Source organism: Idiomarina sp. Sol25 (genome assembly GCF_033052775.1).
Classification (GTDB): Bacteria; Pseudomonadota; Gammaproteobacteria; order Enterobacterales; family Alteromonadaceae; genus Idiomarina.
On sequence record NZ_JAUPEW010000003.1, the window covers coordinates 57,467 to 115,137 of the forward strand.

50 protein-coding genes and 1 riboswitch (2 of these 51 running past the window's edge) are annotated in these 57,671 nt (G+C 47.4%); of the genes, 13 read left to right on the forward strand and 37 right to left on the reverse strand.

The window, feature by feature from the left end:
- Positions 1-1,698 carry the 5' portion of an oligopeptidase A gene (gene prlC / locus Q5L94_RS06225; protein WP_317497588.1) on the reverse strand. It extends 342 nt beyond the left edge of the window, so the window shows 1,698 of its 2,040 coding nt (coding positions 1-1,698); it begins with the start codon at positions 1,696-1,698; its stop codon lies off the left edge, out of view.
- Positions 1,699-1,833: 135 nt separating this feature from the next.
- On the opposite strand from prlC, the gene Q5L94_RS06230 reads away from it, so the two are divergent.
- From Q5L94_RS06230 to Q5L94_RS06240, 3 genes are all read left to right on the forward strand, one after another.
- A complete protein-coding gene (locus Q5L94_RS06230) occupies positions 1,834-4,143 on the forward strand; it encodes a S9 family peptidase (RefSeq protein ID WP_317497589.1) in 2,310 nt (769 codons plus the stop codon).
- A gap of 127 nt (positions 4,144-4,270) precedes the next feature.
- Positions 4,271-5,623, forward strand: coding sequence for a glutathione-disulfide reductase (gene gorA / locus Q5L94_RS06235; RefSeq protein WP_317497590.1), 1,353 nt, complete (start codon positions 4,271-4,273; stop codon positions 5,621-5,623).
- A gap of 251 nt (positions 5,624-5,874) precedes the next feature.
- Entirely contained in the window at positions 5,875-8,751 is a 2,877-nt protein-coding gene (locus Q5L94_RS06240) for an insulinase family protein (protein ID WP_317497591.1), read from the forward strand.
- Between the two features lie 22 nt (positions 8,752-8,773).
- Here the strand turns inward: Q5L94_RS06240 and Q5L94_RS06245 are convergent, their stop codons facing one another.
- From Q5L94_RS06245 to Q5L94_RS06265, 5 genes are all read right to left on the reverse strand, one after another.
- Entirely contained in the window at positions 8,774-10,462 is a 1,689-nt protein-coding gene (locus tag Q5L94_RS06245; protein ID WP_317497592.1) for a M1 family metallopeptidase, read from the reverse strand.
- A 127-nt stretch (positions 10,463-10,589) separates the two neighbouring features.
- A complete protein-coding gene (gene gdhA, locus Q5L94_RS06250; protein WP_317497593.1) occupies positions 10,590-11,942 on the reverse strand; it encodes an NADP-specific glutamate dehydrogenase in 1,353 nt (450 codons plus the stop codon).
- A gap of 62 nt (positions 11,943-12,004) precedes the next feature.
- Positions 12,005-13,201, reverse strand: coding sequence for a GGDEF domain-containing protein (locus Q5L94_RS06255; RefSeq protein WP_317497594.1), 1,197 nt, complete (start codon positions 13,199-13,201; stop codon positions 12,005-12,007).
- A 2-nt stretch (positions 13,202-13,203) separates the two neighbouring features.
- Positions 13,204-13,647 (reverse strand): YaiI/YqxD family protein, encoded by a 444-nt coding sequence (locus Q5L94_RS06260; RefSeq protein ID WP_317497595.1) that lies wholly within the window; start codon positions 13,645-13,647, stop codon positions 13,204-13,206.
- The gene (locus Q5L94_RS06265; protein WP_317497596.1) at positions 13,644-15,317 is read right to left on the reverse strand and encodes a diguanylate cyclase; all 1,674 of its coding nucleotides are present in this window, start codon (positions 15,315-15,317) and stop codon (positions 13,644-13,646) included. The genes Q5L94_RS06260 and Q5L94_RS06265 overlap by 4 nt, the downstream gene beginning before the upstream one ends.
- A gap of 149 nt (positions 15,318-15,466) precedes the next feature.
- Between Q5L94_RS06265 and Q5L94_RS06270 the strand changes: the two genes are divergently transcribed.
- Complete coding sequence (locus Q5L94_RS06270) at positions 15,467-16,096, forward strand: peroxiredoxin (protein WP_317497597.1); 630 nt, start codon at positions 15,467-15,469, stop codon at positions 16,094-16,096.
- 5 nt (positions 16,097-16,101) lie between these two features.
- Here Q5L94_RS06270 and Q5L94_RS06275 read toward each other — a convergent pair whose 3' ends face one another.
- Genes Q5L94_RS06275 through hemH form a run of 4 tightly spaced genes read right to left on the reverse strand, consistent with a single transcriptional unit; the run spans position 16,102 to position 20,563 of the window.
- On the reverse strand, positions 16,102-18,399 hold the full coding sequence (locus Q5L94_RS06275; RefSeq protein ID WP_317497598.1) for an EAL domain-containing protein: 2,298 nt from the start codon (positions 18,397-18,399) through the stop codon (positions 16,102-16,104).
- Positions 18,400-18,426: 27 nt separating this feature from the next.
- A complete protein-coding gene (locus tag Q5L94_RS06280) occupies positions 18,427-18,930 on the reverse strand; it encodes a hypothetical protein (RefSeq protein WP_317497599.1) in 504 nt (167 codons plus the stop codon).
- A gap of 23 nt (positions 18,931-18,953) precedes the next feature.
- On the reverse strand, positions 18,954-19,457 hold the full coding sequence (locus tag Q5L94_RS06285) for a TIGR02281 family clan AA aspartic protease (protein WP_317497600.1): 504 nt from the start codon (positions 19,455-19,457) through the stop codon (positions 18,954-18,956).
- Positions 19,458-19,468: 11 nt separating this feature from the next.
- Complete coding sequence (gene hemH / locus Q5L94_RS06290) at positions 19,469-20,563, reverse strand: ferrochelatase (RefSeq protein WP_317497601.1); 1,095 nt, start codon at positions 20,561-20,563, stop codon at positions 19,469-19,471.
- Between the two features lie 133 nt (positions 20,564-20,696).
- Here hemH and Q5L94_RS06295 point away from each other — a divergent pair, with 133 nt between their 5' ends.
- Positions 20,697-21,281: a YqaA family protein gene (locus tag Q5L94_RS06295; protein ID WP_317497602.1), complete on the forward strand. Its 585-nt coding sequence runs from the start codon at positions 20,697-20,699 to the stop codon at positions 21,279-21,281.
- A 15-nt stretch (positions 21,282-21,296) separates the two neighbouring features.
- Entirely contained in the window at positions 21,297-22,331 is a 1,035-nt protein-coding gene (locus Q5L94_RS06300; protein WP_317497603.1) for a hemolysin family protein, read from the forward strand.
- Here the strand turns inward: Q5L94_RS06300 and Q5L94_RS06305 are convergent.
- Entirely contained in the window at positions 22,260-23,018 is a 759-nt protein-coding gene (locus Q5L94_RS06305; protein ID WP_317497604.1) for a sulfite exporter TauE/SafE family protein, read from the reverse strand. The two genes, Q5L94_RS06300 and Q5L94_RS06305, sit on opposite strands and share 72 nt — an antisense overlap.
- Before the next feature lie 145 nt (positions 23,019-23,163).
- Between Q5L94_RS06305 and Q5L94_RS06310 the strand changes: the two genes are divergently transcribed.
- A complete protein-coding gene (locus tag Q5L94_RS06310) occupies positions 23,164-24,087 on the forward strand; it encodes a rhodanese-related sulfurtransferase (protein ID WP_317497605.1) in 924 nt (307 codons plus the stop codon).
- Positions 24,088-24,233: 146 nt separating this feature from the next.
- A complete protein-coding gene (locus tag Q5L94_RS06315; RefSeq protein WP_011235578.1) occupies positions 24,234-24,710 on the forward strand; it encodes a Dps family protein in 477 nt (158 codons plus the stop codon).
- Between the two features lie 63 nt (positions 24,711-24,773).
- On the opposite strand, the gene Q5L94_RS06320 is transcribed toward Q5L94_RS06315, so the two are convergent.
- The gene (locus Q5L94_RS06320; RefSeq protein ID WP_317497606.1) at positions 24,774-27,230 is read right to left on the reverse strand and encodes a TonB-dependent receptor; all 2,457 of its coding nucleotides are present in this window, start codon (positions 27,228-27,230) and stop codon (positions 24,774-24,776) included.
- 180 nt (positions 27,231-27,410) lie between these two features.
- Between Q5L94_RS06320 and Q5L94_RS06325 the strand changes: the two genes are divergently transcribed.
- A complete protein-coding gene (locus tag Q5L94_RS06325; RefSeq protein WP_011235579.1) occupies positions 27,411-27,608 on the forward strand; it encodes a DUF3185 family protein in 198 nt (65 codons plus the stop codon).
- A gap of 14 nt (positions 27,609-27,622) precedes the next feature.
- On the opposite strand, the gene Q5L94_RS06330 is transcribed toward Q5L94_RS06325, so the two are convergent.
- From Q5L94_RS06330 to trxA, 9 genes are all read right to left on the reverse strand, one after another.
- Positions 27,623-28,948, reverse strand: a complete 1,326-nt coding sequence (locus Q5L94_RS06330) for an MFS transporter (protein WP_317497607.1) — start codon at positions 28,946-28,948, stop codon at positions 27,623-27,625.
- A 15-nt stretch (positions 28,949-28,963) separates the two neighbouring features.
- Positions 28,964-29,707: a phosphotransferase gene (locus Q5L94_RS06335; RefSeq protein ID WP_317497608.1), complete on the reverse strand. Its 744-nt coding sequence runs from the start codon at positions 29,705-29,707 to the stop codon at positions 28,964-28,966.
- Complete coding sequence (gene pnuC / locus Q5L94_RS06340) at positions 29,704-30,330, reverse strand: nicotinamide riboside transporter PnuC (protein ID WP_317497609.1); 627 nt, start codon at positions 30,328-30,330, stop codon at positions 29,704-29,706. Before pnuC ends, Q5L94_RS06335 begins: the two co-directional genes overlap by 4 nt.
- Entirely contained in the window at positions 30,323-30,580 is a 258-nt protein-coding gene (locus tag Q5L94_RS06345) for a YkoF family thiamine/hydroxymethylpyrimidine-binding protein (protein WP_317497610.1), read from the reverse strand. Before Q5L94_RS06345 ends, pnuC begins: the two co-directional genes overlap by 8 nt.
- 11 nt (positions 30,581-30,591) lie before the next feature.
- On the reverse strand, positions 30,592-32,724 hold the full coding sequence (locus Q5L94_RS06350) for a TonB-dependent receptor (RefSeq protein WP_317497611.1): 2,133 nt from the start codon (positions 32,722-32,724) through the stop codon (positions 30,592-30,594).
- A gap of 53 nt (positions 32,725-32,777) precedes the next feature.
- A riboswitch (TPP riboswitch) is annotated at positions 32,778-32,876 on the reverse strand.
- 50 nt (positions 32,877-32,926) lie between these two features.
- The gene (gene fre, locus Q5L94_RS06355; RefSeq protein ID WP_317497612.1) at positions 32,927-33,628 is read right to left on the reverse strand and encodes an NAD(P)H-flavin reductase; all 702 of its coding nucleotides are present in this window, start codon (positions 33,626-33,628) and stop codon (positions 32,927-32,929) included.
- The gene (gene ubiD, locus Q5L94_RS06360; RefSeq protein ID WP_317497613.1) at positions 33,629-35,101 is read right to left on the reverse strand and encodes a 4-hydroxy-3-polyprenylbenzoate decarboxylase; all 1,473 of its coding nucleotides are present in this window, start codon (positions 35,099-35,101) and stop codon (positions 33,629-33,631) included.
- 7 nt (positions 35,102-35,108) lie between these two features.
- Positions 35,109-36,377 (reverse strand): transcription termination factor Rho, encoded by a 1,269-nt coding sequence (gene rho, locus Q5L94_RS06365; RefSeq protein ID WP_011235587.1) that lies wholly within the window; start codon positions 36,375-36,377, stop codon positions 35,109-35,111.
- 249 nt (positions 36,378-36,626) lie between these two features.
- Positions 36,627-36,953, reverse strand: a complete 327-nt coding sequence (gene trxA, locus Q5L94_RS06370) for a thioredoxin TrxA (RefSeq protein ID WP_011235588.1) — start codon at positions 36,951-36,953, stop codon at positions 36,627-36,629.
- A gap of 91 nt (positions 36,954-37,044) precedes the next feature.
- Between trxA and rhlB the strand changes: the two genes are divergently transcribed.
- Complete coding sequence (rhlB, locus tag Q5L94_RS06375) at positions 37,045-38,325, forward strand: ATP-dependent RNA helicase RhlB (RefSeq protein WP_317497614.1); 1,281 nt, start codon at positions 37,045-37,047, stop codon at positions 38,323-38,325.
- A 1-nt stretch (position 38,326) separates the two neighbouring features.
- A complete protein-coding gene (locus Q5L94_RS06380) occupies positions 38,327-39,253 on the forward strand; it encodes a Ppx/GppA family phosphatase (RefSeq protein WP_317497615.1) in 927 nt (308 codons plus the stop codon).
- Here the strand turns inward: Q5L94_RS06380 and hemB are convergent.
- From hemB to trmH, 11 genes are read right to left on the reverse strand one after another with little or no spacing between them, the layout of a single operon-like run.
- Positions 39,250-40,257, reverse strand: coding sequence for a porphobilinogen synthase (hemB, locus tag Q5L94_RS06385; RefSeq protein WP_317497616.1), 1,008 nt, complete (start codon positions 40,255-40,257; stop codon positions 39,250-39,252). The genes Q5L94_RS06380 and hemB overlap by 4 nt on opposite strands.
- Positions 40,258-40,274: 17 nt before the next feature.
- Positions 40,275-42,053, reverse strand: a complete 1,779-nt coding sequence (locus Q5L94_RS06390; protein WP_317497617.1) for a diguanylate cyclase — start codon at positions 42,051-42,053, stop codon at positions 40,275-40,277.
- Positions 42,046-42,837: a TatD family hydrolase gene (locus Q5L94_RS06395; protein WP_317497618.1), complete on the reverse strand. Its 792-nt coding sequence runs from the start codon at positions 42,835-42,837 to the stop codon at positions 42,046-42,048. Before Q5L94_RS06395 ends, Q5L94_RS06390 begins: the two co-directional genes overlap by 8 nt.
- Positions 42,827-43,561 carry a twin-arginine translocase subunit TatC gene (gene tatC, locus Q5L94_RS06400; RefSeq protein WP_317497619.1) on the reverse strand — a complete coding sequence of 245 codons (735 nt, stop codon included), beginning with the start codon at positions 43,559-43,561 and terminating at the stop codon, positions 42,827-42,829. The genes Q5L94_RS06395 and tatC overlap by 11 nt, the downstream gene beginning before the upstream one ends.
- Positions 43,554-43,904 carry a Sec-independent protein translocase protein TatB gene (tatB, locus tag Q5L94_RS06405; RefSeq protein WP_317497620.1) on the reverse strand — a complete coding sequence of 117 codons (351 nt, stop codon included), beginning with the start codon at positions 43,902-43,904 and terminating at the stop codon, positions 43,554-43,556. The genes tatC and tatB overlap by 8 nt, the downstream gene beginning before the upstream one ends.
- Entirely contained in the window at positions 43,905-44,126 is a 222-nt protein-coding gene (gene tatA / locus Q5L94_RS06410) for a twin-arginine translocase TatA/TatE family subunit (protein WP_317497621.1), read from the reverse strand.
- A gap of 20 nt (positions 44,127-44,146) precedes the next feature.
- The gene (ubiB, locus tag Q5L94_RS06415; RefSeq protein ID WP_317497785.1) at positions 44,147-45,808 is read right to left on the reverse strand and encodes a ubiquinone biosynthesis regulatory protein kinase UbiB; all 1,662 of its coding nucleotides are present in this window, start codon (positions 45,806-45,808) and stop codon (positions 44,147-44,149) included.
- Between the two features lie 2 nt (positions 45,809-45,810).
- Positions 45,811-46,416 (reverse strand): SCP2 domain-containing protein, encoded by a 606-nt coding sequence (locus Q5L94_RS06420; protein ID WP_317497622.1) that lies wholly within the window; start codon positions 46,414-46,416, stop codon positions 45,811-45,813.
- Entirely contained in the window at positions 46,416-47,171 is a 756-nt protein-coding gene (gene ubiE / locus Q5L94_RS06425; protein ID WP_317497623.1) for a bifunctional demethylmenaquinone methyltransferase/2-methoxy-6-polyprenyl-1,4-benzoquinol methylase UbiE, read from the reverse strand. Before ubiE ends, Q5L94_RS06420 begins: the two co-directional genes overlap by 1 nt.
- 41 nt (positions 47,172-47,212) lie before the next feature.
- A complete protein-coding gene (gene recG, locus Q5L94_RS06430; protein ID WP_317497624.1) occupies positions 47,213-49,294 on the reverse strand; it encodes an ATP-dependent DNA helicase RecG in 2,082 nt (693 codons plus the stop codon).
- Between the two features lie 9 nt (positions 49,295-49,303).
- Positions 49,304-49,984 (reverse strand): tRNA (guanosine(18)-2'-O)-methyltransferase TrmH, encoded by a 681-nt coding sequence (gene trmH / locus Q5L94_RS06435; RefSeq protein WP_317497625.1) that lies wholly within the window; start codon positions 49,982-49,984, stop codon positions 49,304-49,306.
- Between the two features lie 96 nt (positions 49,985-50,080).
- Between trmH and Q5L94_RS06440 the strand changes: the two genes are divergently transcribed.
- Entirely contained in the window at positions 50,081-51,289 is a 1,209-nt protein-coding gene (locus tag Q5L94_RS06440) for an EAL and HDOD domain-containing protein (RefSeq protein WP_317497626.1), read from the forward strand.
- A 5-nt stretch (positions 51,290-51,294) separates the two neighbouring features.
- On the opposite strand, the gene Q5L94_RS06445 is transcribed toward Q5L94_RS06440, so the two are convergent.
- Positions 51,295-52,824 (reverse strand): bifunctional GNAT family N-acetyltransferase/carbon-nitrogen hydrolase family protein, encoded by a 1,530-nt coding sequence (locus Q5L94_RS06445; protein WP_317497627.1) that lies wholly within the window; start codon positions 52,822-52,824, stop codon positions 51,295-51,297.
- Positions 52,825-52,946: 122 nt separating this feature from the next.
- Between Q5L94_RS06445 and Q5L94_RS06450 the strand changes: the two genes are divergently transcribed.
- Entirely contained in the window at positions 52,947-54,287 is a 1,341-nt protein-coding gene (locus Q5L94_RS06450; protein ID WP_317497628.1) for a Na+/H+ antiporter NhaC family protein, read from the forward strand.
- On the opposite strand, the gene Q5L94_RS06455 is transcribed toward Q5L94_RS06450, so the two are convergent.
- From Q5L94_RS06455 to gmk, 4 genes are all read right to left on the reverse strand, one after another.
- The gene (locus Q5L94_RS06455) at positions 54,288-54,680 is read right to left on the reverse strand and encodes a RidA family protein (RefSeq protein ID WP_317497629.1); all 393 of its coding nucleotides are present in this window, start codon (positions 54,678-54,680) and stop codon (positions 54,288-54,290) included. It abuts the gene before it with no gap.
- 1 nt (position 54,681) lies between these two features.
- On the reverse strand, positions 54,682-56,787 hold the full coding sequence (spoT, locus tag Q5L94_RS06460; RefSeq protein ID WP_317497630.1) for a bifunctional GTP diphosphokinase/guanosine-3',5'-bis pyrophosphate 3'-pyrophosphohydrolase: 2,106 nt from the start codon (positions 56,785-56,787) through the stop codon (positions 54,682-54,684).
- Positions 56,788-56,889: 102 nt separating this feature from the next.
- A complete protein-coding gene (gene rpoZ / locus Q5L94_RS06465) occupies positions 56,890-57,159 on the reverse strand; it encodes a DNA-directed RNA polymerase subunit omega (protein WP_011235607.1) in 270 nt (89 codons plus the stop codon).
- A gap of 68 nt (positions 57,160-57,227) precedes the next feature.
- A protein-coding gene (gene gmk / locus Q5L94_RS06470; protein ID WP_317497631.1) for a guanylate kinase crosses the window boundary here: on the reverse strand, positions 57,228-57,671 show its 3' portion. The gene runs 189 nt beyond the window's last position; 444 of the gene's 633 nt are visible here — the last part of the coding sequence; its start codon lies beyond the right edge, outside the window — the gene reads right to left on this strand; the stop codon is at positions 57,228-57,230.

The window sequence follows — 57,671 nt, forward strand, 5'->3', positions numbered from 1 at the left end:
TGCGTCAAATTCATGATGAATACGCATATCAAACAACGAAAACTCCAACTGTCGCATCATTTGCATAGCCGACTGGTAATTGCGTGCAGCCAGCATTTTTTCCAGCAGCTCTTGTGGCAACGGCTCACCGGTTTCATAGTGTCCGGATATTAATGCCAGTGCTTCAGGTTCCCAGCACCAGTTTTCCAGAAATTGACTGGGCAGCTCAACTGCGTCCCATTCGACACCGTTAATACCAGACAAACCAGCGGTGTCGACCTGAGTTAACATATGATGCAAACCATGACCAAACTCATGGAATAATGTCAGCACTTCATCGTGAGTAAAGAGTGCAGGCTTACCACCCACCGGCTTGCTAAAGTTACAGGTTAAAAAGGCCACCGGGTTTTGCAATTCGCCGTCGGCATGCACTCTGCGGCCAACAAAGTCTGCCATCCAGGCACCACCTCGCTTGCCTGAACGCGCATAGAGATCCAGGTAGAAGCTGCCACGCAAATGTCCGTCCGCATCGTGAATGCGGAAAAAGCGCACATTCTCATGCCAGGTTTTTACGTCTTTTTGCTCGCTAACCGTCATACCAAACAAGCGCTTAACCACCTCAAACAAACCGTTTAGCACTTGTTGCTCTGGAAAGTACGGGCGTAACAGTTCATCAGAAATAGAGTAGCGCTGCTGTTTTAACTGCTCACTAAAATAAGGAACATCCCAGGCTTCCATTTTCTCCACACCTTGCTCTATCGCAAAGGTTTCAATTTCAGCATACTCGGCTTTCGCCTGTGCTTTGGACTTGTTAGCAAGATCCTGCACAAAATCTAACACCTGCTCCGGTGACTCGGCCATTTTCGTCGCCAGCGACATTTCAGCAAAGTCGTTAAAACCTAACAGCTCCGCCATTTCATGACGCAAAGCCAGAGTTTCGTTCATAACCTCAGAGTTATCGAACTCTCCGCCATTAGGCCCAGTTTCCGACGCGCGAGTCACAAAAGCCTGATACATTTCTTTGCGCAGTTCCCGGTCTTCGGCGTACAGCATGACCGGCAGATAACTTGGAATATCTAAAGTGAACAGCCAACCCTCTTTTTCCTGATCTGCTGCCGTTTCTTTTGCTGCTTCTTTAATGCTTTCCGGCAAACCCGCAAGCCGGCTTTCATCGTTAATCAGGCAAGTCCATGCGTGGGTGGCATCCAGCAAGTTGTTGCTGAAGGTTGAAGACAAGTCAGACAGCCGCGATGAAATTTCGGCATAACGTTTCTTTTTATCTTCAGGTAAGTCCACACCCGACAAACGAAAGTCACGCAAAGTGTCGTTAATGAGCTTTTGCTGAGCTTCGGTCAAGGTATCGAACTCGTCACTTTCACGCAGTGCCTGATAAGCGTCAAACAAGCCTTTGTGCTGTCCTACATAGGTCGCATAGTCCGACAACAATGGCAGGCAGCTGTCATGCGCATCACGCAGTTCCTGCGTGCTTACTACCGAGTTCAAATGCGACACCGGCGCCCAGACATGCTCAAGCTTTTCATCTGCATCGGTCAAAGGCTCAATCAAACCATTCCAGCTAAAATCACCACGTTCCAGTACTTCATCGATGGTTTTTCGAGCGTGTTTTATGCACTCTTCAACAGCGGGTTGAATATGTTCGGGTTTAATTTGCTCAAAGTCCGGAAGCTGGCTCTGTTCCAATAGCGGGTTATGGCTCATTTTTACCTCAATTTTTCAAAATGCTTACAATGGATATTGGGGCTTTGCGCTAGTCTTCAACCACGCTTATGTGGTTTCCTGCGTTTTTTGCGGTATTATCCAGTTCGTTAATAAATCAGAATAAAGGTAAATGTCATGTCTGACACTTCTTTTCGATCTTTGCGTTTATTGGTCGGATTAACGGCCATTATCACCTTAAGTGCCTGTAGTAACCTGGGTGGACAATCCACTGCGGACTCCAATGAAGCTGAAATAACAGGTGTTAGCCAGCTGACAGCGGAAAAAATATTCGCCAGCGATACCTTCAGTATTGATCGCCCGGCCCCAACTCGCTGGCTGGAAGACGGTTCAGGTTACACGACTTTAGAGCAATCCAATTCGGCAGATGGCCGCGATATTGTTCGTTATCACCCGGAAACCAACGAGCGCACGGTTTTAGTCAGTGCTGAACAGCTTACCCCGAAAGGTAAGGACAAAGCGCTGGATATTGCCAATTACGTCTGGTCCGACAATGGCGATAAAGTGCTTATTTTCACCAATACCAAGCGTTCGTGGCGTACCCATACTCTGGGCGATTACTGGGTGCTAAACCGCAACAACAACGAATTACGCCAACTGGGCGGGAATGCACCCGAATCGACTCTGCAGTTTGCTAAGTTTAATCCGCAAGGCACAAAAGTCGCGTTTGTTATGCAGAACAACATTTACGTGCAGGACCTTAGCAGCTTCACTGTCAGCGCGCTGACCAGCGACGGCAGCGACACTATCGTTAACGGTACCTTCGACTGGGTTAACGAAGAAGAGTTTTTCCTGCGCGACGGTTTTCGCTGGAGCCCGGATGGCCAGCACATTGCGTACTGGCAGCTGGACACCGAAGGCACACCAATATTCACTATGATCAACAACACCGACGAACTCTATCCAACGTTAAAAGAGTTCCCCTACCCGAAAGTGGGTGAAACTAATGCCGCTATGCGCATTGGGGTAATGCCGGCCAGTGGCGGTCAAACAAAATGGATGAATATTCCCGGTGACCCTCGCCAGCATTACCTGGTGCGCATGAACTGGGCAGGCAACAGCGAAAAACTGTTAATTCAACAACTGACCCGCAAGCAGCACATTAACCGCGCTTTTATCAGTGATATTGAAACCGGTCGTAGTCAGGAGTTGTTACGCGAAAGCACCGACTCGTGGGCTGAGTATGTCGACGACATTCACTTTTTAAATGACGGTCGCGAATTTACCTGGTTAAGCGAGCGCAGCGGTTATCGCCATATTTACCGAGTGCAACGCGACTCAGGCAGAACCACCGCCATTACCCGCGGTAACTGGGACGTAGTTGAAGTACTGCGTGTGAACGAAGAAAACGGCTGGGTCTATTTTATTGCCTCACCGGAAACACCTCTGGAGCGTTACCTGTTCCGCGCCAGCTTAGACGGTAGCGGTCGCTTAGAGCGCCTTACACCGGACATGGACGGCACCCACAGTTACAGCATTTCACAAGACGCCAAATACGCTGAACATACCTTTAGTTCGGTCAACCAGGTTCCGGTTACTAATATGATTTCACTGCCGGATCACGAAGTTATTCGTACTGTGGTTGACAATAATGAAGCACAGCAAGCGGTTGAACAGGTGCAGAAACAACCGGTTGAGTTTTTCCGGGTGGAAGCTCGCGACGGTTTAGAGCTGGACGGCTACATTATGAAGCCGACTGACTTCGACCCCAGTAAAGAGTACCCCATTTTGTTCTACGTTTACGGTGAACCCTGGGGGCAAACCGTTGCGAATAAATGGGGCGGCTCATTGTATTTATGGCATACCATGCTGACACAGCAGGGCTATATTGTTGCGTCTATTGATAACCGCGGCACCAAGTCTCCACGCGGCTTTGACTGGCGCCGCTCTATTTACAAGAACCTGGGCGTCGTTACTGTACGCGACCAATACGATGCGCTGCAACAAATGCTGGAACGCTGGGACTTCATTGATGAAAACCGTGTAGGCATTTGGGGACACAGCGGTGGTGGTTCACAAACCCTGAATGCGCTGTTCCGTTACCCGGACAGCTACCACATGGGTATGGCGCTGGCACCAGTACCCGATCTAACGCTGTACGACACCATTTATCAGGAGCGGTACTCTGGTTTACTGCCTGAGTCTGCCGAGCGTTATAAAGAAACCTCAGCCATTACTCACGCTGAAAACCTGGAAGGCGACTTACTGTTAGTGCATGGTACGGGCGACGACAACGTTCACTTTCAGGGCAGCGAGCGCCTGGTCAATGAGCTCATTAAACACGGTAAGCAGTTTGAGTTTTTTGCCTACCCGAACCGCTCTCATGGTATTTACGAAGGTGAAGGTACAACCCTTCATTTACGCACCATGATGACCGAGTTTGTGAAAGAGAACTTACCAGCCGGCGAGCGCTCGTCATCTGAGTAATGAACTGATCTATCGATTACCGCTATCGGTATAAAAAGCATGACAACCCCGTGTCTTTATTTGCAAGATACGGGGTTTTTATTCAAGATATCCGCAGTTTTTGAATTGAGTACAGGAGTTAAGCAATATGACCAGACATTATGACTATCTTGCGATAGGCGCAGGTAGCGGCGGCATAGCCTCAGCCAACCGCGCAGCGATACGTGGCGCAAAAGCCGCGGTTATTGAAGCAAAAGCCGTTGGCGGCACCTGCGTAAACGTGGGTTGTGTGCCCAAGAAAGTCATGTGGTACGGCGCTCATATTGCTGAAGCCATAAAATATTCGCCTTCATACGGCTTCGAACTTGAACAAAAAGGTTTTGACTGGGCCACTATGGTTAAAAATCGCGAAGCGTATATTGAGCGCATTCACGGTGGGTACCATCGAGGCTTTCAGGGCAATGGCGTTGAGTTTATAGAAGGCTTTGCTAAATTCGTTGACCACAAAACAGTAGAAGTTAACGGCGAGAAAATTACCGCTGACCATATTACCATTGCCACCGGTGGACGCCCCATGATCCCCGAAATTCCGGGTGCTGAACATGGTATCGACTCCGACGGCTTCTTTGCTCTGACTGAACAACCTAAGAAGGCGGCAGTTATCGGCGCCGGTTATATCGCCGTTGAAATTGCCGGTGTCTTCCATGCCCTCGGCACTGACACTCATTTAATGGTGCGTCGCGACCGTCCATTACGCACCTTTGATAAAGATATTACCGATGGTTTGCTGGAGCGAATGAAACAGGACGGTCCTGAACTTCACACCGAAACCACCGTTCGCGAAGTGGTTAAGCAAGACGACGGTACATTAACTTTGCACTTTGAAGGTGGTCAGACAATGGACGGCGTCGATTGTTTAGTCTGGGCGATAGGCCGCGTGCCATCCACCGACAAAATCAACCTGGAATGCACCGGCGTAGAACTGGACAACGACGGTTATATCAACGTCGATAAATTCCAGAATACCAACGTACAAGGTATTTACGCTGTAGGCGATAATACGGGTGCCGCAGCACTAACACCGGTTGCTATCAAGGCAGGGCGCTTACTTGCGGAGCGCTTGTTTAACAACATGCCAAACGCACACATGGACTTTGAGAACATTCCAACCGTTGTATTCAGCCATCCGACCATTGGTACCGTTGGTCTGAGCGAGGAAGACGCTAAGCTGAAATTCGGTGAAGACAATATTACCGTGTACAAATCATCGTTTGCGGCCATGTACAACGCCGTTACCCCACACCGCGCCCTTAGCTATTTCAAGCTGGTATGCCAGGGCAAAGAAGAGAAGGTTGTCGGCATTCACGGTATTGGCGAAGGTATGGATGAAATTTTACAAGGCTTTGCTGTTGCTCTCAAAATGGGGGCTACTAAAGCGGATTTAGATTCTACGGTTGCGTTGCATCCGACCAGTGCTGAGGAGTTTGTTACTCTGAAATAGGAAACTTCAAATTAATTGCAAACTAGGCTCTTAAATTAAGCCCTCTGCCGTCAGAGGGCTTTTTCACAGACTCCAGACTTTTCAACTCTCACATTACTAATAACGACCTTCCTTAACTCCGCCCTGTACCAAAAGTATGCTTTAACTCTCACAATCTGTTACAAATTAGTCAACAAATAATTAAAGATTACCCTCAACAGGAAGAGTAGTCCTAGTTATTATATAGCGGTCATTTTTTAAGGGATATTTTTATGAAAAAGTTATTACTCGCAAGTGCTATTAGTTCTGCTCTTCTAGCCGCAGGCTGCAGTCAGCCCGTTACCGAAACCAGCACCTCACAAAACGCTGTTGCCGGCGAAGTTATTAAAAGCCCCAACGATGAACGCCAGTATCGCGTCGTGACTTTGGATAACAACATTGAAATTATGTTGGTTTCTGATCCTAATACAGATAAGTCCGCTACCGCTTTAAGCGTTGGCGTTGGTTTATTGCAGGATCCCGAAGCTCAGCAAGGGATGGCACATTACCTGGAACATATGTTGTTTCTGGGAACCGAAAAGTATCCCGATACCAACGAATACAGCGAGTTTATGAGTAATAACGGTGGTAGCCAGAACGCCTCGACCTGGCTGGACGTTACCAACTACATGTTTAAAATTAATAACAGCGCCTATGATGAAGCTTTAGATCGCTTTTCTGACTTTTTCAAAGCGCCAAAGCTGTACCCCGAGTACGCTGACAAAGAGCGCAATGCAGTGAATGCCGAATGGTCAATGCGCCGTGAAATGGACTTTTTTGGGCAGTTTAAATTAGGCCGCTTATTGTTGGGTGAGCACCCTTCTAACCGTTTCCTGATTGGGAATCTCGACAGCCTGAGTGACAAAGAGAACAGCGAACTGCATAAAGAAACCGTCGATTTCTACAACCGTTTCTACTCTGCCAACATTATGAAAGTTGCCATGATAAGCAACCGCTCGTTAGAAGAGATGGAAACCTTAGCTCGCAAACACTTTGCCAGCATTGAAGACGACGGTATTGAAGAGCCTGAAGTCGCGGCTCAAATTAACTTCGACGACGTTGGCAAGAAGCGTATTCACTACGTGCCAAATGAAGACGTTAAGCAACTGAAACTGGAATTCATTATCAATGACAATCAGGATCAGTTTGCGGTTAAACCCAACCGTTATGTCAGTTACCTGCTTGGTTCAGAAATGCCAGGAACGCCAGCGCAACAACTTAAAGACGCCGGCCTTATTGCTAGCTTAAACGCATCAGCACAACCCACTTTTTATGGCAACTACGGCGTAATGGCAATTGATGTTGAGCTCACTAATGCCGGCATGCAACAGCGTGAAGAAATTGTTGCGCTTATTATGCAGTACATCGATAAAGTCCGCGCTGAGGGCGTTGATGAAAGTTACTTTAAAGAAATAAAAACTAGCCTGAACAACCGTTTTCGCTTCTTAGAAAAAAGCGATGAGTTCAGCTACGTTTCATCTCTGGCTCAGACAATGCAAAACTTCCCGGCTGAGTACGCTATCAGCGCACCTTATGAATACCAGAAGTTTGATCCTGAAGCAATCCGCTCGGTATTGTCGCAACTAACACCGGAAAGACTGCGCGTTTGGTACATTAGTCAGGACGAGCCACACGACAGCGAACTCGATTTCTACGAAGGCAAATACAAAGTTGTTGATATTCCGCAAGAAGAAATAGCAAGCTGGGATAACGAACCTAAGATGGCAATTAATTTGCCTAAAGTGAATACCCTGTTGCCAGAAAGTTTTGCTATTAAGCAGAACGACGCTTTCGATAAACCCAAAGTAGTTATCGAAGAAGAAGGCATTCAGGTCTGGCAGTATCCGAGCCAGTTATACAGCGACCAGCCGCGCGGCGTTTTTTATATTCAAATAAACAACGAGGCACCTATTAAAAGTATAAAAGCGGACGTTTTAACCGCTTTATGGCGCGATTTATACAATATGAATGTTAGCGCTCTGGATACCGAGGCGAATATTGCGGGTATGAACCTGAACCTTAATGACGGCACAGGCCTGTCACTAACGGTGTCTGGCTTTACCGATAAGCAGCCTCAGTTGCTTGAACGAGCTATCGAGAATTTGAGCTTCGACGTAGAAAAGCAAGCCTTTAAGCAGGCGGTGGATCGTTATATCAGAGATCTGCAAAATAAAGGGCAGCAATTTCCAATTTACCAGAGCTTTGACGCATACGGGCAGTTGATTCGTGAAGGTGGGTTTAACCAAACGGACTTAATTGAAACAGCGCAAAGCCTAACTCCAGCCGATTTGGCTAACTTTATCGACACCTTAATGGGTAATAACGCTATTCGCGTGTTTGCTTTTGGTAATTACGATAAGGCAAATCTGGAGGAGTCTGTAGAGCGTATTCAAGCCAGCTTACCCGAAGACCGTAAGGTTACTGACTTTAAAATGGCTCAATTCTGGAAACCTGAAACTGGCAAGTCCATTGTATTGCGTCGTGACCTGGACGTGGCTGACGTAGCGGTGGTTGATGCGCACATCCACCCTCAACCGAGTTTTGCCACGCTAGCGGCAGGAACGGTTCTGCAAAGTCACTTCCGTACCGTGGCCTTTGATACCCTGCGTACAGAAGAGCAACTGGCCTATGCTGTGGGCTCTTTCGCACCGAGCCTGGATAATTACGCAGGTTTTGGTCTGTATATTCAGACGCCGGTTAAAAGCGTTGCCGATATGCAGGAGCGCTTTGATAGCTTCAAGGAAGAATATTGGGAAGACTTACAGAAAATGACGCCAGAAGAGTTCAATCAAATCAAACAGAGTACCTTGATTACATTGAACGAAAAGCCTAAGAACTTGATGGAAGAAGTTTCTCCATTCCTGGCTGATTTGAGTTTGCAGCGCTTCGAATTCGACAGCAAAGAGCAGTTAATTGATGCTGTTGAAAACGTAAGCCTTGCGGACGCCAAAGCGTTTTACCAGCAAACCATGTTAAATCCCGATGCGGCGCGTATTTCGGTGCAACTGCGTGGTACCAAGTTTGCTGAACAACCCTACGCGGAATTGCCAAACCAGAAAGTTATTTCCGATTTGGCAGAATTTCATCAGGAGATGGAAAAGCAGCAGTAACGCCCAGTATTGAGCAACCTCATTATTGAGGTTGCTCTTTCGCGTAAGCATCTAAATAATCTTCCTGCTTCAAAATCTTATGCAACGGGTCTAATACATAATGTGCATCGGTTGTAGGTAACGCAACCTGAACAGGAGTCTTTCCCACAACAACTGTCGATATGGTGTCACCAACTTGCACTTCTACAGGTAATTTAAAGGCTGCTTCGTTAAAAGTCTGCCAATGCAGGCTTAACTTATTCCCTTCTTGCTCGGCAACCAGCTCTGGTAACTTCGCTGTATAAAGGTAGTGTTCAAAAAACCATGTAAAGTCCTCGCCTGTTTGCTCATTAACAGCATCAATGAAGTCTTGTGAGTCCGCAAAATGCGGTTCAAAGTTTCCAGGTTTCGGGTCAGTAGTTTGGTAAACCAGTTTTCTCGTTGCTGCAAAAAAATCATCGTCGCCAATCAAGTTTCTTAAAGTATGCAATATCCATGCGCCTTTTTGATAGATATCGCTACCCGGCCCTCTGTCAGCTTTATAAACATCATCTTCTGACATCGGTTTATTCGATACAACCGGATGCTCGTTTCGTATACCTATGCGTGAGTCATACATCATACTGTGATAGGCAAAGTCTCCATGCAAATATTGCCCATATAATGGTTGCATATAAGCGCCGAAACCTTCATGCAGCCACATGTGGTCCCAGTCGGTGTTAGTAACTTGATTTCCAAACCACTCATGAGCCAACTCATGATGAAGTAACCAGTCGAAATTGTATTTTCCAGCTTTGTATTCTTGCCCATACGCATTAATGGTTTGATGTTCCATCCCCAAATGCGGAGTTTCCACGACACCCATTTTTTCAGCGTAGAATGGATAGGGGCCAATGACGTCTTCGTAGAAGTCTAACTGCTCAGAGAACTCATTGAACAATTTTTCCGCTTCAGCTTTTTTACCTTCCAAATAGTAAAAAACCAACGGATACTCATGTCCATAACGACTTTGGTATGTGTCCTTAAGAACCTCATAAGGGCCAACATTTAACGCAATACCATAGTTATTCTGTGGCTGCTCACTACGCCAGTGGTACTGCGACCAGCCCTCACCCTCACTGCTTTCAATTAACTTTCCGTTACTGGCGGCAACCAGGCCTTTCGGCACCCGAATAACAATATCGGTTTGCTTAGCCTCGAACGTTGGGTGGTCAATACAGGGCCAAATCAAATCACAGCCTTCTCCCTGCACAGCAGTGGCTATCCAGGGTTTACCATTTTCAGTTTCGTCCCAAACGTAGCCGCCATCCCAGGGAGGGTTTATTGCGACATGAGGTTGTCCTTTATATTCAATAGTGACTCTTAACTTATCACCAGCAGCTATTGGTTGCTCAAGGCTAAAGCGAATTTCACCGAGTTCGTGAGTGTAGTCATTTGTTTTAAGACTATTAATAGAGAGTGCTGAGATTTGGTAGTTATTGTCAAAATCGATAAGGAAGTCTGACTGTCTCTCAGTAACAGAGAGCACCAGTTCAGTTTTGCCTTTAACTTCACGTTTTTCCGGATTTATATCGAAAAATAAATGCGCTTTTTCAAGGTTAATATGTTGATGTTCTGGTTTTAGTGCCCCACCCGTTTCCAACGTTTCAGTCAGAGTATCCTTAGGTTCAACGCCGGCGCACCCGCCGACAATTAATGGGACAAAGGCCGTCGCCAAAAGTGCTTTTTTCATATTTTTCTCCCCAGTTGTTTATTAACTGAGCATGCCTTTATTATTAAAAACACTAAAGCACTTTTGCGACCAATGGTTTGTTTCAAACGATTGTCTGAATTTAAAGGAAAAAACGAGCTTAATTAAATCAAACCACACCTTGTTCCAACATGGCATCGGCTACCTTGCGGAACCCGGCAATGTTTGCTCCAAGAACTAAGTTATTAGGGTGCCCGAACTCTTCAGCGGTACGTTTTGCATCTTGGTAAATGCTCAGCATAATATCCTTAAGCTTTTCATCCACTTCCTCAAAGTCCCAGCACAACATGCTGGCATTCTGAGCCATCTCTAACTGGCTCGTGGCAACACCGCCCGCGTTTGATGCTTTGCCCGGACCATAACCCACGCCACTTTCAATGAAAAGATCGACTGCAGCCTGGGTGGTAGGCATATTTGCACCTTCCACTATGTACTTACAACCGTTTTCCAGAAGCGTCTGCGCGTCTTTTTCCGTCAATTCATTTTGAGTCGCACAAGGAAAAGCAATATCGGCTTTGTATCGCCAAACGCTGTGACCTTCGTCGGGGTAATCGTCTTTGGCCGTATATTCCGCATTATCGTGAGTTTCAAGATACTCTTTGAGTCGCCCGCCCTGTTCTTCTTTTATCCGTTTAACCAAATCTAAATCAATGCCCTGCTCGTGATAGATAGCTCCACTGGAGTCACTGCAACTAACAGGCGTGGCCCCTAGCTCATAAAGCTTTTCCATAGCATAAATAGCAACGTTACCTGAACCAGAAACCAAACAACGCTTTCCGTCCAGCGAGTCATCCTGGTCATCCATCATGCATTGCGCAAAATAGACAGCCCCATATCCTGTCGCCTCTTTTCTAACTTGCGAGCCACCCCATAATTTACTTTTGCCGGTTAAAACACCGTCAAAACGGTTGGCCAGGCGTTTATATTGACCAAACAGATAGCCAATTTCCCTTGAGCCCACACCGATATCTCCCGCAGGAACATCGGTATGAGGACCAATGTGGCGATACAGTTCACTCATAAACGACTGGCAGAAACGCATAATCTCCGCGTCCGACTTGCCTTTAGGATCGAAGTTGGCGCCACCTTTGCCACCGCCAATGGGTAAACCGGTCAGAGCATTCTTAAATATTTGCTCGAAACCAAGAAACTTAACGATACCGGCATTTACACTTGGGTGAAAACGCAGCCCGCCTTTATAAGGCCCCAAAGCCGAGTTAAACTCTATTCTGTAGCCTTTATTGACCTGAATTTTACCGTCATCGTCCATCCAGGGGACACGAAACATGATTTGTCGCTCAGGCTCAAGCAGCCGCTCAATAATAGAGTGCTCCCGATATTTAGGACGTTCTTCCAGTAAAGGTTCTATCGATTCAAGTACATCCTCTACCGCTTGATAGAACTCGACTTGCGCCGGACTGGTCTGCTTTAGCTTTTCGATGGTTTCTTTTATATAGCTCATTAACGTGCCCACGATTTAAAACAATATAACTATTAACGTATGTCGTTGGTTTTAGATCGCTTCTATTTCAGTACCGCTCTATTACGCCCAGCCTTTTTCGCAGAATAAAGGTTCTCATCTGCACGTTTCAAAATGCTATCCGCAGTATCATCAGGTTCCTTTAAAGTCGCACCTAAACTGATAGTGACTTTGACGGTTTTACTTTGCTCTTTTTTCCCTCGCGCTTCTTTGCCTTTTGTCTTACTCTCCGGCCGCGAAGGCTCTCTCAATTTAAGCGGGTAATTAGCAACCTGGCTACGAACGCTTTCCAGCGTACTTTTCAACTTTTCTTCATCGTTGTGGAAAAACACTAAGGTAAATTCCTCTCCGCCATAGCGGTAAGCCTTAAACCCCCCGTGTTCTTTTAAAATACGGCCTAACAGCCGAAGCACCTGATCACCAACCTCGTGCCCGTAGCGGTCATTAAACTTTTTGAAATAGTCAACGTCGAGCATACAAACGGCACTGCGTTTGCGTAAGTGTTGCAACTGACTCATCAACGCACGCCGTTGCGGCAACCCGGTTAGTTCATCAATGTAGGCCAGCTTCAACATTTGGTCGGCCAACGCCAGCAATAAGCCTGCGCTGGCTGCCAAAGCGGCCCAGGTGGAGGCTTGCTGGTACTGCACGGCCAACAAAAAGACCATAAGAGAAAGCCAGGCCGCCCAATGACTCCAGGCAAAAGCGGAGGCACTTTTATAAAGCAAGTAAGTTGCCCAGACTCCCCCCATGGCGACTGTCCAAATAAGTAGCCCAATAGCAAACGAACTTTGTTGCCAGTCAGGTAACGTCAAAATCTCCACGGGGCTCAATAACGCGAAAGCCTGAGCAACAGGCGCCAGCAATAGCGATAAAGGCAGTATTGCCAACGCAACAAATATCAGTATGCCTTTTCCAGTGAGTAGTACTGGTTTTTTCAGGAAGGTCAGGAGCAAGGCACTAATCGATAGCCACACAGGCAGGGCATCGTACAGTTGGGAAACGTCTTTTTGCGCCAGTGGTTGCTGTAAACCGAGCTGAACCGTTGCGTAAATACCACCAACCCAGGCGCACCAATAAAACCATTGCCATTGCCGAAAAAAAGCGGCAACCAAAAACACTGCCCCTAATGCGGCTGAGACCGTTCCGGGGACTGAAAACGAGACAGACGTCAATAACTCAGGAACAAACCAAACGACCACAGCCCAGATAATTGCCGGTAACGCCGCAAAAAAAGTCAAGTTCAACTCCCGGCTAATAAACGGTCTAAATGATCCGCAAAATTTTTGCGATCCACATTCGACAACGGCGGTGGACCACCAGATTGGATACCACTACTGCGCATGGTGTCCATAAAATCTCTTATGTTCAGACGCTGGCGAATATTATCGGGGGTGAAGAGCTCCCCCCGGGGGCTTAATGCCTTAGCGCCTTTATCTATCACTTCAGACGCCAGCGGAATGTCACTGGTGATGATTAAGTCGCCTGCTTCACAGCGCCGGACTATTTCATGGTCCGCTACGTCAAAACCGCTGCCTACCTGCACCATATGAATAAATTTAGATTTAGGTGTTTGAATGCGTTGATTAGCCACTAAGTAGAGGTGCAGCTGTTTACGCTGTGCCGCACGAAAAAGAATTTCCCGTATTGCCACAGGGCAGGCATCGGCATCAATAAATAAAATCATGCTTGGGCTTCCGGTTTAAAAACACAAACTCGATTTCTTCCGGTTTGCTTCCCTTTATATAAAGCTTTATCTGCTCGGCGGAGCAAAGTTTCTGCAGATTCATTTTCGAAGTAGGTACTGGTTACTCCCACCGTCACTGTTACCATAATCGATTCGCTTTCTGTTTTAGTTACCAATGCTTGTATTGCCGCTCGTAACGTCTCGGCTAACATCTGAGCATCGTCTTCCGGAGTATCGGGTAAAATTATGGCAAACTCTTCGCCACCTATTCGGGCAAAAACATCGCTGTCGCGTAGCCTACTTTTAACCGTATTTACAATGGACTTTAAAACATCATCGCCAGCTGAGTGGCCGTAATTGTCATTTACGTGCTTAAAGTGGTCGAGATCGAAGCTCAACAAACTTAAAGGCGATTGGTTCCTTTGACTTCTCTTTACTTCTTCTTTCAAGCGAAAATCAAAGTGTCGTCGATTAAATGCGCCAGTTAGAGAGTCGGTTATTGACTGCTGTAGCAGGCTATTTTCCAACTCTTTTTCTTTTGTAATATCTCTCAATGTACCCAGTAATATCACACCGTCTTTTTTAAATTCGGCTAATTCATGTACCCAAATATAATGTCCGTCCGCGTGCTTCATTCTATGCTGGACGTCATGGACACCTGTTTTTCCAGCAATTTTTTCGCTTTCATCAATTAATGCTATGTCATCAGGGTGAACCAGTTCGCGGAATTTTTCTATACTTGGCTTTACATTCTTGTGAGCAAACCCCAATATTTCATATACCATATCCGACCAATATAACTCGCCAGTTTCCTGGTTCATTTCCCAATGTCCAATTCGAGCTATTTTTTGGGCTTGCTTTAAATTAAAACGGCTCTCCTCCAACTCTATTTCAAGCTTTTTTCGTTCCGTGATATCGATGATCATTCCGGTCCAGAGTGTTCCACCGGCAGGTAGCTTAGAGGGCTTTGCATGCCCAAAGACCCAACGTACGTCATTGCCAAATGTAACTCTGTACTCACAAACCCAGGCAGACATATAGCGCTTTGACTCGGAGATAGTTCTAACGACATGGTCTAAATCATCTTTGTGAATGACTTCAAAAACAGGGCTGGCATCTTGCTTCACTTCTTCTGGACGCACTCCATAAACTGAAATCAAGCCCTCGGTGGCAAAAGGAAAACGGCTAGTTCCATCTGCATCCACTTGATATTGATACACAACTCCCGGCAATAGGGTTGAAATGGTTTCAAACTTCTGCTGCAAATGGAGAAGGGGTGTAATATCAATATGAGTTCCAAGCACCCATTCAGGCTTTCCATCATTAGTGCGGGTAATAAGTTTTCCGTAATCCCGCAGCCAAACCCAATGACCTAGCTTATGCTTAGCCCTAATTCGACACTCATAATAGGAGCTAGCTCCGTTAAAGTGTTCTTCCAATAACCGCGTGGACGCCTTTAAATCTTCAGGCTCTGCCAAAGACCGCCACGTTTCAACAGTTAGAGGCTTAAGTTCATCCAGCGTGTACCCTAGCATTTCAGCCCATCGCTCGTTAAAAACTACGGCTCCTGTCTGGACATTCCATTCCCAGGAACCAGCCTGGGTTGCTTCTATCATTATCCGTAACTTTTGAGCTTCGCTCATAGCTTCGAATTGTGTGTGTTCGCTCATAATGTGTTCACTGTCACCACTGTTTCCCCTGACCCTTAGGCCACGTGCCAATACCATATATCTAAACATTCTAAATTAGAAGAAGCTTGTTCTTCGTAAAACTCGAATAAGCACTATAATACTCAGTAACTAAACAGAGGAGGCTTTATATGACATTACGTATTGGCGATACCGCACCAAATTTTACCATCGATACCACACAGGGTTCGATAGATTTTCATGACTGGGCAAAAGGCTCGTGGGTATTTTTCTTTAGTCACCCGGCAGATTATACACCGGTATGCACCACAGAAATGGGCCGCACAGCACAGCTTGCCCCAGAGTTTGAAAAACGCAACGTGAAACCTTTAGGGTTATCGACCGATACCGTAGAGGCTCACAAAGGCTGGATTAATGATGTTAACGACACTCAGAGTACTGTACTTGAGTTCCCTATCGTTGCCGACAAAGATTTAGAAGTAGCGCAGCTTTACGACATGATCCATCCAAACGAAAGTGCCACGGCTACAGTACGCTCTGTTTTTATTATCGATCCGAATCAAAAAGTTCGTTTAATCATGACTTATCCCATGACTGTAGGCCGTAATTTCAATGAGATTTTACGCGTTATTGATGCTCTGCAAACGACTGACCGTGACGAAGTGGCCTGCCCGGCTGACTGGCTGCCAGGAGACTCTGTCATTATTCGCCCGACGGTCAGCGATGAAGACGCAAAAGAGAAGTTTCCACAGGGCTGGAAAACCTTACGCCCGTATTTGCGGCTGACCGATATTAAATAAATCTACTATTCATTTTCAAAAGATTGCTGGCGTTCTGCCCATTGCAGCAGTTCGCCCAGCGGCTTCGGCTTACTGAATAAGAACCCCTGCATAAAGTGGCAGCCATGTTCTACTAAATAAGCACACTCTTCCTCCTTCTCTACACCTTCAGCCACAGTTTCAATGCCTATATCCGCGACCATATTCAAAATTCCGCAGGTAATAGCGGCGTTATGCGAGTTCTCATGAATATTTTCAATAAAGCTGCGATCAATTTTGAGCTTATTCACCGGCAGCATATTCAGATAACGCAAGCTTGCGAAGCCGCTGCCAAAATCATCAATAGCCACGTCTAGTCCCATATCTCGTAACTGTTGAAGTAAGTCAGCAATACGCTGTGTGTCGTTAACTAATACGTTTTCTGTTATTTCGACGGTGATCTCGCCGGGTTTTATATCAAACTTCTCAAGTATCGCTTTCGTTTTACTGACAAAGTCTTCACGATAAAACTGGATAGGCGAAAAATTAACCGAAACAGATTTTATGCCGCACCGCTTCAGCTGTTGCAGGTCGTGACAAGCTTGTTTTAGAACCCATTCGCTTATTGGAATGATTTGCCCTGTGCGCTCAGAAACCGGAATAAAATCGGCAGGGGAAACATAGCCTTTAGTTGGATGTTGCCAGCGAATCAGTGCTTCAGCTCCGGCAACTTTACCTTTGTCGGTCATAATGGGTTGATAAAACAGTTCAAACTGCTCTTGCGCAAGCGCCTCCTGAATTTTGGTGCGCAACGCCACTTTGTAGCCCAAGTCTTCATCAAGGTTGGCTGAATACCAGTAAATCGAGTTCCCTCCGCGCTTTTTCGCTTCGTACATCGCTATGTCGGCCCGTTGGGTAAGCTCCATAGGATGTTTAAACTCAATATCATTTGCTGCTACACCAATTGCTGCGGACAATGAAACTTCAACTTCACCAATGCGAAAGGGCTGTTCAAGTACCGCTAAAACTTCAGCGCATAACGCATTCACTTGCTCAAACGCATTCATATTCTGAATAATGGCAACAAACTCATCACCACCAAAACGGCAAAGTAAGTTGGGTTCCAAAATTACCTGCTGCAGGCGTTGTGCCGTCTCAATTAAAACCTCGTCGCCAAGCTGGTGTCCCAGGCTATCATTTATAGGCTTGAAACCATCTAAATCAATAAAGATGACGAATATTGCCGTTTCGCTCTTAGTTTCCTGTAACTGCTGTAGTCGCTGCTCCATTGCGCTTCGGTTTACTAGGCGCGTTAAGCTGTCGTGAGAGCTAAGAAATTCTAAAGCCTCTTCACGCTGAATTCGTTCAGTAATGTCCTTAGCAATACCATGCACGCCGTTTATCTGGCCATTGGTAATAATAGGAATATTGGTTATTGCTAAGTTATGAAGCTGCCCTGCCTGGTCTTTTGCTTTTATTTCGTAGGACTGTGGAATACCAGCTTTAGCTGCTTCAAAATGCTCTGATGTTCGTTTTCGATCACACTCAGATACTGCCAGTTCGTAATGTTTACCCAGCAGTTCCTCTTCTTTAAGCGATAAAAGCTCACAAACTGCGCGGTTGACACTCGTGAAATTACCATCTGAATCGAGCATAAATACAGCATCAGGGTTGTGAGTAAATAGTGAGCGTTGACTCTGCTCAAAACGAGCTTGCTTCCTTCTTTGCTCTTCCTGCTCAATAATAAGAGCCACCAGATCACGGTTGCGGACAATAACTTCCAGCTCAGGCCCCAGCGGGATCCTGGGTTCTGAAAAATAAACAGCGAAGGTTCCGATGACGTCACTATTAATAATAGAGAAAATAGGATGAGACCAGCACGCGACTAGACCTTGCTGGTCAATTAACGATCTAAATTTACTGAAACGTTCATCCTTTCTCATATCAGCAATGAGTACGGGTTCACCGAGCGATGCCGCTGTACCACAGGCACCAACACCGTCGGCTATAGCTAAGCCATCTAAGGCGCGATTATAGGATTTGGGTAGGGAAATCGAAGCAGCGGTTGATAAGGTTTGTCTTTTTTTATCGGCTACCATAATGGAACACATGGCACCATCAATTTGAGACTCAATAAGCTGGCAGATACCCTGCAAACGCTTTTCAATATCCCGATGCCGGGCTAAAGAATTAAACGCCTCATAATGCGACTGAATTAAATAATTTGTGCCTTGATATCTTTTTTCCGCTCTTTTACCGATCACTACGACAAAAACTGTCGCGGTAATCAGTATAAGGACTATACCTGTTGCCAGAAGGCTAAATTCTAATACGCTACCCTGCATTGATTCGCTGCATATTTATCGCTTGTTTTATTTAACCCGCTGCACTCGCATACGGCGATTTGAACCTTCACGACCAAAGAAAAATGAATTTAATGCGCCGCGTTCAATATAATATGTATCATCGTCATTCCAGGGAAAATAACCACCGCTATCGGTCTGTTTCCACATCTGGCCATTGCTAAGTTCAATACGCCACTTGTCATAAGGCCCCTGTTCTGTCGATGCAACTTCAACCTCAATTCGGTCAAGCTGGCCTTCCTCTTTTTCTTTATGCTCCATACCAAAAGTTCGCTCTAAAGAAGACTTACCACGGTGCCCCGCCTTGGACTTTTGTTTTTCAGCCTGCGTTTTTCCTCTGGCTTTTCCTTCTGCTTGCTTCGACTCACCCTGAGGCTGCTCAGCGATATTGTCATAACATACCAGTCGTTCCAGCGAGTCTTCAATCCCTGCACAGTGCTCTAACGCTTTTTGTTGTGCATTAACACTGCCGGCTACCAACAATAAGGTTGCCCCTAGTAATGTTTTGTACATACATCGTTCCTGTTTTGTTTTATTTAATAACGTAATGTAAGAGTATCGCCTTTTTGCGTTAACTCAAATTCCTTCAACGCACTCATGCCCAAAAGTATGACATCGCCGTCCATTCCGGGAGTGATAGACGCCGCAACATTTGTTAGCTGAATTTCACCTAGTTCTAATCTGTCAATTTCTGTTCTATAAGTTATAACACGTCCGTTCGCTGTTTGAGACATACCTTGGCGGCCTTTACGCAAGCCCAGTTTTTTAGCCAAGTTTTCAGGAACAGCAACCAGTGTCGCTCCGGTATCTAGCAAAAAGGTCACAGGCTGACCATTCACTTTGCCCTGAGCCACATAGTGACCCATACGGTTTTGCTCCAGCACAACGGTGACCTGCCCGTTATCGACGTGGCTTTGCACCTGAGAGTTCGGATTAAACTGTTGCTGCAACTGATCTTCAAAAAACCAGACCAACATAACGAGGGCCAGCCCCCAGGCAATAAACATAAAAGGCTTGCCGAATGAAGTCGTACGCGCCAAGTTAATCTCCTTTAATCATCATAGGGCAAACTTTGCTTTTTTACCTGATCGGCTCGTTGCTGCCGCTGTTCAGTTACTTCTTCAACTGACCAGCCTTGCAAATTATTTTCAATCAGTTGGCTTAACGCATCAATATGCCCGCTCTCAGCATTCAGAGCTGAAATGTATTCGTACCGCTCGCCGCCACTTTCCATAAAGTATTCACGGTTTTCTTCACCAATTTCCTCTACGGTTTCTAAGCAGTCAGAAGAAAACCCCGGGCAAAAGACCTGAACCGACTTTACTCCTTTGCCAGGAAGCGCTTTCATTGTCATATCGGTGTAGGGCTGCAACCATTCTTCGCGGCCAAAACGTGACTGAAACGTCGTCAGGTACTCGTCCTTTCCAAGCCCCAATCGTTCTGCCAGTAAGCGCGATGTTTTGTAGCATTCGCAGTGGTAAGGGTCACCGTTTTTCAGGTAGCGCAATGGAATGCCGTGGTAAGAGAACAGCAACTTATCAGCGCGCCCATGAGCATCCCAGTGTCGTTCGATACGCTGCGCGGCTGCCTCAATAAAAGGTGAAAAATCGTGATAGTGGGTAATAAAACGAAGTTCAGGTAACCAGCGGCGTTTGGTAAAGTCTTTGGCCAGCGCATCAAAGGTTGAAGCCGTAGTCGATGCCGAATATTGCGGATACAAAGGCAATACCAACAGTTTTCGAACGCCTTTTTGCATCATTTTCTCAACGACATCGCCAAGAGCCGGGTTCCCGTAGCGCATGGCAAAATCTACCACAATTTTGTCACCCCAAGTTTGCTTCAGTTTTGCTTCAATAGCCGATGCCTGGTCTTGCGTATGAAATAACAAAGGTGAGCCGCGGTCAGTCCAGACGGTCTTATAAGCCTCGGCTGAGCGCTTAGGTCGAAAGCGCAAAATAACCCCGTTCAAAATTAAGAACCAAAGTAAGCGCGGCACTTCAACCACTCGAGGGTCGGATAAAAACTCTTTTAGATAAGGCTTGAGTGCTTTTTTTGTTGGAGCCTGGGGAGTTCCCAGATTAGTGACCAAGACACCAATTTTGTCCGCTTGACCATGGGAAAAGCCAGGGCTTCCTTGATATTTCATTTTAAGTTACCTTTTAACAACGCGATTAAGTGCAAAATTTACGTAAGTTTTAACGGCTTTGATCCCTATTTGCAAAAAAATCACGCTTCACTCAACCGATGGATGCTATCGAAAACACTATGTTGACGCGCCAATGACAAAAAATTCGAAGACGCAGCAATGGTACCAGAAACTGGCGAGCTCCCCCCATGCATTGATACTCCTATTTTTTCTCTCTGCTCTGGAAGCAACTGTGCTTCCCATAGCCTTAGAGTTAATTTTAATACCGTACATGGTACTCGAGCGCAAACGCATATGGCTGGTTTCGACCGTTGCTTTAGCGGGATTTTTAGCCGGGGCTATTGGTGGTTATTACATTGGCTTTGCCTTATTTGATACCGCTGGAGAATGGTTCATCAACTACCTTTCCCTTCAGGATTATTATAAAGAATTCCAGGAAAATCTGAGCGAAGACGGTTTTCTCGCTATTTTCCTGGTAGGTGTTACTCCTGTTCCTTTCCAGGTGGCCATGCTGGCCGCAGGCGCTGGCGACTACCCGCTCTGGTTATTTCTTTTAGCCGCAGGTGCAGCGCGGGCTTTACGTTATTATGCATTAGCACTTATCGTTTTATGGTTAGGGCCTTATACTGAACGTCTATGGGGTAAATACGCAGGTCCTGTCGGTTGGTCTATCCTCATCGTCGCGGGAACTGTGTTATTACTAATGCAGCTTTTTTAAGTATTTAAGGTACCAATGTTTCTACTCATTCTTTTTGCCATTATCGCTATTGGCGTTTCATTTATTTGCTCAGTTTTAGAAGCCGCTATTCTATCTGTTACGCCCAGTTACGTTGCGCAGCTGAAAGAGACCAAGCCTAAAACCCATAGGCAGTTACGCAAGCTAAAAGACTCTATCGATAAGCCCCTTGCAGCAATATTAACACTCAACACAATAGCCCATACAGCAGGCGCAGCGGGTGTTGGCGCTCAGGTTGGAGTTGTTTTCGGCGACGGCTACCTGGGTGTCGCTTCAGCCCTTATGACTCTGCTTATTCTGGTACTTTCGGAAATCATACCTAAAACGATTGGTGCCAAGTTCTGGCGACCCATTGCACCTTCGCTTCCCCCAATACTTAACTTTATGATTTTATCCCTGAAGCCGTTTATCTGGCTTTCCGATCAAATCACCAAACGTATTGGCAGCGGAGAAGCAGACATTGACGTTCGCTCTGAAATTAAAGCCATGGCTACTATAGGCCACGAGGAAAACGCACTGGATGATGACGAGCGCCGAGTCATTCTAAACATTCTCGACTTACATGAAATTCGGGTACGTGAAGTTATGACCCCCCGTACTGTGTGTGAATCTATTCGACCGGATTTAAGTATGGCGGAAGTCGGTGAAAGAATAAGAGAATTACCTTTTTCCCGATACCCGGTTATTGATAATGACGAGGAGCCACAAGGTATCGTTTTTCGCAGTGACGTCCTTGACGCTGACGAATCAGATACGCTGAAAGACATTGTACGATCAGTTGAGGTAGTTACAGAAACTGTCAGTGTCGAGGCTTTAATGAGTCATCTGCTCAAAGAGCGTCAGCATATGGCATTAGTGTACGACGAACACGGCAGCTGGCTGGGACTCATTACCCTGGAAGATATTATCGAAACCATACTGGGTACCCCCATTATGGATGAAACCGATAACATAGCGAGTTTACGACGTTATGCTCGTCAACGCTGGGACAAACGGCTCAAGCGCGACCCAAATCAAACGCAAAGCCAGTAAGGTAATGATTAAGCGAAACAGTTGGTTAAAGCGCTGGTCAGTAATTTTTTTTAGCCAGTGCAGGCCAACCCAGGTGCCGGCAAAGCCTGCCGCTATCATTGCTAATACCAGCGGTAACCAGTCCCGAAAGACAAATCCAGCCATGCCGAACACCAGCGCTTTGGGCGCGTGTTGCATGGCCATTACAGCGGAAAAAGTCGCGACCGTTTGCATTCGCTGGCTAAATCGAGCTTTTACAAAAGCGGCAACCAGAGGCCCTGAAGCACCAACAAAAAGAGAAATAAAGCCGGTAACCAGGCCACCACCGACCAAGCCAGCCCGACCGCGAAAGCTCTGTGGCAACTTAGGCCCCCAGGTTAGCCACATTAAAAACAATGCGATGGTAACTTGCAGAAAATGTGTCGGAAGCTGAACCAATAATAAGCTGCCAATAAAAGTGCCTAATAAACCAAAAGGCACAAACCAGCCAACGGTTGGCCAATGAATGTGTTTCCAGGCCAACCCGGTTCGGCCCACATTAGACCCCATTTGCACCAGTCCATGTACCGGAATAACCGCACTACCAGGTAACACCAAAGCCATCACACCAATCAGTACCGCGCCTCCGCCTGCGCCGGCCACGGCTGTTAATAACGAGGTTGCGGCTGATAAAAGTACCAGGCCATAAAACAAGGCTTCGTTAATCATGCTTTCTTACTGCTCCCTGAGTCCCTGATTTGCGCTGATCGGGATCAAAACGGTATACTCCGCGCGATTTTTACGCGAATTGCTACGGCGATTTAAATAAAGGCTCCGGATTTACGTTTCGGACCGCTGAAAAAGGTAACATGATATGTATATTTGTGCGGCATTGTATAAATTTGTTGAGTTAAATGACTATAAAGAGCTCCGCGAACCTCTGTATCAAACGCTTATTGCAAACGATGTAAAAGGCACCCTGCTGTTAGCCCGTGAAGGTATTAACGGCACTATTTGCGGTACCCGAGCAGCTATTGACAACGTGTTGAGTTACTTACGTTCCGACGAACGTTTTGCTGACATTGAACACAAAGAATCCCCCAGTGACGAGCAAGCGTTTTACCGGACGAAGGTTAAGCTCAAAAAAGAAATTGTCACTCTGGGTGTCGACTGGGTTGACCCTAAGAGTTCTGTCGGTACTTATGTTGACCCCGAAAAATGGAACGATCTTATTGCCGATCCGGAAGTTTTGGTTATTGATACCCGCAACGAGTACGAATACGCCGTAGGAACCTTTGAAGGTGCCATTAACCCTAAAACCGACACATTTCGCGAGTTCCCCGAATACGTTAAGCAACACCTGGACCCGGAAAAACATAAGAAAGTGGCGATGTTCTGCACCGGCGGTATTCGCTGCGAAAAATCGACTGCTTATTTAAAAGAGCAAGGCTTTGATGAGGTTTACCACTTAAAAGGCGGAATTCTTAAATATCTGGAGATGATGCCGGAAGACAACAGCCGCTGGAATGGTGAATGCTTTGTGTTTGACCAGCGAGTTACGGTTAAGCATGGCCTCGAACAGGGTGACTACGACCAGTGTTATGCTTGCCGCATGCCCATTACCACGGAAGAAATGCAGTCAGAACATTACCAAAAAGGTGTCAGCTGTCCGCATTGCTACGACAAAACCTCGTCCGAACAAAAAGAACGATTTGCTGAGCGTGAGCGTCAAATTCAATTGGCTAAAGCCCGCGGTGAAAAGCACATCCGCGACGGTAAACTTGAAAGCCTGAGTTGATTTAACTCACAGCGACCCCACATTGTTTATGTAAGCATAAGCTGACAGTTATTCAATTTAACTGTCAGCGTTATCGATTTTCATCGCTTTCTTTAACCCTATGATTCAACTATGGTTAGGATATAACGATGATAAAGGAGGGTTTTATGAAACAATTAAGCGTTATTGGTTTAGACCAGAAGAAAGCCGAACAACTCGGCGACAAGCTCAATGAGCTACTTTCAAATTACCAAGTTTTTTACATGAATGTTCGTGGTTTTCACTGGAACATCAAAGGCGAGCGTTTTTTTGAGCTGCACGCTAAGTTCGAAGAAACCTACGACGATTTGCTGCTGAAAATTGATGAGATTGCGGAACGTATTTTAACCTTGGGTCAGCGCCCTCAGCATGCTTACTCGACCTACATCAAGAACAGCGAAATTGAGGAAGTTAAAGACGTACATGACGGTAGAGCCTGTGTAGCTAATATTTTGGATAGCTATCAGACGACCATCCGTCTACAGCGTGAAATTCTCGAAATTTCTGACGAAGCTGGAGATGAAGGTACCAATGCACTGATGAGCGACTACATCAAAGAGCAGGAAAAAACAGCCTGGATGCTGACGTCTTACATGGGCAATTAATTGTCCCGAAAAGTAACGTTGAAAAACGCCCCAGTATTTGGGGCGTTTTTGTGTCAGTAACGATTAGAAAGTGTAATTCAGCCGAGCGTAGTAGTAACCACCATTAATACCGAACGGGAAGGTTTCCCAACCATATTTAAAGCCCGCATCGGAAAAGGGTGATCCAGCACTGCCCCATTCATCCGGGTAAGTATCAAACAGGTTGTTCGCACCTATACGAATATTTAAGTCACTGGTAAAGTCGTAACCAACAGAAAGATCGGTTAACCACTTACCGCCCCACTCATGACGGACCCCAGTAAAAGCCTGACCTTCAACAGCACCAAAGTAATTTAGGGCTAAGTTGACGTTCCACGCGTCACGAGTCCAGTCACCGCTTAATGTGGCTTTCTCACTGGGCTGACCCTCTTCAAGGCGCAGAACTTGAGTGTCGTTAAATATTTGCTCTCCCGGAATTAATGAAGAGACCGAATTCACCTGCTCTACGTCGGTATTCATAAAGCTCATTGCGGCAGTTAAGTTTAAATTGCCATCCATGAACTCAGTCGGGTAAGACACAATCACATCCAGACCCATGGTTTTCGTATCAACAGAGTTAGTGAAGAATTGAGCAGCTCCCAGGTTATTATCTTCCAGAATTTGACCAAACTCTGCACCTACATCAGCCGTCAGTGATTCCGACAACACAATGCGATCATCAATATTGATTTGATAAAAGTCCATGGTCAAATCGAAACCGTTATCGAAGCGCTTAATAAGGCCCAAGCTTACGCTTTCAGACGTTTCTTCTTCTAACTCGTTGATACCAAACTGCCGTGCGACTTCATCATCGTTGGCGATGGTACCGGTTTCAACCAACGTACCATTAACAATATTAGTTGATACCTGGCTGTAATAAATTTGCTGTACGCCCGGAGCTCGAAATCCGGTCGATACCGTACCACGCAAAGAAAAATCACTGTCGATATCATAGCGGGCAGACAGTTTACCGGAAATATTATCACCGGCTATGTCATAATCTTCGTAACGTAAAGCGCCTGCTAACAAGAAGTCCGGTGTTACATAGTATTCCGCATCGACATAAGCGCCATAACTGTCACGATCGGCATCTACCGCCTGACTAGGGCTAAAACCCGGGAAGCCTTGTATTCCAGCTTCTGCAGGATCGCCAGATGGCGTTAAAATTTCAACGCTTGGGTCGTTAGCTCTCCCATAAGCCCAGGATACCGGGTCACCCGGGTTGATTTGATAACCATCGCGGCGCATTTCTAACCCCACCGCGAGATAAAGCAGCTCGTTTGCGATATCGACCGTACCATTAAAATCTAAATTGAATGTCGTCTGCTCAAAGACCAGTTCGCCATCAAAAGCTTCCGTCGGTGTTTCACCATAAATACCGCCGTCCGGGCTAGGCTCGTAGTACCAACTTACGTTCGCTGAGTTTGACGAATTAAAACCAAATTCATTTTTACCGTAAACCACACTGGCATCCCACAGCCAGGCATTAGGCAGGTCACCGCGAATACCAACAGCCAAGGACTGGTCATCCGCCTCGGTCTCTAATTTTGGCAAGAACCCATCGGGGTAAATTGCCTCGATGGTTCTAGGGTGTTCACGCCCCCGAAAAAAGCCAGAAGATCCACCATCGCGAGTTGAAACACCACCGAATGCATATAATTCCTTATTGTTGCCCAAGTTATAGCCAGAGTTAAACCATGCATACAAATTTTCAGAATTTGCGTCACCAATATGAAGGCGAACCACTGGTTCCCCGCCGGGCGAAAGCCAGTCACCTATCAGCGATGCTTCGGCTGGAGATGCCCGGTTCGTCATTCCCCGGTCACGGTACTCCAGAGTGCCGTTAAAATAGCCATTTTTTGACGTAGTACCAAAGTTAACGCCAACCGTATTAACTTCGCCATCGCCCTCGTAAGTTTGACCTATTTCAGCGGAGACACTGCCGCCGTCAGAACTTTTCAGAGTAATATTAATAACCCCGGCAATAGCATCCGAGCCGTATTGAGCTGCGGCTCCGTCGCGCAGGATTTCGACACGTGCGACAGCGGTAATGGGAATGGCGTTGATGTCATAGCCTGCTGAGCCTTTACCAATGGTTTCTTGAACGTTTACAAGAGCTTGTTGATGCCGGCGTTTACCATTGACCAGAACCAAAACCTGATCCGGATTGAGCCCGCGCAGTGTTGCAGGGCGAATTATGTCAGAACCGTCAGAAATGGTGGTGCTGGAAAAGTTAAAAGAAGGCGCACTCATTTGCAGAGCTTTACCGAGTTCGGTCGCTCCTGTATTTACCAGTTGCTCTGCAGAAATAATATCAATTGGCGATGCCGACTCTGTTGCCGTTCTGCCATTGACTCGGGAACCCAGAGTGACAATGCGCTCCATCGATTCATCAGACTCTGCATTAGCATCTGCTTGTTGCGCAAGACCGGTACCCGGAATTGCTAACGCTGCTGACATAGAAATGGCCAAATACCCAAGTTTAAAAGATGCTCTTCTCATAGTTCCGCCTTACTTTTGTTATTTTACTGTTTTAAACACAACCAGCTTATTAACAATTACAGACATTTCATCAGTCTGGAAATATACCAGATGTCATAAATCCTTATTTATAAGGAAACTTGCGGATCTGACAGAGTGCTTTATATTGGTAAGTTGTAAACACAACAAAAGGAAGACTTTATGACTCGTATCGTAGGTATTGTTCTATTAGTTGTTGGCGCTATTTTATTGTATTTCTCGTATGAGGCCTCACAATCAATTGCCTCTAGCGTGTCAGAAATGGCGACAAATGAGCCAACTGACAACACCATTTGGTATTTAATTGGTGGTGTTGCCGCAGTCATTGTTGGTCTTTACGCGGTTATTCGTGGAAAATAACCTGGTAAACGTGGTTAGCCAGACGTATTACCTGATACGTCTGGCAATCTTAAAGCTGTGAAAGTCGCTAGTACGCCAATAGCTCCTAGTACCCATAAAACAGCAGCAACGCCATAAGCAGCATCGACCCACCCCAGTAACAAACCAGCTAAAAGTACAACTCCCATCACTGTATTAGACACCGCGGTAAGTTGCGCCCGATTATCTTGCGTTGCCATATCAACCAGATAGGTTTTCCTGCCAACTCGTGCTCCATGATGCGCAACCGCCGAACTGAATAAAAGTAATGCCGCGATCCACTGCGCGCCCAAGGCTCCCGGTATCCAGTAGTAAAGCGCCAGCGCAACGGATATGACCAGAGTCGACATAACGGAAGCTGCCGCCATCACATGGTGACTGGCAGAATCGGACCAACGACCCCAAAAGCGCCCAGCCAATAAGCCGGCAAGTCCACTCGCAAGCATTAAACTGCCCAGGCTGGTCAGTTCAGACTCACCTTCACGCTGAATTAAAACCACAATATATGGAATAGCAAAAGCGGCGGCGACCAGTAATGCCCGTGAAATGACAAAGTGTCCAAACTGACTATCCTGCCACAGCAAAGACATCGATTTGAGCGCTTCGGTCAGCGCGTTACCGCCACCCTCGGTTGCACCGGCAACCTCAGGAATGCCCGCATAAAGTAAAGCCGCAGCAAACCAAAGCACAACACCGGCCCCCAGTAGCCCAACAAATAGCGAGCGCTGACCTTCCATATCAGGTGCAAATATAATAATCATTGCGCTTAGCAGCGTGAGTAATCCGGCAGCAGAAGCCGCGACACCGGACATTCGCCCACGGCGCGTTTTAGACACCGTTTTGCCGGTCACATCTTTATTCGCGACAGAACAGATGCCCCGCGACAAACTGAATATTGCCAGTAAAACAACCACGGACCAGCCCAGTGCAGATCCATCTAAAGTTGCTACCGCAAACAGCATAGCCAACAACGAGACGGCCTGACCAATACTGCCAGCAACCCAGAACCATTTACGTACCGGTTGCTCTCGTAGCTTTTGAGCAACGAAAAGTTGCGGCAATAAAGCCAGAGACTCCCGTAAAGGCACTAAAGCACTAATAAACATTGCCGGGGCACCTAACGAGCTCAACATCCACGGCAACACAAGGCGCGCACTGACTAAGCTATCACCCAGTTTAGTCAAAGTTAACGATAACAACATCAAAACGAATGAACGCGGTTGCTCTTTACAGGCGGACTCAGGAATATCTTTACAGACGCGAGCGTCTTCGTCTTCAGCTAAGTAGCCGTAAACGCGTTCAGTCAATTTTTTATCAGTCATGGCAATGTGTTCGCTTTAAGAAAAGTGTCGAAATAGATGCTGCCATACTTTATTCAGCCATTCCACAAACTCACACCATTGTGCCAAACGTTGCCGGTCAATTTGATAATGGGCTACTCTTTCGTACTCGGCTATTAACTGAACGGCCACATCGTCACTGAGTTCGTTCACAACAATTGCACTGGCAATATCAAACAAGGGGTGACCAATACCCGCGTATTCCCAGTCAATAACCCGGACAGGCTCAGTCATTAAAATATGATTCATCGATAAATCGTTATGGCATAACACCGGATAACTGAGCCAGTCTTCTAACAAGGGTTGCATCGGTGCCAATTTTTGGCTCATTTGCCCGGCAACTGCCGAATTGACCGAACGCAGCTGTTGCAAATAATGCTCTACCCGCTCAGTCATAGACCAGGCCGGGATATCGACTCGTGTATTGTGGATTTTTGACAGTGTTTCAGCCAGTACGGTGGCTTTACTCAAAGGCGACAGCGTCATTTGCTGTAAAGACGGAGCCTGATAGTAAGGTTGTAAAAGCCAGCCTTGCTCAACATCGTAATCAAAAACGTCGGGGGCAAGAGTCTGCTGCGCCAGCTCTTTTTGTATGGATACTTCAAGTTCACGATCAACCGCGAACACCTGTTCATAGCGCCAACGTTTTAATACATAATCTTCAGTCTTTGTGCGCAACCATAACGTTTGGTTGGACTGCCCTGAAGCCAGCTCCTGTATTTCGCGGGGCCGACGAATCACCCCGCTTCACTCGCAGATTTCAGCGAAATGTCATGACGCCAACGCCACATGGCATAAATTACCAGTATCAGATAAACCACAAACAGCAAGGCAGTGGCAACAAAGCCTTTGCTGGCGTATAAATAAACGTAAACACTGTCTATAACCAGCCAGTACCACCAGGTTTCATACGCTTTTTTGGTAACCAGCCAGGTGGCCAGCAAACTGAATACAGTGGTGTAAGTATCGAGCCATACCGCGTCTGCGTCGGTATAAGTCGAAAGTAAATAAGCAATAGCTGCAGCCAGAGGAACCAGCCACGCCCATTGCAGCAGGTGCCAGCGAAGCGGGTATTTGGCGCCATCAGGACTCTCTTTTGCAGCGCTTTGCTGACGCTGCCATTGCCACCAGCCATAGCCGGCTAACGCAATGTAGATTGTTTGCAGCAAAGACTCCATATACAACTTACCTTGCCAGAACAAGACAGCGTAAATAGTACAGCTAACCGCCGCCGCAGCCCAGCACCACTGGCGCTGATGCGCCGCCAGCACTAAATATCCCAAAGCCATGACTAAAGCCGTCAGCTCCCAAGGGGAGCTGACCATCAACTGCTCAAGCCAGGACTCGAGCAAAGATTCAGACATTATCCGGCCTCAGGTCTTTATTAATAAACTTACAAACCAGAACATTTGAAGGGACATTCTGAAAAAGCAGCTCCATTTCGTCACTCAGAATCCGCATAACATCCTGCATTTCACCAAAAATTTGCGTACTCATGGTATTGGTCAGCACCGTTAGTTCTGAATGCTGATTCAAACGCGAAATGAAGTCTGTAATCGTATCCAGATAATTTTCAGCCAGTGGATACAGTGACATTTCTACTGAGATTTGCATACTTATCCCCTTTAAAACGATTTACTCACAGTGATACCAAAACGACGTGGCTCACCGTATTGAACGTAAGTTTCTTCATTTTCATAACCAGTTCGGGGGTCGTTGGCAAAGTAAAAACCTCGAACCTCGTAGTCTTCATCCGTTAAATTACGCCCCCACACGCTAAAGTGCCAATCCTGGTAATGATAGTTCAGCGCAAGGTGCAGCACTGCCATGCTGTCCGCTTTCTGGTTATGCGAGTCGGAGAAGTAGAACTCGTCTTTCGCATCGGCCTGAATCACCCACTGGAAGTTTTCGCCCAACCAGCCCTCGAAGCCAATATTCAACTGGTAATTAGGCGCTTGCGCTTGCTCCCGCCCGGTCATATCGGTGCCATCTTCAGTGACAAAGCCTTCAATTTCGGTTTGTAACCAACTGGCCGAAGCAAAAATCGCCAACCAGTCCGTAAACTGATTACGAATTTCCGCTTCCAGACCATAGCCTGTGCCTTCAGCGGCGTTCTCAATATAACCAACGAAAGACTTATTGCGATTAACCCAACTCTTTAACTGAACGTCGTCTCGCCAGTGATAGAATGCACTTACTCTCGATGTTAGCAGTCCATCTGCACTCCGCCCTTTTACACCAAACTCGGTACTCCAGAGGACTTCAGGAGAATAGGTTGAGCGGTCTAATAAATAATTTTCTACTTCTTCCAGCTCCTGATCTTTGGCCTTACCTAAAGCTTCGCCGTTAACGCCGCCAGCTTTGTAACCGCGTGCGAGTGTCGCGTACAGATAACTGTCGTTAGACGCCTGGTAACGAACACTGAAATTACCTCCCACCATGGTATCTTCAGGCTCCGCAGTAATACCACGACTGTCGAGGTAGTCGTTGTCATAACGCTCTACCCGCAAGCCAGTGATGGTACTAACGCGGTCACTCCAATGCTGAGTCAACTCACCGTAGATAGCCGCATTTTTACTGTCATAGTCGCTGTTGAAAATACTTGGCTGGCCTAAATCCCAGTTAAAATAGTCGCGCGTCAGTTGTACCGACTTATCGTAATAGTACAAACCTAAAACCCATTCGCTATCAACACCAAACAGATTTTCGGGTTCGTCGGATACCCAGCGAACTTCCGCGGTTTTGTCGTCACGGTCGCGGAGGTACGCGTCAAAAGCCGAGTATTCCCAGCCCGGTGCGATACCTTTATAAGTCCAGTCTTCGTCGTAAGCGTAGCCGGTGTCTGCATCCAGGTAGTTAACAGACATTTCCAGACGGCTATTGTCAAAACCCAGGTAACTGAGCTGCAGGCGCAACGCCTGACTTTCTAAACGATCATAACCCGGCTCGTCGGACAAAGTTTCGCGAGTATTGTCGAGACTAAACGCATCGTAGCCATTGTCGACATCGTTATAATGCAGAACCGTTTGCAGCAGCCAGTCTTTACTGAGCTCGGTATCCAATTTGAAGCGCGCAGTCAGTTCATCTCGCTGTTCCGTGTCGTCGCGTTCAAGGTAGGTGTTTTCAATGTAGCCGTCTTGCTGAAACTGACTGACCGAGAAACGCGCATTACCTAATGCCCCTAGGCTACCGCCCATAGCCAGGCCGCCCATCGCTTCGGAATAGTTGCCTGCTGATAACTGAAACTGGCCATTAAAATCGCTGCTCGGTGCGGTGCTGTCCAGAAGCAATAAACCCGCCATAGCGTTTACACCAAAGCGTCCACTTTGCGGACCGCGAAAAACTTCCACCTGATTAATATCAAACAAAGACGCAGCACTGCCTAAACCACTGTAGTCAATACCATCTATTAGCAAGCCCACAGAAGGAGTGACCGGATCAACAAACTGAGAGCGTTCGCCAATACCACGAATTTGAATAAAGCGAGCGGTAGAAGTACCACCAGAAAAATTCACGTTCGCAAAGCTGTTCAGCGTGTCTTGTAAATGCTGCGAGTGACGCTGTTGCATCGCATCTTCATCAATAATTGAAACACTACTGGTGGTTTCGTTTAAGGTGCGGCGATGAAAGTCACCACTCACTTCAATAATCTCGATGTCTTTTGTATCTTGTGTGTCTTCTGCTGCAAAGGCAAAAGCGGGAACGCTGGATAACGCAGCGGCGATGCTGGCTGCTAAATATGAATTGATTATTTTCATGGATCATTTCCTCAAAACAACAGAGTCAGAAACGATCCGGTAAGGCTGTAATTAGACGGGTTTTCTACCATCCCTACGCCAGTATTAACCGGATCAGGTTTTAAGGGTTCGCTAATGCATCTCAGCCGTTGCCGGCACCCCTTGGTAAAGCGGCGTCAGTATAACGCAGCTTGTTAGTTAAACAAATTTACTTTCAGTGCAATTAAATAAAGGACAGAGCGTCGCCGTAAAGGTTTTCTAACGGTACGTCTTTAGCGACAAAATCGTCGCGAATAACGCGTATCATTTCAAAGCGGCCAGCCATATAAATTTCACATTCAGGCAGACTTTGCTCACGAGCCATAACCGCGTGATGCACCAAACCTATAGAATAAGCCCAGTTATTATCCGCGTCTTCGACGACCGGGTGGTAATCAAAGTGCTCGTACTGGCCTGCTAAGCGTTCCAGTTCGTCATGCAAATACAGATCGCTTAAGCTTTTTGCACCCCAGTAAAGTGTCAGAGGCCGCTCTGGCGACAAACGTAAATGTTGCTGCAAGATAGAATAGGTGTAAGAGAAACCGGTGCCACCAGCAATTAACACTGCCGGCTTAGTGTTTTCCTGACGGTAAAAAGCCACACCATCTGGCGCGTCAATTTCTAATTCCCCATCGGCACGCACTTTATCCAAGACTTCCATTGCATAGCTGTTGTCCGGCGTGGCGCCTATATGAAGTAACCACTCACTTTTTATGGACGGGCACGACGCAATACTAAAAGGCCGCTTATCGCGTTCGCCCATCATCACCATAAGGTACTGGCCTGCTTTAAACTCAACCGGTTGCGGCAGTTGCAAACGCACTTCCCACACAGCATCGGCCAACTGGCGCGAAATTTCAGCTTTACAGGTCATTTGTTGACTCATTCACGACTCCATAATGTTCAGTTCGTCCCACAGCTCGTCAACACGCTGTTTTACCTCGTCGCTCATGACTATTGGCTCGCCCCACTCACGGTCGGTTTCACCCGGCCATTTATTGGTGGCGTCCATTCCCATCTTCGAGCCCAGTCCCGAAACCGGTGAAGCGAAATCGAGATAATCTATAGGCGTATTTTCGACCAGGGTCGTATCGCGTGCCGGATCCATCCGGGTTGTCATAGCCCAGATAACATCTTTCCAGTCACGCGCATTCACGTCGTCGTCGCACACAATTACGAATTTGGTGTACATAAACTGACGTAAGAAAGACCAGACACCCATCATCACGCGCTTCGCATGACCCGGGTACTGCTTCTTCATAGTGACTACGGCCAAACGGTACGAACAGCCTTCCGGTGGCAAATAAAAATCGACAATTTCAGGGAATTGTTTTTGCAGTAACGGAATAAACACTTCATTTAAAGCAACGCCCAGCACGGCAGGTTCGTCCGGTGGACGTCCGGTATAGGTGCTGTGGTAAATCGGATCTTTACGATGGGTAACATGAGTCACGGTAAACACCGGAAACTCATCCACTTCGTTGTAGTAGCCGGTATGATCGCCATAAGGGCCTTCCGGCGCCATTTCGCCCGGCTCTATGTAACCTTCCAGAATAATTTCAGCGTGCGCCGGTACTTGTAAATCATTACTGAGGCACTGTGTTACTTCGGTTTTGCTGTCGCGCAACAATCCGGCAAAGGCGTATTCCGACAAGCTATCGGGCACCGGTGTTACCGCGCCCAAAATAGTTGCAGGATCAGCACCCAAAGCAACTGACACCGGGAACTTTTCGCCCGGATGCTGCTGGCACCAATCCTGGAAATCCAGTGCGCCACCGCGATGCGACAACCAGCGCATAATGAGCTTATTCGGACCCAAGAGTTGCTGGCGATAAATACCTAAGTTCTGGCGTTCTTTATGCGGACCACGAGTGACCGTAAGCCCCCAGGTAACCAACGGTGCAACGTCGCCCGGCCAGCAATGCTGAATCGGCAACTTTGTTAAGTCAACATCATCGCCGCTCATAACCACTTGCTGACATGGCGCCTTTTTAATGCTTTTTGGCGACATGCTCAGCACTTTTTTGTACTTAGGCAGTAAATTCAACGCGTCGCGAAAGCCTTTAGGAGGCTCCGGCTCTTTTAAAAAGGCCAGCAATTTCCCCACATCCCGTAAGGCGGTCACCGACTCCTGACCCATACCTAAAGCCACCCGGTCTGGGGTGCCGAATAAATTAGCTAAAACCGGCATATCATGGCCTTTCACGTTTTCAAACAATAAGGCCGGACCTTGTGCTTTTAACGTACGGTCTGATATTTCAGTAATTTCGAGGTAGGGGTCTATTTCTTGTTGGATGCGTTTCAGTTCACCGCGCTCCTCGAGGAGCGCGATGAAATCACGCAGATCTTGATATTTCATACGCCACTTAACTGTTGCGTTGACGTTTCATCGATTCGAAGAATTCGTCATTGGTTTTGGTCATCTGCAAACGGTCAATCAAAAATTCCATGGCCTCAACTTCGCCCATGGGATGCATGATTTTACGCAGGATCCACATTTTTTGCAGCTCGTCCGGCGTGGTCAGCAACTCTTCACGACGCGTACCTGAACGGTTGAAATCAATTGCAGGGAACACACGGCGTTCGGCCAACTTACGGTTCAGGTGCAGCTCCATGTTGCCGGTACCTTTAAACTCTTCGTAGATGACTTCATCCATTTTCGAGCCGGTATCAATAAGCGCGGTTGCAATAATGGTTAAACTACCACCTTCTTCTACATTACGCGCAGCACCAAAGAAACGCTTAGGTTTGTGCAATGCGTTGGCATCCACACCACCGGTTAAGACTTTTCCGGAGCTTGGAATAACGGTGTTATAAGCACGGGCTAAACGAGTAATGGAGTCGAGCAAAATCACCACGTCTTTCTTATGCTCAACCAGACGTTTGGCTTTTTCGATAACCATTTCCGCTACCTGAACGTGGCGGCTGGCTGGTTCATCAAAGGTGGAAGCAACGACTTCACCATGCACCAGACGGTGCATTTCGGTGACTTCTTCCGGACGCTCATCAATCAATAGTACAATCAGTTCTGCATCGGGATGATTCGCTGCAATAGAAGTCGCTATATTCTGCAGCAATAAGGTTTTACCCGCTTTAGGTGGCGCGACAATAAGACCACGTTGACCTTTACCAATTGGCGCTGATAAATCCAGTACTCGTGCAGTGATATCTTCTTTGCTGCCATTACCGCGCTCTAAATGAAAACGCTCTTCCGCGTGTAGCGGCGTTAAGTTTTCAAATAAGATTTTATTGCGGGAGTTTTCAGGCTTGTCGAAGTTCACTTCACGAATTTTCAGCAGGGCAAAATAACGTTCGCTGTCTTTCGGTGGGCGAATTTTCCCGCCAATTGTGTCACCCGTACGCAGGTTAAAGCGACGAATCTGACTTGGCGAGACGTAGATATCGTCTGGTCCAGCCAGGTAGGACGAGTCGGCTGAACGCAAGAAGCCAAAGCCATCCTGCAAAATTTCCAGCACACCGCCGCCGTGAATGTCTTCACCACTTTTAGCATGCGCTTTTAAAATAGCGAAAATGATGTCTTGCTTGCGCAAGCGGGCCATATTTTCAAGACCCATTGAGTCCGCGAGCTGAACTAGCTCGTTTACGGGTTTATCTTTAAGTTCTGTTAGATTCATAGGAGGGTTTTCGAGTTATCGATTGAACACAAAGCCTTTTTTAATTTGACTCTAGAAAGTAAAACAATTGGAACTTTCGGAATTCGCGAAGTGCGAAACCAGAAACAGACGTTTCATTTAAAAACAGGCTAACCGGTGGAGTTGGTGAACCCGAATGAACAGTTAATGAGCAGAAGTTATCACCAAAAAAGCGATTCGTCCAGTTTTCTCAACAAAAACGGCGCTTAACACGCCGTTTTTTGACAATCATTAAATGTGCTGGTCTAAAAACTCAGTCAGTTGAGCACGTGATAATGCGCCCACTTTCGTTCCGACAACTTCGCCGCCTTTAAACAACAGTAACGTTGGAATGCCACGAATATTGTATTTAGGTGGGGTTTGTTCATTGTGGTCGACGTTCAGCTTACCAATAACTAATTTATCAGCGTACTCGCTGGCAATGTCATCAAGAATAGGTGCTACCATTTTACATGGCCCACACCACTCAGCCCAAAAGTCGACTAATACGGGTTTATCGGAATTTATGACATCAGCATCAAAACTGTCATCACTTAGCTGAACTATTACGTCACTCATGGTACTCTCCGCTACTTTCTTCGCGTGGAAATATTAGAATAGTATTATTTCTGTTTTTGAATACAAGCGCAAACTGATATGCTTATAACTTATGACTAAAAAACATCTTACAGAAACTCGCTTTGCTGATTTGGCGCTTCACCCCAAAATCCAGCAAGCAATATCCAGTGCCGGATTTGAGTATTGTACTCCAATTCAGGCGTTAAGTCTGCCCGTTGCTCTGTCTAACCGCGATGTTGCTGGTCAGGCTCAGACAGGTACAGGCAAAACCTTGGCATTTCTGCTGGCTACTTTCAACCGCTTAATGCAGAACGAATCGTCCGAAAAAACCGAATCGGGCCCACGCGCACTGATTATGGCACCGACTCGGGAACTCGCTATTCAAATAGCGCACGATGCTAATGCCCTTATTGAGCATTGCGGCTTGAAAATGGGCGTGATTTACGGCGGCGAAGGCTACGAAGGTCAAAAAGAACAACTAGCGGCACAACCAGACATACTGGTCGGTACCACTGGTCGCCTTATCGACTTTTATAAGCAGGGTCTATTCAGTCTTAAAGACATTGAAGTTGTGGTGCTGGACGAAGCCGACCGCATGTTCGATCTTGGCTTTATTGATGACATTCGCTATTTATTGCAAAAAATGCCGGATCCATCCAAGCGGCTGAATCTGCTGTTCTCTGCAACATTGTCTTATCGTGTGCAGGAACTGGCTTACGAGCATATGAATGCACCGACTAAACTCGAAGTGGAGCCGTTACAAAAAACGGCGACAAGGGTAACTGAAGAACTGTTTTATCCTTCTAAGCCAGAAAAGTTTCCGCTATTACTTACGCTGATTGAGGAAGACTGGCCGGATAAAGCCATTGTTTTCGCCAACACCAAGCACGGTTGCGAAAAGGTACATGGCTGGTTAGTCGCAAACGAACACCGCGCAGGTCTGTTAACTGGCGATGTTCCGCAGAAAAAGCGCTTACGCATTCTGGAAGACTTCGCCGAAGGAAAGCTCGACTTTCTAGTCGCTACCGATGTCGCCGCACGTGGCCTGCATATTCCTGAAGTGACTCATGTGTATAACTTCGACTTACCGGATGACTGCGAAGATTATGTTCACCGTATAGGCCGCACAGGTCGTGCAGGAGAGAGTGGCGCCGCAATAAGCCTGGCGTGTGAAGAGTACGTATACAATTTACCGGCTATTGAAGACTACATTGGTCACACCATTCCGGTCACCAAATACGATGGCGATGCTCTGCTGTCTGATTTGCGACGTCCACGTCCAATTCAGCGCCGTCGTCGCCATAACTCAGGCGGAGGAGGCAAGGGCAAACCTCGCGGCCGTCGCTCAGGGCCTCCGCGCAACGCGTCGTAATATGCCAGCCAAAAAGCGCAAACTTGCTGCCATCGACATGGGATCCAACAGTTTCCACCTGTTGATGGCAGAAGTTTCAATGACGGGCTTCTTTCCTAAGCCCCGGATTCTTTCCCAGCGTAAACAGAAAGTTCGTCTAGCCGACGGCTTGGGCGACAATGACAGCATAGACGACGCTGCCATTTCCCGTGGCATAGATTGTCTTACTCTGTTTGCCAAAGAGCTGAAACGCTTCCAGCCCTTTGCAGTAAAAGCGGTAGCAACTGCAGCGCTGCGCAAAGCCAGTAATCAGAAAGAACTTCTTGCGCGCTTTGAGTCGACATTAGGCTTCCCTATTGAAGTTATTACCGGCGAGCGTGAAGCTGAATTCATTTATGCGGGAGTTTGTAGTGCGTCGCAATGCCGGGATAACGTTCTGGTTATTGATATTGGCGGTGCAAGTACAGAGGTTGTCGCCGGTAATGGAACCCAGGCTAATGTGCTTAACAGTCTGGATATGGGCTGTGTGGTGTTTCAAAACCGTTTCTTTAAAGATGGACAAATTACCCCGGATAACGTAGAGCTAGCTATTCAGGCCGCTACGAAGCTTATTACGCTCTACGCCGCTGATTATAAGCAACATGGTTGGCTGCGGGTTCTTGGCGCATCAGGTACTTTTCGTGCACTTACCGAAATAGCGGCGGCGGAAAAACAGCCAGGGCTTAGTCAAAGCTGGTTAAGTGAACTGATTCAGCGTTGTATCCGGCAGGGGCAAATTGAGCGTCTGAATTTTGCCGGATTACGTGATGACCGCCGCGCTGTTCTAATGGGCGGAATCACCATACTTTTGGCTGTGCTGAAGGTACTTAGTGTGAGCGATTTTGAAGTGACTTCCGGCGCGTTACGCGAGGGTTTACTCGCGCAACTTGCCAATGAAATTACGGCTTAGCGTTTATTCGTTGTAAGACGTTCAGCTACCGATTTTGCAAAATACGTTAAAATACCGTCAGCACCGGCTCGTTTGAAACCCAGCAAACTTTCTTCAATAACGTCCTGACCCAGCCAGCCATTTTTAATGGCAGCCTGGAGCATGGCGTATTCACCACTGACCTGGTACGCAAAAGTCGGCACGCCAAAAGTGTCTTTTGCACGGCGTACAATGTCCAAATAAGGCATGCCCGGCTTCACCATCACCATGTCAGCGCCTTCCTGTATATCCAGTCCAATTTCCTGCAGGGCTTCGTCTGAATTAGCCGGGTCCATCTGATAGGTCTTTTTGTCAGCCCCTTTCAGGTTTCCGGCAGAGCCGACCGCGTCGCGGAATGGGCCGTAAAACGCGCTGGCATATTTAGCCGAATACGCCATAATTTGAGTGTTGATAAAGCCTTCAGCTTCCAGTGCTGAACGAATAGCGCCAATGCGCCCGTCCATCATGTCCGACGGAGCTACAACATCTACTCCGGCTCGCGCGTGAGACACTGCCTGCTTTACCAAAACCTCAGTGGTAACGTCATTGATCACGTAACCGCTGCCATCAAGAATGCCGTCTTGCCCGTGAGTTGTAAAAGGATCCAAAGCCACATCGGTCATTACGCCTAGCTCCGGAAACTTGGCTTTTATGGCTTTGACCGCACGCTGAGCCAGACCGTTCTCATCATAAGCCGCTTCAGCCATCTCCGACTTAGCTGAAGCAGGCGTTACCGGGAATAAAGCAACCATAGGAATACCGAATTCAACCAACTGAGCGCATTCTTGCAACAACAGATCGATACTCACACGGTCAACGCCAGGCATTGAACTGACCTGCTCACGCTGGTTCTCACCTTCGAGAACAAACATAGGGTAAATTAAATCGTCCACGCTCAACTGGTTTTCTGCCACCAGCCGCCGGCTAAAATCGTGGCGGCGTAAACGTCTTAGGCGTCTGCCCGGAAAAGCACCTTGATTTGTCATTCTTCACTCCTGATGGGTTACTGCACCGCTAATCTGTCGCGGCCTTTATGTTTGGCGGCATATAGCGCATCGTCTGCGGCTTTAAAAATTTCATCCACATTATCAAAAATACGCACGCTGGTGGAGATCACACCAATACTCAGCGTGATCTTAAGCAAGCCGGCATCGGTTTTAAACTCGGTATTACGAACCTTTTCCAGCAACTGACTGGCAAAAGTTTCCGCCTCCTGAAGGTCGGTTTCCGGCAAGATAATGGCAAACTCTTCACCACCATAACGACAGACAATATCCCCGGCTCGCTTAGCGTGTTGCTGCATTAATTTTGCCAGCTGTTGCAAAATCTGGTCTCCAGCAAGGTGACCATAGGTATCGTTCACGGGTTTAAAGTGGTCGACGTCAATCATTAATAACGCAAGCGGTAACTCGCGCCGCAGTGTGCGCCGCAGCTCACGTTCCAGGTGCTGCTGAAAATAACGGCGGTTATGCAAGCCAGTCAAAGGATCTTCGATGCTCTTCTGCTCCAGTTCAGTATTAACGTCCTGAAGTTCGCGTAACGCAATTTGTAGCTCAAAAGTGCGTTCATCGACACTCTCTTCCAGCTCGCGGTTATGACGTTGCTCAGCCTGTAGGCGCTCTTTACGTTGTTCGCTGTAGCGTACGGCCAGAACCCAGGAGAGCAGCAAAATTTCAATGCCTGACCCTATCATGATGGCATGACGCTGAATAAACATGCTGTCGATAATTCCAAGATAACCCAACGAGTTAGCGACCACAGAAATTAGCAAACTGCACCAGGCAAGAGTGAAGATACGCGCATATAAAAAGCCCTTACGCCAAAGATACACGCCAACCAGCAGCAAAAATAGACAACCAGGAATAGCCAGGCTCAGCAGGATGTGAATACTGACCCGATAACTGGCAAAAATAGCAATTAATAGGCTGACGGCTGAGAGGAAGGCCATCACCATTAGCCCGCGACCCCAGGTGTATCGGTAACGTTTTAGTTCGAGGAGCTGATAAGCAAAAAAGGCAGCGGTTAGAAAGGTGAGACTGCCAAATATTGGAATTCCTTTATCCTGTAAATACAGGGAGTTAGGCCATAAGTAATGAAAGCCAAGCCCCTCTAATGACAACATCAAGCCGGCAAAAAATAGCGTGTAAAGCGAATACACACCAAATTCAGGCTCGCGCGACGCAATAAAACCGAAAAGGTTATAAACCGCCATACAAAGCAGTACACCAAAGTAAATTCCTTCGGCAATACGACGGTTCATTTGCGTCTCAAAAAAATCAGCTTCGGTACGTACAGCGATAGGCAGGCGCATTGAGCTTTGCGTATTAGTTTTAATATAAATTTCACCGCCGATGTCGGTGGGTAAAGGAACCGCAAATTCTGACGTTGGTATTGGACGCTCATTGAACGGCAAAGTGTCACCCATCCGATAAGTTCTTACCCCCTCCGGGCTCATGATATAAACGGTCAGTTCATCGAGCAAAGGGTAGGCAATATGCAAAATACGGTCATAAGGTTTAGCATCGAGTTTAAAACGAAACCAATATTCATCACTGGTGTAACCAAAGGATGCCCGGTCTGTATCGAGTTTGCGCCAATCAGTTGAAGGTAAGTTTTTTGCGGTTTCTAAGTCCAGATTTTGCTGGCTGTTAGTGTATTCAATTGCCAGCTCTGACTGGCTTTCGGGAAGTATTTGCGCCACAGCAGCGGATGCAGAAAAAAGCAGAGCCACGAGAACCAAAAATAGCCACTGCAATGCACTTACTCCGGAAGCTTTAGTCACTGTTCTCTCCCAGCCCGAAAAACCGTTCCGTATTCGCATAGGTCAGCTCGGCTAAATGCTGTACCGACACCTCAAGATAGTTGGCCAGAGCCTCCCCAACTACCGGCAAAAGCGCAGGCTCATTCATTTTAGGTCGCGGCTTCAGCCCCCGCGGTAATAAAAACGGCGCATCCGTTTCAAGTACCAGCCTGTTCAGAGGCAGGTAAGGCAAAGCTGACACCAGTTCTTGGTTACGTCGCTCATCACACACCCAGCCGGTAATGCCAAACCAATGGCCTCGCTCAGCATAACGGTTCAGCGCTTCGGCGCCACCGGTAAAGCAGTGAGTTAAGCAGGGCGTTGAGTCATCACAATACTGGTTTAACAGCTCTATTTGGCGGTCAATTGCATCGCGTTCGTGCAAATACAGTGGAAGATTTAACTCATTAGCCAGCTCAATTTGAGCAACGAATACCTTTTCCTGTGCATCGCGGGGAGAAAAATTCCGGTTAAAATCCAGACCGCATTCACCAATAGCGACAACACAGGGCTGTCCGGCCAATTCCCGTAACTGTTTTTTGTAATTCGCTGACACCTCGCCGGCGTCGTGAGGGTGAATACCCACGGTCATCAGCAACTTGTCAGGAAACTGCTGGCACAATTTAACGGCTTGCTCCGCCTCTTCAATAGAGGTTGATATAATCAACTGCTTTTGCACATTAGCCTGCTCGGCACGAGCCATCACTCCGTCCAGATCGCTCAACAACCGTTTGTTGGTTAAATTGACACCGGCATCAAACCACATCGTCGTCTTCCTGTTGGGTGGGTGTATACCAACGGCTAACTTGTAAACCTAACTCAAACAACAACCACATAGGTATTGCCAGTAACGTTTGGGAAATAACATCGGGAGGGGTTAGCAACATACCAATAGCGAACGCACCAACAATAATATAAGGCCGTTTTTTTGCCAATGATTCGCGGGTGCAGGTGCCGGTCCAGATCAGCAGCATAATGGCAACCGGCGTTTCAAAGGCAATACCAAAGGCAACGAAAATCGCCAGAATAAAGTCCAGATAGCGGGAAATGTCGGTAGCAACAGTGACCCCCTCCGGCGCAGCACTACTGAAAAATGCCATGGCAAGAGGCAGAACCACAAAATAGGCAAAGGCAATACCGGCATAAAACAACAACGTGCTGGTAGCCAGCAGCGGAATGACCAGGCGCTTCTCGCGACCATACAAGCCCGGTGCGATAAAACCCCATATTTGCCACAGTAAATAGGGAACGCTAAGCGCCAGCGCCACAACCAGCGTTAACTTAAAAGGGGTGAAAAAAGGTGCGGCAACGTCTGTGGCGATCATTTGCGAGCCCACCGGCATGTTCATCAGTAGCGGCTGGGCGACAAAATGGTAAATGTCATTGGCAAAGTAAGCGAGCGCTGCGAACACAACCAGAATAACCAACACCGAGCGTAATAGCCGGTTTCTGAGCTCCAGCAAGTGATTTAATAAAGGGGAGTCACTCATTACCTTTACCCACATCGGTTCCGGTTTTTTCTTTGGGTTTCGAATCTGGCTTAGAATAGGGTCGCTGAACCTCTTCTGCCGCACTTCTTAATTCGACTAGCGAGCGTTGCAGTTCCGGACTTAAATTTTCAAGGTCCTGACTCTCGGCTTGTTTCAAATGTTCGTGCAGCTCTTTAATCCGCAATTCGTGGTCAAGCTCGTTTTGTACTTTTTGAGAATACTGTTTAATACTCGACAGGGTTCTCTGAAAGCCGCGAATAGCCGAAGGCAGGCGCTCGGGACCAAGCACCAGCAGACCGACTATCGCAATAAGTAATAACTCCCAGAAACCAATATCGAACATTTAAGATTTCCCGGATTTGTCCGAATTCGATTTATTGTCATGTTCTTCTTTGTGCTGCAAAGAGTCGTCTTTCTCTTTGCTGTCATCTTCGTCGCCCATAGACTTTTTAAAGCCTTTTACCGCATTACCTAAGTCTGAACCCAGGCCACGCAGACGCTTGGTGCCAAACAGCAATACAACAATGACCAACAAGATGAGTAACTGCCAAGGTGATACACCCATGTTATTTCCTACCGTTTAAGTTAAACAAATTCACTATTCTTTGTTTTCGGACGAGTCCGCCAGGCCATAAGGCCCAAAAGAACCGTGACAATACCCGCTCCAATAGTCACGTCTGAAAGCTCAGTCTGATTCCAGAGCAATGTCGTACAAATTAAGCCGCTGCCCGTTAACACTGTCCAGAAAAGCGACGTCGATGCTTGTCTTTGAGTTAGCAATTGCTGCTTACGTAACTCTCGCTCGCGCTCATCAATATTATGTTGTTGGCGAAGGTTTTCATACAGCATCATTGGCATTTCCGGCAATTTTTCCGCCCAGTACGGCGCGTTTTCTTTTACCGACCGCACAATTGCACGCCAACCTAACTGCTCCTTCATCCAGCGCTCAAGGAAAGGTTTGGCCGTTTTCCATAAGTCCAGTTCCGGGTACAACTGACGCCCCAAACCTTCAATGTACAAAAGGGTTTTCTGTAGCAAAACCAACTGCGGCTGTACTTCCATCTCGAAGCGTCGAGCTGTATTGAATAAGTTAACCAACACATGTCCGAACGAGATATCCGCTAACGGTTTCTCAAAAATAGGTTCACAAACCGTTCTTATGGCCGACTCAAACTCTTCAATATTGGTGTGTTTGGGTACCCAGCCTGAATCAACGTGTAGTTCTGCCACTTTTCGGTAATCGCGGTTAAAAAATGCCAAAAAGTTTTCAGCTAAATAACGTTTGTCGTCGCGGTTTAAAGTTCCGACAATACCAAAATCAATACCGATGTAGCGCGGGTTCAATGGATCATCTTTCGCCACAAAAATGTTGCCAGGGTGCATGTCGGCATGAAAAAAGCTGTCGCGGAACACTTGAGTGAAAAAGACTTCAACACCCCGCTCTGCCAGTTTTTTCATATCTACGCCGCGGGCTTTCAGTGTAGCAATATCGCTCACCGGAATGCCGTCAATACGCTCCATGACCATCACGTTGTGGCGACTGTAGTCACTGTAAACCACCGGAATATAAAGCAAGTCTGAGTTTTCAAAGTTGCGTTTGAGCTGTATCGCGTTCCCGGCTTCGCGCATTAAGTCCAGCTCATCCAGCAAGGTTTTGCGGTACTCTTTCACTACTTCTTTAGGCTTTAAGCGCCGCCCGTCCGGCAAATGGTGCGCAGCTACCGACGCCAGGGTTTCCATCAACTGCAGGTCGGCGTTAATCGTTTCACGAATATCCGGACGAATAACTTTTATGACAATATCCGTTAGCTCACCGTCTCTGGTTTTCAGTTTCCCAGTGTGCACCTGAGCAATTGACGCCGAGGCTAAAGGCGTTGTGTCAAAATCTGTGAAACAGTCGTTAATGCTCTGCAAACCTAAGGACTTTTCGATAATACGCTGTGCGGCATGACCGTCGAAAGGAGGCACTTTGTCCTGCAGGCGTGCCAGCTCAATTGCAATATCAGGCGGTAATAAGTCGCGGCGGGTTGAGAGCATTTGGCCGAACTTGACCCAGACCGGGCCAAGCTCTTCCAGTGCCAGTCTTAAACGCACACCGGCAGGTTTGTCTTTATGCTTATTGGGTAACCAGAAAAAAGCATGGCGGCCTAAACGAATCGTCCAGGGCAACCAACGCGCAGGGATGAGATCATCTAGCCCGTAACTCAGTAGTGTTTTGGTAATTTTGTAAAAGCGACGCGTCCGCATCATTAACCCTTCTTATCACGACACTGGCGTTCAAGGCGCTCGATTTGAGCCCGCAGCTGTTGTAAATCGGTTTTAAACTGGTCAAATTCAGCTCTTACCGGTAATAATTTCTTCTCTTCGGTCAACACACCATGCACCCAGCGCTGCTGCTGTTGCCAGTGTGTTTTCACCTGCTCGCGGCTGCGTCGCCACAGCTTACCCAGCCAGTAGGCAGGCGCATCACCAACGGATTTCGCGAGCTCGGCTTCCCAGTCAACATTTAACGACTTAAACAAACTGACCACTTGTTGCGCCAGCATGGGGTCACCATCAATATCCAGTAAGTCTGCTTTTATCAGGCGCGTGAGGTTAGCGGTATCCTGCAGCTCCGGTATGACACCCATTTCTGTTGCGATACGGCAGTCTACGTCGCTGTCATCGGAGGTACTGAGCTGAACACCGTGGGCATCGACACTCACAGTGACTTCAAAGGGCAGCTCCTTCAGATGAAAGCGCAGGCGCTTGCCGTCTAACCGCTGCAAACGTTCCGCCGATTCCGGGTCCCGGTGCAGCACATTGTTTGCTAACTTCTCGACCAACAAAATTGGAATAAGCGGTAATAACGTCATCAGAACTTATACCCTCGGTGTAGTGCGACCACGCCACCAGTCATGTTCTGGTAGTCGACTTTTTCGTAGCCAGCAGCTTCCATCATTGACTTCAGTGTTTCCTGGTCCGGGTGCATACGAATAGACTCCGCCAAATACTGGTAGCTGTCAGAGTCGTTAGCAACAACCTGGCCCATTTTTGGCAAAATATTGAACGAATAAAAGTCATACACCTGATTCAAGGTAGCCGATACCGGCTTAGAAAACTCAAGTATCAGTAGCCGACCGCCAGGTTTCAGTACCCGCAGCATAGAGCGTAAAGCTTTGTCTTTGTCGGTCACATTGCGCAAACCAAAAGCAATGGTAATAACGTCGAACGTATTGTCATCAAAAGGCAACTCTTCGGCATCAGCCTGCACATAACGAACATTACCGATAACACCAATGTCACGCAGCTTGTCACGACCCACTTTCAGCATGGCGTCGTTAATATCGGCCAGCACAACCTCGCCCTCAGCACCGACACGGCGTGAGAACTGTGCCGTTAAATCGCCGGTTCCGCCGGCAATATCCAATACTTTCATACCACGGCGAGCACCACTGCAATCAATGGTATAACGCTTCCATAAACGATGAATACCCAACGACATTAAGTCGTTCATAACATCGTATTTTGCCGCTACCGATTGAAAGACATCAGCAACCAAGTTTTTTTTCTGATTACGGGCGACTTTTTGGTACCCAAAATCAATGGATTCTTCGTTTTTATCGTTCATTTAACTATCCCGAACTGATTTTGTACTAGTGTACTTGATGATCACACCTGAGCATAGTGATCACGACGCGGTAACCAACGTTCAATTAGCGCTTCTGCGCTTTGCGGATAATACTCTAATACGTGCTGAGCAATATTTTGGGCTTCTGGTATTAACGCTTCATCGCGCTCTAAGTCGGCCACTTTTAATTCCGCTAACCCGGTCTGCCGATGACCCAGCAATTCACCCGGCCCACGAATTTCCAGATCGCGCTGCGCAATCACGAAACCGTCGTTACTTTCGCGTAAAACACCCAGACGCTGTTGCGCTGTTTGCGATAACGGACTGTGATACAACAGCACGCAATGGCTGGCTACCGAGCCCCGGCCAACCCGGCCTCGCAACTGGTGTAACTGAGCTAAGCCCAGCCGCTCCGGATTTTCAATGATCATAAGTGACGCGTTGGGAACATCCACTCCAACCTCTATGACCGTCGTTGCGACTAATAGGTCAATATCACCCGCTTTAAACGCCTGCATGACCTGTTCTTTCTGTTCGTGCTTGAGCCGGCCATGCACCAATCCAATACTTAAGCCCGGTAGCTGCTCCTGCAAGTCATTGGCGGTGTCTTCTGCCGCCTGACATTCAAGTACATCGGACTCTTCAATAAGTGTACAGACCCAATACGCCTGACGGCCTTCAGTTGCACAGATCTCTCGCACACGCTCGACAATTTGCTCCCTTCGGGTATCCGGAATGGCGACCGTGGTAACGGGTGTGCGACCGGGTGGTAGTTCATCAATTACCGAGGTGGCAAGATCGGCATAGGCCGTCATAGCCAAAGTTCTCGGGATGGGTGTTGCGGTCATAATCAACTGATGAGGGTGCACACCCGCCTGAACGCCTTTTTCGCGTAATTGTAGCCGTTGGTGCACACCAAAACGGTGCTGTTCGTCAATAATAACCAATGCCAGACGCTGATATTCAACATCCGCCTGAAACAACGCATGGGTGCCAACCAGTAAGTGGATATCCCCTTGTTTTAACTGAGTCAGTAGCTCCCGACGGGCCTTACCTTTCGACTTGCCGCTCAACCAACCGATATTAATGCCCAGCGGCATCAGCCACTGGCTAAAAGTAATGGCGTGCTGCTCAGACAGAAGCTCGGTCGGCGCCATTAAAGCCACCTGATATCCAGCTTCAATGGCTGCCAGAGCACTCAGTGCTGCGACCAGAGTTTTTCCTGAACCGACATCGCCCTGCACTAACCGCATCATTGGCTGGCCTAGTGACATATCGCTGGTAATTTCTTTCACCACTCTTGCCTGCGCGCCAGTGGGTGAAAACGGCAACTGTTTTAAAAATGCCTCTTGTAAAGCACCATTGCCTTTTATAGTAAAGCCCGCCTGAGCCTGCCGGGACTGTCTCAATTGCAATAAACTTAACTGATGCGCAATCAGTTCTTCCGATGCCAGCCGCTGCTGCGCCGGATGCTCCCCTTGCTCCAGTAGGGCCAGAGGAACATCTATCGGTGGCCGGTGCAGAGTCAGAATGGCCTGCTCCAGAGAAAGTTGATGAGGCCTTAAGTTTTCCGGCAAAAGCTCGGGTACAGAGCCGGGCTGAAGGTAAGTTAGTGCCTGCTCGATGATTTTACGCAATAACCCTTGAGTCACACCTTCTGTCATTGGGTAGACCGGCGTCAGGGTCTCCTGCATAGTCAATGGCTCCCCCGCTTTGACCACTCGGTATTCCGGGTGGATCATCTCCCAGCCCGTCATGCCACGGCGCACTTCACCAAAAGCTAATAAATGGGTGCCCTGAGAAAATTGTTTTAACTGAGCGGCGCTGAATTGAAAAAAGCGCAGACTGATACTGCCCGTTTCGTCACTGGCCTGACAAATCAGCATGCGCTTACGACCGTACTTGATGTCAGCGTGCCGTACAGTCACCAGAACATTGGTCGCCACACCCGCACGCAAATTTGCAACGTCACTGACCTGGGTACGGTCCTCGTACCGAAGCGGCAGATGCAAAAGTGCATCACTGATAGAGGCTAAGCCCAGCTTGCGCAGCTTAATCGCAACCTTTTCGCCCACGCCTTTCAGTACCGTCAGTGGAATGTGCTGCAGCCCTTTTACCGCCACCTTTGCTCCTTATCTTGCGCGCATCGCCAGCCACCAGGCTTCATCAGCGACAATTTGTCCGTTTTCATCCAGCTCCGGGTAAGGCATATTCTTACGTTTACACGCCTTAGCATAAATCGGATGACCACCTTCAAACAGTATCCGGTGTCGTTCTTCGGCACTCACATGCGCTTTATCGTACAACCCGGCCAGTTCACGCTGACGCTGCGCTTCATACAACATCACCGCGCCAGCCACAGAGACATTCAGTGACTGTACCATGCCTACCATAGGAATCATTACGTGATGATCAGCAATATCCAAAGCTTCGTCGGTGACCCCGTATTTTTCCTGCCCCAGCAGAATAGCGGTTGGTTTGGTGTAGTCCACTTCACGAAAATCCACCGAATGTTCCGAAAGGTGAGTCACTACAACTTGCATGCCTTGTCCATGAGTTGCCTCAAGCGCTTCACCAACGGATTTATGATTGTGGATTTTCACCCAGTTTTGGCTGCCCAGTGCGGTACCACCCGACAAACGCGCCTTTTTGGTCAGCCATATCGCGTGCATTTCATGTACGCCTATCGCGTCTGCTGAGCGAACAACCGCAGATAAATTATGGTTTTTATGCACGTTTTCCATGACAACTGTCAGATCTGGCTGACGTTTGTCTAACATTTGGTTAATTCGTTGATATCGTTCAGGACTCATTGCTTTTTTATGAAAATAGGACTAGATATAAGCAGTATACCCGAGAGAATCGGCCAGAACTAACCCTATGCGCCATCAAGGAAGACAAGAGTAACAATGTCGTACTCCTACATTGCACGACAACCTATTTTAACCAGAGACCAAAAGGTTTTTGGTTACGAACTGCTATTCCGCAACAGCACTGAAAACAGCTTCCCGAATATTGATCCTAACGAAGCCACTTCTAAACTGCTTTTGCAGCAGCATTTACTGGGCAATATTCAAACGCTTTGTATGGGAAAGCAGGCGTTTATCAATTTTCATGCTCGTACCTTGCTAAATGACTTCCCTTCCTTTCTCAACGCCCGCACCGTTTGGGTAGAGCTGCTGGAAACCGTAGGCGTTGATGCGCCTTTACTGGAAGCATGCAATGCCACTCGCGCAAAAGGTTACCGAATTGCATTGGATGATCATGATTTTGCCGGGCAATGGGAGCCTCTCATTCCCATGATCAACATGGTGAAAGTTGATATCCAGGAGCAAGGTTTAGAGCTTGACGAAAAAATTCGCTTCTTTAAGCAAAAGGGCGTTCCACTGCTCGCGGAGCGGGTTGAAACCCGTGACGAGTTCGAACGTTGCCTGGAGTTAGGCTTTGATTATTTTCAGGGTTTTTTCTTCGAGAAACCCCAAATAGTCCGGCAAAAATCTCTTTCGCCTAACCACATTAGTATGCTGTCATTGTTATCTGAAGCGCATAAGAAAGAGCTCGACTTAGATGCCATACGACAAGCGATTGAGCATGACCTATCACTCACTTATAGCTTACTTAAACTGGTGAACAGCGCTCTCCACGGCGGGCGCAAAAAGATTGAGAATATTCAGCATGCCCTGGTCTATTTGGGTACTACCGAAATTCGTCGTTTTGTTACGCTTGTGGTGTTAGCCAACGTAGCTGCAGGGCAACCCGAAGAACTCACTATAAAATCGGTTACCCGCGCCCGATTCATGGAGTTAGTCACCGTTGAAGTTCTGAGTGAGAAACATCATTCCAGTGCCTTTTTAACGGGTATGCTGTCTTTATTGGATATTATACTGGGACTGTCGATGAACGATGTGCTTAAACAGCTTCCGCTTTCTAAAGACATTACCAAAGCGTTGAAAGCCCGCGAGGGTGTGTGGGGGTATCTGCTGCAAATGACAGAGCTTTATGAGCGCGGCGAGTGGGACGCTCTGGATAAACACCCGCTAAAACAAAAACTGAACGGCACGGACATTGGCCAGCTTTATATCGATGCCAGCCAATGGTGCCGTTTAGCCTTGTTCTAAATGCCCTAGCTCATCCGTTTACGTGACACTTCGTAGATATCCGTACGACGATCTTTTTTATTCGTCACCGAGCCTTCATGGTGCAAATAACGCAGCTCATCCAGATTTAAGTCTGAGAACATTAGCATTTCCGTGTTTGGCGTGGTTTCCGACATGATTGCGTCGTGCGGGAAAGCAAAGTCCGACGGAGAAAATACTGCCGATTGCGCATATTGCACATCCAGACTTTCCACTTCAGGCAAGTTACCGACACTGCCGCAAATCACGACATAACACTCGTTTTCTACCGCACGAGCCTGGGCGCAATGTCGTACACGCAGATAGGCATTACGCGTATCTGTCCAGAACGGTACAAACAGAATTTCTAATCCTTCGTCTGCCATTATGCGACCCAATTCAGGGAACTCCACGTCATAGCAAATTAAAATACCAATGCGTCCGGCATCAGTATCGAACACTTTGACTTCGTTGCCGCCTTCAATAACCCAATCACGCTTTTCGTGCGGGGTAATATGGAGTTTGTACTGCTCTTCTACAGAACCATCGCGACGACACAAATACGAGACGTTATAAATACTATCTCCGTCCTGCACCGGCATCGATCCAGTAATAATATTGACGTTATAGCTAACTGCCATTTGCGACATTTCACGCTTAAACAAATCGGTGTACCCAGCCAGAAAGCGAATCGCATCCATTTGCTGGCTCTGGTCAGTGAGTCCCATTAACGGCGCATTGAAAAACTCAGGAAACACGGCAAAATCACTTTGGTAACCCGACAGAGCATCAACAAAGTATTCCACTTGCTTCAGCAGTTCTTCTACCGACGTCACCGAGCGCATTTGCCACTGCACAGCGCCCACACGAACATTTTGAATACGGGTTGTCAGAATGTTGTCTGAAGGCTCGTACAAAAAGTTATTCCACTCCAGTAAAGTCGCAAAGCCGCGAGATTTCTTATCTTCCGGGAGATACTTGCCCAACAGGCGTTTTACACTAAAGTCATTCGCCAGTTGAAAGGTCAGAATGGGGTCATAAATCTCACGCCGCTGCACTTTATCCAGATACTGACTTGGCGTCAGTTCATTTGCATATTTGTGGTAATTGACAATACGACCACCAGCCAGAATAGCGCGCAGGTTCGCCTGCCGACACAATTCTTTACGTGCATCGTACAAGCGGCGTCCCAGACGGTAACCGCGATACTCCGGGTGAATTAATACATCCAGCCCATAGAGCGCGTCACCTTTTTTATTATTAAGAATCGCCTCTCTGTGACCAATTAAGTCGTCATAGGCGTGAGGATTAGAAAACTTGGTGTAGGCCACCTTAACCGTTAAGGCCACACCGACAATGCGACCATTATCCTCCAGACAAAACTGACCTTCGGAAAAATCTTTTATCAACTTTTCTATGGTGAATTGGCTCCAGGAACCGCCTATGTCTGTGTAGACAGCATCCATTAATTCTTTTAACTGTTCGTAATCTTCCAGCCGCAAATTTCGTATTTGCAAATGCAGTTCATCGGGGCTCATTATCTCTATCCTGATCTAAAGCAACTTTGCCGACAGTTTACACGTAATTGGAATAAGGTTGCATCAGGATAATTAGCTGTATAAACTTCTGGACGTCCAAATAAAAATAAGAAGGCTGACACATGACTAATGCTTCGCCACAACCGGCTAGCGCTAAAGCGCTGTTACCTCTGGCTTTATTCTTGATCCTGTTCTTAGGAACCGGATTGTATTTTCAAAGCGAAGGGGTTGAGTACGCGTTTTACCAATTACCCAGCCCGGTTGCAATTCTGCCGGCAATAGTACTTGGCATTTTGCTGAGTAAGCAGGCATTTGAAGAGCGCATTGACACCTTCGTTGGTGGTGTTGGCGACAATAACATCATAACCATGTGCCTTATTTACTTGCTGGCGGGTGCGTTTTCGACGGTGGCAGAAGCAACCGGCGGCGTCGATGCTATGGTGGCACTGGGACTAAATGTTATTCCGGCTTCTTTCCTGCTGCCCGGCTTGTTTATTATTGCCGGGGTTATCTCTACCGCCATGGGCACCTCTATGGGAACACTGGCAGCGCTTGCTCCAGTGGTTCTGGGCATTGGTGAAGCAACCGATATTAGCTTACCGCTGCTGGCCGGGGTACTTGTTAGTGGTGCCATGTTTGGTGATAACTTGTCCATCATTTCAGACACCACCATTGCCGCAACTCGTACACAAGGCTGTACCATGCGGGACAAATTTCGTGCGAACTTAAAAATTGCGATACCCGCCGCTATCTTTACCGTCATTTGGTTAGTGACATACGATACCAGCCAGGTGCCTTTAGAAATTCCGGAGGCCAATCTATGGCTGTCACTGCCTTATTTCATCATTATTGTTTTAGCCGTTATGGGGCTTAATGTTTTCGCCGTACTCGGACTTGGAATAGTCTTAGCCGCCGCTTTTGGTATGTTCACTGTCGACTACGAATGGGTAGCTTTTAGTCAGGATATCTACGAAGGTTTTGGCAGTATGCAGGAAATCTTCCTGCTGTCGCTGCTCATTGGTGGCTTGTCGGCGTTAATTCGCCAGCAAGGGGGGCTGGCCTTCTTAGCAGGCTTTGTCGAAAGCGCAGCGAATAAAGTCAGCAAACACAAGCAGCGGGCATCAGCTATTGGCGTTGCTGCACTGACCGCTCTAACCAATTTCTGCGTTGCCAACAACACCGTCAGCATTTTATTGGCTGGCGAAGTCAGTAAGCGCCTGGCCAAAGTGGGCAATTTAGCACCACGCCAGAGCGCCAGCTTATTGGATATTTTTGCCTGCGTCGTTCAGGGAGCCTTGCCTTACGGGGCGCAGGCATTGTTGATGGGAGCCAGTTTTAAAATCTCGCCGCTATCGGTCAGTTTGCATACGGGGTATTGCTTTATTCTGGCAGCCGTGGCTATTGCCATTATCATCTGGCGCCGCCCTCTGGAAGACAGAGAGCCGACACCGGAAACCGCCTAATTAGTTGGTACTCGGCAGCTCCATAATACCGTCAATTTCAATTTGCGCGCCTTTCGGTAATTGTTTTACGCCGATAGCCGCGCGAGCCGGATACGGCTGTCTGAAGTGCTTAGCCATCACTTCATTCACAATAGCGAACTGCCCCAGATCGGTCAGGTAAATCTGTACCTTTATCATGTCTTGCAGTTCGCCGCCGGATGCCTCACAAACAGCCGTCAGGTTTTTAAACACCTGCTCGGCCTGAGCAGTAAAGTCTTCACTAACAAGCTCCATACTTTCAGGAACCAGAGGAATCTGTCCGGAAAGATAAACGGTAGTACCAATTTTTACCGCTTGTGAATAAGTGCCAATAGCAGCGGGCGCTTTATCCGTTGAAATAATCACTTTAGACATATTACTTCCTTAAGCGCGTCACGCGCTGAACATCCGGCATTTTACGAATATGACGGATCACATCCGCTAAATGCTTACGGTTTTTTATGGTTAAAGCCACATCAATGAAATAGATGTTGGCGTCAATTTCTTCGGTCTGCAGACCATCAATATTACAGCCAGTAGTGGCTATAGCCGATGTTAATTTAGCCAGAACACCCTGGTTATTGACAATTTCGATACGAATTTCAGAAATAAACTCAGCTTCAGGTTTGTTATCCCACTCGACCGGGAAGTAGCGCCCCGGGTCATCTTCGTGGCCGCGAACGTTTTTACACTCACGACGATGAATGACCAAACCTTTACCCGGACTCACGTGGGCAATGATGTCGTCACCCGGGATAGGCCGGCAGCATTTGGCAAAACTGACGAGTAGACCTTCGGCGCCTTTAATTGAAAGGCTTTTCTGTGAGGCGTTGTCATCTTTTATCGGCTGTAAGTCGCCTAATAGACGCTTCGCAATGGCCACCGACATCATATTGCCCAGGCCAATTTGTTTCAGCAAACTTCCGCGACTATCAATTTTCGTTTCGCGCAGCACCCGGTTAAATTCCGACTCTGGAATTTCGTCATAACTGACTTGCCCGAGCGCTGACCGAAGTAAGCGCTCACCTAATTGTTGCGCTTCGTCAGCTTCCTGACTTTTCAGGTACTGGCGAATTTTCGCCCGGGCTTTACCCGTTACCACAAAGTTTAGCCAGGCAATGTTCGGCCGCGAGTTAGGTGCTGTTTTTATCTCAACCGTTTGCCCGGTTTCCAGCGGTTTACTCAATGAATAGGTACGATGGTTAACTCTTGCACCAATACAGGTGTTACCAACGTCGGTATGAACCGCGTAAGCAAAATCTACTGCCGTAGCGCCTTGAGGCAATTCGGTAATTCGGCCATCCGGACTGAAAACGTATATTTCATCGGGGAATAAATCGGACTTTACGCTTTCAATAAATTCAAAGGAGTTACCGGCACTTTGTTGCAACTCTAACAAGCTTTGCATCCACTTACGTGCACGCACCTGAGCCGTGGTACTGGAGTCGTCCGATTGTTTGTACATCCAATGCGCGGCGACACCGCGGTCGGCCATCAAATCCATCTCTTCGGTACGAATCTGAATTTCTACCGGCACCCCATGCGGACCTTTTAAAGAGGTATGCAAAGACTGGTAACCGTTCGACTTCGGAATAGCAATGTAGTCTTTAAACCGCGTTTCAATGGGTTTATACAAATTGTGCAACGCACCAAGAACCCGATAACAGGTATCGACACTGTCCACAATGACGCGGAAAGCGTAGATGTCCATGACCTGTTCAAACTTCACTTCTTTAGCCTGCATTTTGCGGTAAATACTGTGCAAATGCTTTTCACGGCCGGATACCCGCGCCTGAATATTGTTACCGTCCAGGCGCGAACTGATTTCGCTTTGCACACGCTCTGTAAACTCGCGACGGTTACCGCGGGCACGTCTTACTTCTGACTCAAGCAACTTTCCACGCCAGGGGTACAGCGCCCAGAAGCCCAGTTGCTCCAGTTCATTTTTAATATCGTGCATACCCAGCCGGTGTGCCAACGGAGCATAAATTTCTAAAGTTTCACGGGCAATACGGCGGCGTTTATCGGGGCGCAGATGCTGAATGGTGCGCATATTATGAGTACGATCAGCCAGTTTAATCAGAATAACCCGAATATCCTGCACCATCGCCATAATCATCTTGCGATAGTTTTCGGCCTGGGCTTCTTCTTTAGAGTTAAACTGCAATTTATCCAGTTTAGACACGCCCTCCACTAAACTGGCAACGGTTGCCCCAAAACGCTCGGCCAGATCTTCCCGGCTGGTTTCAGTATCTTCAATAACGTCATGGAGTAAAGCCGCCATTAAGGTTTCGCAATCCAGTCTCATGTCGGCAAGCAGGCTTGCAACCGCAACCGGGTGCGTAATGTAAGGCTCACCGCTGCTGCGTTTTTGCGAACTGTGGGCTTCGTTTGCTACAACAAAGGCATCACGAATACGTTCCACCTGCTCGGACGGAAGATACTCACTAACCTGAGCCTTTAAGCCTTCAAATAAGTACACCAGTTAACTCCCCGGGTAATACCGGACTATGAATATACTTTCAGAATAAGGGGATTTGACGGAATTGCCAACGGCATTGATGCCGTTGGCGAACAGAAACTTTTATTCAATACCGCGCAGCGCATCTACCGCACGCAGTTCTTCAGCATCTTGCTGCTTTTGAGCCGCCTGATCTTCAATATCAAGGCGTTCGTTGTCGATAAGGCCTTGCTCTATTTCACGCAAAGCAATAACAGTTGGTTTTTCGTTTTTTGTTTCTACTAATGGCTCTTTACCATTGGCCAACTGACGCGCGCGGCGTGAGGCTAACAAAATCAAATCAAAACGGTTACCAACACGGTCTACAGCATCTTCTACAGTTACGCGAGCCATTGTTTACTCCCAATAAAGCGTGAGTCGTATTTTTCGAAAGGCTAAGAATTATACGGAATTAAGGCCTATTATCCAAGCAATTCCTTCAATACGCTTGAATATCTTATTTGCTGATGCGGCATTTTTTGTCGCTGAGCTAAAACGATATGCTCCAGCGATGCCAGGCTGTTGTCAAAATCATCATTTACCAATAGGTAGTCAAACTCATGATAATGCGACATTTCTGCCTGAGCTTTTGCCATGCGCTCGGCAATAACTTCGTCGGAATCCTGTCCGCGAAAACGCAAACGTTCCTCCAGAATTTCCAGGCTGGGCGGAACAATAAAAACCGAACGCACTTCCGGGTGATGCTCACGAACTTGCTGAGCGCCCTGCCAGTCAATATCCAGGAAGACGTCTTTGCCTTTTGCTAACAAAGACTCTACGACTTTGCGGGAGGTACCATAGTAATTACCAAACACACACGCCCACTCGTAAAACTCACCGGCATCAATACGTTGTTCAAATTCTTC

What these genes read in the sequence shown, in the direction of transcription:
- Q5L94_RS06330 (WP_317497607.1), bottom strand. Translation starts at nt 28,948, where the DNA reads ATGACTGATAAAAAATTGACTGAACGCGTTTACGGCTACTTAGCTGAA.
- tatB (WP_317497620.1), bottom strand. Translation starts at nt 43,904, where the DNA reads ATGTTCGATATTGGTTTCTGGGAGTTATTACTTATTGCGATAGTCGGT.
- ubiD (WP_317497613.1), bottom strand. Translation starts at nt 35,101, where the DNA reads ATGAAATATCAAGATCTGCGTGATTTCATCGCGCTCCTCGAGGAGCGC.
- Q5L94_RS06280 (WP_317497599.1), bottom strand. Translation starts at nt 18,930, where the DNA reads ATGTACAAAACATTACTAGGGGCAACCTTATTGTTGGTAGCCGGCAGT.
- Q5L94_RS06230 (WP_317497589.1), top strand. Translation starts at nt 1,834, where the DNA reads ATGTCTGACACTTCTTTTCGATCTTTGCGTTTATTGGTCGGATTAACG.
- Q5L94_RS06295 (WP_317497602.1), top strand. Translation starts at nt 20,697, where the DNA reads ATGACAAAAAATTCGAAGACGCAGCAATGGTACCAGAAACTGGCGAGC.
- Q5L94_RS06345 (WP_317497610.1), bottom strand. Translation starts at nt 30,580, where the DNA reads ATGCAAATCTCAGTAGAAATGTCACTGTATCCACTGGCTGAAAATTAT.
- Q5L94_RS06445 (WP_317497627.1), bottom strand. Translation starts at nt 52,824, where the DNA reads ATGAGCCCCGATGAACTGCATTTGCAAATACGAAATTTGCGGCTGGAA.
- Q5L94_RS06455 (WP_317497629.1), bottom strand. Translation starts at nt 54,680, where the DNA reads ATGTCTAAAGTGATTATTTCAACGGATAAAGCGCCCGCTGCTATTGGC.
- Q5L94_RS06420 (WP_317497622.1), bottom strand. Translation starts at nt 46,416, where the DNA reads ATGACGTTATTACCGCTTATTCCAATTTTGTTGGTCGAGAAGTTAGCA.
- hemB (WP_317497616.1), bottom strand. Translation starts at nt 40,257, where the DNA reads ATGACAAATCAAGGTGCTTTTCCGGGCAGACGCCTAAGACGTTTACGC.
- pnuC (WP_317497609.1), bottom strand. Translation starts at nt 30,330, where the DNA reads ATGTCTGAATCTTTGCTCGAGTCCTGGCTTGAGCAGTTGATGGTCAGC.
- Q5L94_RS06325 (WP_011235579.1), top strand. Translation starts at nt 27,411, where the DNA reads ATGACTCGTATCGTAGGTATTGTTCTATTAGTTGTTGGCGCTATTTTA.
- ubiE (WP_317497623.1), bottom strand. Translation starts at nt 47,171, where the DNA reads ATGAACGATAAAAACGAAGAATCCATTGATTTTGGGTACCAAAAAGTC.
- Q5L94_RS06240 (WP_317497591.1), top strand. Translation starts at nt 5,875, where the DNA reads ATGAAAAAGTTATTACTCGCAAGTGCTATTAGTTCTGCTCTTCTAGCC.
- Q5L94_RS06265 (WP_317497596.1), bottom strand. Translation starts at nt 15,317, where the DNA reads ATGAGCGAACACACACAATTCGAAGCTATGAGCGAAGCTCAAAAGTTA.
- Q5L94_RS06320 (WP_317497606.1), bottom strand. Translation starts at nt 27,230, where the DNA reads ATGAGAAGAGCATCTTTTAAACTTGGGTATTTGGCCATTTCTATGTCA.
- tatA (WP_317497621.1), bottom strand. Translation starts at nt 44,126, where the DNA reads ATGGGTGTATCACCTTGGCAGTTACTCATCTTGTTGGTCATTGTTGTA.
- trxA (WP_011235588.1), bottom strand. Translation starts at nt 36,953, where the DNA reads ATGAGTGACGTAATAGTTCAGCTAAGTGATGACAGTTTTGATGCTGAT.
- rhlB (WP_317497614.1), top strand. Translation starts at nt 37,045, where the DNA reads ATGACTAAAAAACATCTTACAGAAACTCGCTTTGCTGATTTGGCGCTT.
- rpoZ (WP_011235607.1), bottom strand. Translation starts at nt 57,159, where the DNA reads ATGGCTCGCGTAACTGTAGAAGATGCTGTAGACCGTGTTGGTAACCGT.
- Q5L94_RS06315 (WP_011235578.1), top strand. Translation starts at nt 24,234, where the DNA reads ATGAAACAATTAAGCGTTATTGGTTTAGACCAGAAGAAAGCCGAACAA.
- Q5L94_RS06350 (WP_317497611.1), bottom strand. Translation starts at nt 32,724, where the DNA reads ATGAAAATAATCAATTCATATTTAGCAGCCAGCATCGCCGCTGCGTTA.
- fre (WP_317497612.1), bottom strand. Translation starts at nt 33,628, where the DNA reads ATGAGTCAACAAATGACCTGTAAAGCTGAAATTTCGCGCCAGTTGGCC.
- gorA (WP_317497590.1), top strand. Translation starts at nt 4,271, where the DNA reads ATGACCAGACATTATGACTATCTTGCGATAGGCGCAGGTAGCGGCGGC.
- Q5L94_RS06440 (WP_317497626.1), top strand. Translation starts at nt 50,081, where the DNA reads ATGTCGTACTCCTACATTGCACGACAACCTATTTTAACCAGAGACCAA.
- Q5L94_RS06260 (WP_317497595.1), bottom strand. Translation starts at nt 13,647, where the DNA reads ATGATTTTATTTATTGATGCCGATGCCTGCCCTGTGGCAATACGGGAA.
- Q5L94_RS06305 (WP_317497604.1), bottom strand. Translation starts at nt 23,018, where the DNA reads ATGATTAACGAAGCCTTGTTTTATGGCCTGGTACTTTTATCAGCCGCA.
- Q5L94_RS06270 (WP_317497597.1), top strand. Translation starts at nt 15,467, where the DNA reads ATGACATTACGTATTGGCGATACCGCACCAAATTTTACCATCGATACC.
- Q5L94_RS06245 (WP_317497592.1), bottom strand. Translation starts at nt 10,462, where the DNA reads ATGAAAAAAGCACTTTTGGCGACGGCCTTTGTCCCATTAATTGTCGGC.
- Q5L94_RS06275 (WP_317497598.1), bottom strand. Translation starts at nt 18,399, where the DNA reads ATGCAGGGTAGCGTATTAGAATTTAGCCTTCTGGCAACAGGTATAGTC.
- trmH (WP_317497625.1), bottom strand. Translation starts at nt 49,984, where the DNA reads ATGAGTCCTGAACGATATCAACGAATTAACCAAATGTTAGACAAACGT.
- gdhA (WP_317497593.1), bottom strand. Translation starts at nt 11,942, where the DNA reads ATGAGCTATATAAAAGAAACCATCGAAAAGCTAAAGCAGACCAGTCCG.
- rho (WP_011235587.1), bottom strand. Translation starts at nt 36,377, where the DNA reads ATGAATCTAACAGAACTTAAAGATAAACCCGTAAACGAGCTAGTTCAG.
- Q5L94_RS06450 (WP_317497628.1), top strand. Translation starts at nt 52,947, where the DNA reads ATGACTAATGCTTCGCCACAACCGGCTAGCGCTAAAGCGCTGTTACCT.
- tatC (WP_317497619.1), bottom strand. Translation starts at nt 43,561, where the DNA reads ATGAGTGACTCCCCTTTATTAAATCACTTGCTGGAGCTCAGAAACCGG.
- Q5L94_RS06380 (WP_317497615.1), top strand. Translation starts at nt 38,327, where the DNA reads ATGCCAGCCAAAAAGCGCAAACTTGCTGCCATCGACATGGGATCCAAC.
- ubiB (WP_317497785.1), bottom strand. Translation starts at nt 45,808, where the DNA reads ATGCGGACGCGTCGCTTTTACAAAATTACCAAAACACTACTGAGTTAC.
- hemH (WP_317497601.1), bottom strand. Translation starts at nt 20,563, where the DNA reads ATGAAATATCAAGGAAGCCCTGGCTTTTCCCATGGTCAAGCGGACAAA.
- Q5L94_RS06310 (WP_317497605.1), top strand. Translation starts at nt 23,164, where the DNA reads ATGTATATTTGTGCGGCATTGTATAAATTTGTTGAGTTAAATGACTAT.
- Q5L94_RS06300 (WP_317497603.1), top strand. Translation starts at nt 21,297, where the DNA reads ATGTTTCTACTCATTCTTTTTGCCATTATCGCTATTGGCGTTTCATTT.
- Q5L94_RS06395 (WP_317497618.1), bottom strand. Translation starts at nt 42,837, where the DNA reads ATGTGGTTTGATGCCGGTGTCAATTTAACCAACAAACGGTTGTTGAGC.